The following is a 57,671-nucleotide window of genomic DNA, read 5'->3' as shown; positions in this document are numbered from 1 at the left end:
CGCGGACTCTCAGGCACAATCAGCAACAGCACGAAGAAAGCGGCCGCAGGTATGACCCCCACTAAAAACATCCCCCTCCAGACCTCCGTCACAAACAGCCAGCCAGCCAGGCCTTGTGGCGAATGGGAAGCGGAATAGCGTTGTAAGAAAAGGTTGCTGATGTAAGCGGAAAGAATGCCGATGGTGATGGCAAGCTGGTAAAAGGTTACCAGCCGCCCACGCGATTTGGCCGGCGCCAGTTCAGAGATATACAGCGGCGAAATGTTGGAAGCCACGCCCACGCCCATACCTGCCATGATGCGGAACGCTATCATCAGCGTGTATGCGTTCGCGATAGAGAAGCAGGCAGCGCTGACGAGAAAGAGGATGGCCGCAATGAACAACACCTTCTTCCTGCCTATTTTGTCCGCCAGGTAGCCGGAGAAGGCCACGCCGGTAATGCAGCCCAGCAGGGCGCAGGATACAAACCAGCCTTCCTGTGAGGCGGACAGGCCAAACTGCGTTCTTACCGGGTCAATGATCCCGCTGACCACCGCCATATCAAACCCGAAGAGGAGGCCACCCAGCGCGGCAATGAGCGTTACCAGTGTAGTGAATGAATTGGAATGCTGTTTTTTCATAACGGAAGCTATTTACAGTTAGCAATGCTCGTGTTTAACGTAGGCCACTACGAGGTAGGCCGTTCCTTCGCCCTGGTAGCGGCATTCGTACGATTCAGCGCCAGCCGGGATCACAAACGTTTCCGCGTATTTAAATTCCTGGCGGAGGCCATGGGTGGTTACCTCGATCGCATTTCCTTCTACCAGCATACAAATGTGGCATTGCCCCTCGCAGGGAATGGTGATGGCGCCGGTAAACTCGTACCGGTCGACGGTATAAAAATGTTCCTCATGGGTAGGCAACTTCACTTTTCTGCCGTTCGGGAAAGTGGCAGCCGTGTAGGGATGCGAAATCAGTTTCTCCGGTACATAACTGCCTTTGCGGTCGAAGTAAAGGTTGTCGAATGCGCGTTCCAGGTGGATGGGCCGTGGCTTTCCGTCCAGGCCAAGCCTTTGCCAGTCGTACATCTTGAAAGTGAAAATGTAGGGCGTACTGCTGATTTCCAGCACCAGGTTGTTCTTCCCGGAAGCATGGACGGTGCCGTTTGGAATCAGGAACAGGTCATGTCTATGAGCCTGAAATTCCTGCACGTACTTACTGATATCGACCTTCTCCCCGGTTCGCTGTGCCCTGTCGAGCGTCTCACGGAAGGCCGCAGCATTTATATCTCCCCGAAAACCTAAATAAACCCTTGCATCGGCTTCACAGTCCAGGATATAATAGGTTTCATCCTGCGTGAATGGCTCGCCGAAGTGCTGCCTCGTATAATCAGGCCGCGGGTGGCACTGGATGGAAAGGTTGCCGCCATCGAAGGTATCGAGGAAGTCGAACCGGATAGGGAACGCCGTGCCAAACCTTTCCGCCGCGCGGCCCAGCAGGAGTTTATGATTGTGATAGGCGAGGAAGTCAAATGAAATTTCGAGGAGATGATCGTTCCCGCTGAGGACGATCCCGTTTTCAGGGGAAATCAGCTCGAAGGACCATGCGTAGTTCACCTCGTCCTGGTTAAGGGCGGGGATATGTTGCTTCATCCAGTTCCCTCCCCATACACCGGCCTCGAACCAGGGCCTCGCGCGGAAGCCCGTATGCAGCATGGCTTCCAGGGCCATGCGGAGCGTGTTGCCGGTGGTGAAGGTGATGGTATCAGGGCGTTGGCCATCGATGATGATATCGATCCGCGGCAGGAGGGAGGCTTTATGCTTGTTGAGGATGGGCCAGTCGATAAAATACAGCCGTCTGTACGTCGCCTCCTGGGTACCGATGTTCGTAACGCTGCCGGCTCGCATACGGTATTGAATTTCGTTCTTCGGAACGTCGATGTACAGCAGCTTCCCGGGAATGTTCGCCAGGGCGGCGCCGGCGCCGTAGAGGATGTTAATCCCGTCGAATGCCTCCGGATGCAACAGGGCCAGCTGTTGCGGATTAAAGAAATCTTTCAGGGCGCCAGGATATACTTTCCCGAAAACCGGGTCGTCCGTATATACGTAATCGCTGATCAGGTGGTTGATGTACGCCGTGTCGTGCAGGCATACATCCGTATGGTACCAGCGCACCTGTTTGCCGAGGGAAGCAAATGCCTGGTGCAGCTGCTGGCGGAAGCCTTCCCACAGCACGCCGCCGAAGCCGTCGATGACGATAGTCTTTTCGTTGGCCAACATTTGCGCCAACTGCTGAAACCCTTCGTGGACGGGCTGTTCGATAGCATAGGACGGGAAGATGTTGTAGCCGTTGGCGGCATTGCCGGCAGTCACCGGCAGCAGTGGTTGCAGTGTTTTCCTGATGGGAGCATTTGCAGCGGCGGCCGGTTGCAAACTGGCAGCGCCGAATAGTATGACCGCTTCCGTATCCTCGATGATGTGGATTTGCAATGGCAGCAGTTCTTTCAGCACCGGGAGGAACAGGGGCCATGCCTTCGCAATATTTCCACCTATTACCAGGTGTTGGCAGTTAAATTTTTTTATTTGGGGGAGAAGGAAATAAGCCAGGTTTTTCCCAAATGCTTCGTAAATCGCCGCCGCTGCTTCGGGGTATGCCGATGTCATCATGCGTACGTTGCTGGCGGGCATGTCGGTTTTAAATTCAAATTCTTTGAGCAGCCAACGGGTGGAAAAGTAGTCGTCCGCAATGCCCTCCAGGAATGGCTCCTGGTAAAATGCGCCAGGGGCGGGGATGTCCGGATGACTGGTCAGCAGCTGCCCGTTTTCGAGGAAGGCGGAGCCGAAGCCGGTGCCCAGTGTGAGCGCGATGGTGCGCCCTTCGTATTGCGGGTACATGGCCGCGATGCCGGTAGCAAAGCAATGAGCATCGTTGGCGAAGGTGATAGGCGTACCGGTAAAGTCCTGCAGCACCTGTTTGATATGCAGGCCGAAGAGAGGCCCGAACTTGTTGCCGATATTAACCGCGCAAATCCCGTTCTGATAATCGAACGGCCCTGGAAAGGCGATGCCAATGCTGTCTGCCCCGGGCTGCAGCAGCGGTTGCAGGCACCCGGTAATGGTTTGGATAATGTCCGATGCGGACATATCAGGATGGAGTTGCTTACGGATGGTTTCAACGGGCGTATTACCTGAGGCATACGCTGCCGCCGTAACATGGCTGCCGCCCACGTCTACTCCTATTTTTCTATGCTTCATTGCGCAAAACTGTTTACTATCCTAAACGGGTCGTTTTATTTCTATGCTGTAGGTAAATGCATCGCTGCGGTAATAGCAGATATTGAATTCAATCGGCTTACGGCCGGCGTCCAGTACGAGGCGTTTGCGTTCCAGCACCGGTGCGCCGGGAGTGATTTTCAGCCAGGCGGCAATCTTTTCTGTTGCCGCAATGGCGCGTATTTCCTCCTGCGAGTACACGGGCACTACATGAAACTCTTCGTCCAGCAGTTCGTAGAGCGGCTTTTTGAAGTTCTCGCTGCCGGTAAGGCCCACCCTTGGGTGGAAGTAGGAGCGGAAGTACACCATCGGGTTGCGGCCCGTACTGCGGATACGTTCCAGGGATACCACTTTGGCGCCGTGGGGGATGCCGAGCCGCTCCTCCGTTTCTTTATCCGCTTTCACCACGTTGACCGTATGTTTCAGGTCTTTGAACGGGATGCCTTTATCTTCCATCTCGTGGCTGAAGCTGAGCCAGTTGGCGAGGTCGGTGGTGATTTTCTTTTTGCTAACGGTGGTGCCGCTGCGTTTTTTCCTTTCCAGGAGGCCGTCCCTGACGAGGTTGGAGATGGCCTGCCGGAGAGTATTTCTGGAAATACCCCATCTTTTGGCGAGGTCGGTTTCTTTGGGAAATGCGTCGCCCACGCGGAAGTGATTTTCGCTGATAAGCTTACGCAGCTGGTCTTCCGCCTGTTGGTGCAGGGGGATTTTGCTGTCGTGGTCCAGGAGAGGTATATTATTCATATGTTCAAACATATTGAAAGTTGGGGAAAGGGCAAAAAAAATTGTGGGATTGTTATGCAGATGTTAATTGGGAGGGGAGGTTGGGAAGGATATAATAAATTTATATTACTGTGGAAGCCGGAACCGGGCGTTCAGTTGGTTCAGAGTTGATCGGGGATTTAGCCAGGAAGATAACCAATGTATCGTTGATTATAGGACAAAAAAAGAAAGCGACTTACGCCGCCTTAAATGTTTTCACAACGGAATAATCCTTATTGTGAATTGCTTTCAAATTTCAACTAAGATAATAATTTTTTGAATACTACCAAATTTTTATAAATTATTAACCTCATCATAAAATTTCGCGTCTAATGAAAATAACCCTGGGATTAGATTTAGGAACCAACTCAATCGGATGGTGCGTCCTTGCCTCAGACGAATCAGCCAATAAGCATACCATCTTGGGCGCAGCGCCCCGTATCATACCTATGGATCAGCAGGAGATTGCTGATTTTAATAAAGGGAACCTGGCCTCTGCCACATCTGAAAGGACAAGGCTCAGGAGCGTCCGGCGGCTGCATGAACGCTTTTTGCTTCGGCGGCAGAGGTTACACAGTGTATTGAATATACTTAATTTCCTGCCTGCGCATTATGCCGCTGCGATCGACTTCAACAGGTATCATGGTAAGTTTCTTCCGGGCCAGGAGCCAAAACTTGCCTATAACTTTAATGTAATAACTAACAGGAATGAGTTTTTATTTCGGCAGTCATTCGATGAAATGTTGAAGGAATTAGGCAGGGGGCCGGAAATGCTTGTTCCGTATGACTGGACAATCTACTATTTACGTAAGAAAGCGCTAACCCAGCCTGTTACGAGAGAAGAGCTTGCATGGATCCTGCTGCAATTTAATCAGAAAAGAGGTTATCAGGTGGCAAGGGGTGAAGATATAGAAGCTCCCAGGAAAAAGAGGGAAGAATACATGAAACTAGCCGTTTTGAGGGTAGAGCCCACCGGGGACAGGAAGCAGACAGGGGAAGAGTGGTACAATATCCATCTGGAAAATGGCCTGATCTACAAGCGGGCGAGTAAAATGCCTCCAATGCTGGAAGGAAATATCCTGGAGCTGATTGTAACTACAGATCTGGATGATGCCGGAAATCCTAAGCTGGGTAAGGACGGCCGGATAAAACAAAGCATCAGTGCTCCCAAAGACGATGCCTGGATATTACAAAAGACGAGAGCGGAGCATGATTTGACCCTCAGTGGTAAAACAGCAGGGGCATATATCTTTGACGCACTGGCGAAAAACCCCGATGAAAAAATAAAAGGTAAGCTACTGCGGGTGATTGACCGGAAGTATTATAAGGACGAGCTTTATCAAATTTTGGAGTCGCAGCTTCGCTTTCATCCTGAATTGAGCGATCCCGGCTTGTATGAACGCTCGCTAATGCAGCTCTACCCATCTAACGAAAATCACCGGATAGGGTTACAGCAAAAGGGTTTTATTCATCTGTTAATTGAAGATATTCTGTTTTATCAGAGGAAGTTGAAAAGTAAGAAAGGGCTGATCAGTAACTGCAGGTTTGAAAGCAGGGTATTCAAAAAAGACGATATGCTGGTCAGAGAGCCATTGAAATGTATTCCTAAATCTCATCCGTTATTCCAGGAATTCCGGTTGATAAAGTTTGTTCAGCAGTTGGAGATTTACCAGCGGGAAGTAAATGAAAACGGGAAGTTGGTGTTTGATGTGAAAGTGACGGACCGTTTCCTGCCAACCCCGGCCGAGCGTTTCCAGCTTTTCTTGTGGCTGAATGAAAGAGCCTCCGTCAACCAGGCCGCATTTTTTAAGTACCCGGGGTTTAAGTTGAAAAAGGATGCATCGCTGTATAGATGGAATTATGTGGAGGACCGTGACTATCCCTGTAATGAGACCTATGCGGATATGAGGAGGTATATCTCAAAGCTGGAAGGAGTTGCTGCTGATGTTTTAACTCCTGCATTCCAGGAGTCATTATGGCATATTCTGTATTCTGTGACTGATCCCAGGGAACTACAATCTGCACTGACCAAATTCGCCATTAAAGAGAAATTACCATCGAACTTTGCGGACGTATTTATAAAGTTCCCGCCATTCGAAAATGCATATGGCGCCTATTCCTATAAGGCCACCCGGAAGTTGCTACAATTAATGCGTTGGGGGGATCGCTGGAGTTATGACAGTATCGATGAAAAGACCCGCGGCCGTATAGATAAAATATTAACAGGCGAATATGATGCCGGTATTCGCGATCGTGTGCGTGAAAAGACAATTCAGCTAAAGGAGCACTCCGATTTCCAGGGCCTGCCTGAATGGTTGGCGACTTACATTGTTTATGACCGTCATGCCGAGGCAAAGGATATAAAGGTTTGGACGAAGCTGGAAGATCTTGATAATTTTATCCGGCAGGAATTAAAAATGGGTTCTCTGCGTAATCCCACTGTGGAACGGGTGGTGGCGGAATGCCTTAAAGTGGTCAGGGAATTATGGAAAACTTATGGTTCGCCCGATTCCCGCTTTTTTGATGAAATACATATAGAGCTTGGGCGGGAAATGAAAAATACCAACGAAGACCGCCGCAAGATAACGGAGGCAGCGTTGGCCAATGAGCAAACCAACCTCCGGCTAAAAGCCCTGTTGCAGGAATTGATGAACGATGCTGAAATAGAAAACGTGCGTCCTAACTCTCCTTCTCAGCTGGAAATACTCAAAATTTATGAGGAGGGGGTATTATCAGCGTATGAAAAAAACCTTCCTGACGATATCAGTAAAATATCACGCATGGCCTCCCCGTCCTCATCCCAGCTGGTCAGGTATAAATTGTGGCTGGAGCAGAAGTACAGGTCGCCCTATACCGGGGAAATAATACCGCTTAGTAAGCTGTTTACGCCGGCATATGAAATTGAGCACATACTGCCAAAGAGTCGCTATTACGACGATTCCCTGAACAACAAGGTGATTTGTGAATCAGTGGTGAACGCGGATTATAAGGGCAATCAAACTGCATATGAGTTTATAGCCAGCTCTATGGGCAGAATAGTGACGGAATTATCCGGCCCGGGTAAAACGGTGAAGATACTGGCACTGGAGGAGTATGAAAAGCTGGTTAAGGAGTGCTATGGAAAGAACAGGGGGAAGATGAAGCGGTTGCTTATGGATGATATTCCGGAAGCATTTATCCAGCGTCAGTTAAATGATACCAGGTATATTTCAAGGTATATCCGTGAATTGCTGGGTAACCTCGTTCGCGGGGAGGATGAGCAGGAAGCCATTCCCCGGAATATTGTTACTTGCTCTGGTGGCGTAACGGCTATTTTGCGGCAACAATGGGGATTAAATGATGTGTGGAACAGCATTATTGCACCTCGATTTGAAAGGCTGAATGAGTTGAAAGGAACACCGGGAAAGTATGGAAGCATCAATCCCAGGACAGGTAAGTTTTTGCCAGAGGTTCCTTTGGCGGATCAGGAAGGATTCAACAAGAAAAGAATTGACCATCGCCATCATGCCCTGGATGCGATAATAGTGGCTTGTACCACCAGGGACCATATTAATTATCTGAATAATGAAACGGCTCTGGGCAAGGCAAATAAGGAGGAAAAACAAAAAAAACGGTATGACCTCCGTCAAAAATTATGTTTTAAAAAACCTAATGGAACAGGGCAAGATGGGTATTCCTGGGAGTTCATAAAACCATGGGAAACCTTCACGCAGGATGTAAGGGCAATTTTGGAAAACATGGTGGTCAGCTTCCGCCAGGTAAACCGTGTGATTAACAGAACTGTTAACAGATATACCAAATACGAACGTAATAAGGATGGGCAGTTGGAAAAGGTACTGGCAAGGCAGCATGGTGAAAAGCTATGGGCGGTAAGGAAGCCTTTGCATCAGGATACCATTTACGGCGCGGTTAAGTTAAGAAGTAAGAAGTTAGTCAATTTATCAATTGCAATTGATGATGTTGATATGATAGTAGATAAGCGGATAAGGAGGAAGGTACGAAGTCTGCTGGCATCTGGTAAGGATAAGAAGTCCATTCAAAAAGAGCTGCTGGCGGCTGAGGTTCCCAAAAGAGTTGAGGTGCATTTTTGGGAAGTGGACAAGGCGGGGCAAGGGTCATATGCCGCAAGACGCGTGTCACTAAGTGAGAAGTTTACAGTTAAAAATATAGAGCAGATAACGGATACCGGTATTAAGCAGATACTTAAAAAACATCTGCAATCCTTTGATGAAATAGTGGACGGAAAGTTAACGCAGCATCCGGAACTAGCTTTTTCTGTAGAGGGACTGGATTTACTAAATAGGAACATTATCATCTTGAATGATGGAAAGTTTCATCATCCTATTTATAAAGTGAGACTTTTTGAGGCTCGGGGAAATAAATTTGTGCTTGGCAATAGTGGGGCTAAGAGTAGTAAGCTTGTACAGGCGGAAAAAGGGACAAATTTATATTTTGGCATATATCAACAGGCTGATGGGAAGAGGACTTATTGCACAATCTCTTTGAGTTTAGCTATTGAACGCCTGAAATCCGGTTTGCCACCTGTTCCGGAAACGGATGAGGAGGGAAATATTTTACTGATGAGTTTAACTCCGAACGACCTGGTATATGTACCGACTGAAGAGGAGTTATCCTCCGGACAACCTTTGAAGCTATCTGCGTTAGAGGGTAAGAGTGTTGATCGTATCTATAAGTTCGTAAGCTGTACCGACAAAGAAGCTCATTTTGTTCCCCATTACTATGCGAAGGAGATTATAGAAAATGAAATGGGCAGCAATAATAAAAGTGAGCGGTCACTGGATGGAATCCAGATAAAGTCATGTTGTGTTAAATTAAAGATTAACAGAATTGGCCAATTGGTGAGTGCTACAAAATCTATTCTTTCAGGTAATTAGTTTCTTCAGGCATGTTAAAACGAACTTTGTATTTCGGTAACCCCGCTTATTTGAAAACAAAGGATAACCAGCTGGTCATTGAGCTGGTAGCAAGTGGTGATCGTCACACTGCAGTTATTGAAGATCTGGGGATTGTCATTTTAGACCATCCCCAGATTACAATTACCCAGGCTGTAATTGAGAAATTGCTCCATCATAATGTGGCCTTAATTACATGTAACCATACGCATCATCCTTCCGGCCTGTTACTGAATTTAGAGGGGCATACGTTGCAGAGCCAGCGGTTCCGTTACCAGGTGGAGGCTACGCAGCCCTTGAAAAAACAGCTTTGGCAACAAACAGTAACTGCCAAGGTATTTAATCAATATTGCGTATTGGCAGGTAATGTGGAGGAAAGCAGAATATTACTTGAATATTCGAAATCAGTGAGAAGCGGGGACCCCGATAACATTGAAGCCAAAGCTGCCGTTTTTTACTGGAAGTATATCTTTGGGTTGAAATCCGGCTTTTACCGTGATAGGTTTGGACCTCCTCCTAATTCGCTTCTCAATTACGGCTATGCGGTTTTAAGGGCTTTAGTTGCACGATGCCTGGTTGGCTCAGGTTTATTGCCTACGTTGGGGATTTTTCACAGGAACCAATACAATGCTTATTGTCTTGCAGATGACATCATGGAGCCTTATCGGCCTTTTGTGGATCAACTTGTACTAAGACTACATGATATTAATAATCCCGCCCATGTACTGACAACAGAGCTTAAACGAAGTTTGCTTGAAATACCTGTCCTGGATGTAATGTTGGAAGGGGGAAAGAGCCCATTGGCGATTGCAGTGCAAAAGACTACGGCCAGTCTGGCTAAATGTTTTGATGGAAGTATGAGAAAAATATTATATCCAACTTTCCCTGATGGAAATTTCAAATGACATATTGAATACCAGGCTAAATGCATATCGGATTATGTGGGTACTTGTCTTCTTTGATTTACCAACAGAAACGAAAAAAGAAAAGCGGAACTATATGCTTTTCAGGAAAAACATTCTAAAAGATGGCTTTTCCATGTTTCAGTTTAGTATTTATTTGAGGCATTGTACCAGTAGAGAAAGTGCTGATACGCATGTCCGTAGGGTGAAGCTGATGCTACCTCCAAAAGGGCATGTAGGAATTTTAGTGGTTACGGATAAGCAATTTGGCCAGATGGAGATATTTTCAGGTATTAAGTGTGTAAAGCCGCCGGATACAGTACAACAGCTGGAATTGTTCTGAATTATACTTTTTAGGTAATTATTTTTGGTTTTTTTTCTGATTGAAAAACGCCCAGACCTTTATGTGGTAAAGGTTTGGGCGTTTTCTGTTGTGTTCTACTAAGGTAGAAAGAAAATTTGAAAGCAATTCACAACAGAACTGCTTCACTTCCGGCAGGCCATACAGTTGTGTTCTACTAAGGTAGAAAGAAAATTTGAAAGCAATTCACAACCCGCCATATGTGCTATATGGCACGTATAAGGTTGTGTTCTACTAAGGTAGAAAGAAAATTTGAAAGCAATTCACAACAAAGTCTGCCTGTACTATATATGACATAATGTTGTGTTCTACTAAGGTAGAAAGAAAATTTGAAAGCAATTCACAACCCCACACTGTCAGTTCATCGCTAGTGTAGGGTTGTGTTCTACTAAGGTAGAAAGAAAATTTGAAAGCAATTCACAACGGCGTCAGCAAGGGTTAACTGATAATTATAGTTGTGTTCTACTAAGGTAGAAAGAAAATTTGAAAGCAATTCACAACGGTCATGGCTTGCCTTCCACTACATATATTGTTGTGTTCTACTAAGGTAGAAAGAAAATTTGAAAGCAATTCACAACTGCCTTCGATTACCCCGTATATGTCCGTGTGTTGTGTTCTACTAAGGTAGAAAGAAAATTTGAAAGCAATTCACAACACGAGAAGGGGTGACGAAGAAGATATTTTTGTTGTGTTCTACTAAGGTAGAAAGAAAATTTGAAAGCAATTCACAACTTACTGTGATTAACTCAAATGGGTTCACTGGTTGTGTTCTACTAAGGTAGAAAGAAAATTTGAAAGCAATTCACAACCAGCGAGGCGGGCAGTGGTTACCGTTACCGGTTGTGTTCTACTAAGGTAGAAAGAAAATTTGAAAGCAATTCACAACGCCAGCTGGGATAGAAGAAATAGAAGCAAAGTTGTGTTCTACTAAGGTAGAAAGAAAATTTGAAAGCAATTCACAACTTGACGCCGGATATCCAGCCCGTCACCTGGGTTGTGTTCTACTAAGGTAGAAAGAAAATTTGAAAGCAATTCACAACAGATGCGCTGCGCTATGTTGCGCTGAACAAGTTGTGTTCTACTAAGGTAGAAAGAAAATTTGAAAGCAATTCACAACTTAATTGTTGTAATTATCAAAATCGATCCGGTTGTGTTCTACTAAGGTAGAAAGAAAATTTGAAAGCAATTCACAACACGCAACCACCTGCGCAACAAAATGCGGCGGTTGTGTTCTACTAAGGTAGAAAGAAAATTTGAAAGCAATTCACAACGCGTCACGGCGGTACTTCCTATGATATGCAGTTGTGTTCTACTAAGGTAGAAAGAAAATTTGAAAGCAATTCACAACGCACTGCGAACAGGAGGCCGCGGAGCTGGGGTTGTGTTCTACTAAGGTAGAAAGAAAATTTGAAAGCAATTCACAACGGTAACACTGGCATGGCCGTAAGGCTCGCGGTTGTGTTCTACTAAGGTAGAAAGAAAATTTGAAAGCAATTCACAACGGGTTTCATAGCGGCATTGTGCCACTGTTAGTTGTGTTCTACTAAGGTAGAAAGAAAATTTGAAAGCAATTCACAACCATTGATAATGGCGGAATGCTTGGCGGAGTGTTGTGTTCTACTAAGGTAGAAAGAAAATTTGAAAGCAATTCACAACCCTTATCGGCTGCAGCCTTACGGTTTCCCGGTTGTGTTCTACTAAGGTAGAAAGAAAATTTGAAAGCAATTCACAACGCCCATTACGAACTGCCAGCACATCGTTCTGTTGTGTTCTACTAAGGTAGAAAGAAAATTTGAAAGCAATTCACAACCCGGGAAAGTGCGGGAGCCTCTGCCGGTCAGTTGTGTTCTACTAAGGTAGAAAGAAAATTTGAAAGCAATTCACAACGCTGATGATGTAAAGTTGATCAAAAAATTGGTTGTGTTCTACTAAGGTAGAAAGAAAATTTGAAAGCAATTCACAACGAAGGGTCAAACCGGTATCCCGCACTTTCTGTTGTGTTCTACTAAGGTAGAAAGAAAATTTGAAAGCAATTCACAACACTCGGCGATCAGTTGGGTCACGTTCACCAGTTGTGTTCTACTAAGGTAGAAAGAAAATTTGAAAGCAATTCACAACCTCCATATGGATTTAAAAATAGTGACTTCCGTTGTGTTCTACTAAGGTAGAAAGAAAATTTGAAAGCAATTCACAACTGGCGGAAACATCTACCTTGCCGGCTATATGTTGTGTTCTACTAAGGTAGAAAGAAAATTTGAAAGCAATTCACAACGCGTAGTCATCTCGTTACGACCCATTACCCGTTGTGTTCTACTAAGGTAGAAAGAAAATTTGAAAGCAATTCACAACGTATTACCATTATTATGCGACAGACGGGACGTTGTGTTCTACTAAGGTAGAAAGAAAATTTGAAAGCAATTCACAACCAGTTCAGATTTCATAAGTTCGTATGACTTGTTGTGTTCTACTAAGGTAGAAAGAAAATTTGAAAGCAATTCACAACAATTGGGCTTCCATCAAGGAAATACGTTCAGTTGTGTTCTACTAAGGTAGAAAGAAAATTTGAAAGCAATTCACAACCAGGGAATCTACCAGCCCCGTTGCCACATTGTTGTGTTCTACTAAGGTAGAAAGAAAATTTGAAAGCAATTCACAACGTAGCCGTGGGTGTGCGGCCCTACAACTGGGTTGTGTTCTACTAAGGTAGAAAGAAAATTTGAAAGCAATTCACAACCAGATACAGTGATCATTTCATTCCGAAGTAGTTGTGTTCTACTAAGGTAGAAAGAAAATTTGAAAGCAATTCACAACTCACCACGGACATTTCCACCGACGTGCGGCGTTGTGTTCTACTAAGGTAGAAAGAAAATTTGAAAGCAATTCACAACCGAAAAAACAAAGGATGGAGCTCAGACAATGTTGTGTTCTACTAAGGTAGAAAGAAAATTTGAAAGCAATTCACAACCGTACCATCTGATAGTATTTATGACACCTTGTTGTGTTCTACTAAGGTAGAAAGAAAATTTGAAAGCAATTCACAACAAATTTACATGCAGGAAAATAAGGATAAGAGTTGTGTTCTACTAAGGTAGAAAGAAAATTTGAAAGCAATTCACAACAGAATGCCCTCCGTCTTGCCCGATCAGAAAGTTGTGTTCTACTAAGGTAGAAAGAAAATTTGAAAGCAATTCACAACTATCAGTAGGGGATATCCCGCATGAGAAGAGTTGTGTTCTACTAAGGTAGAAAGAAAATTTGAAAGCAATTCACAACTGAGCGATGGGGACCTATCTATAATGTGAGGTTGTGTTCTACTAAGGTAGAAAGAAAATTTGAAAGCAATTCACAACGATAATTCGAATCATTCTTAACCAACCAGTGTTGTGTTCTACTAAGGTAGAAAGAAAATTTGAAAGCAATTCACAACTAAGGGGTTGGTGTTGGCTTAACCTCCATTGTTGTGTTCTACTAAGGTAGAAAGAAAATTTGAAAGCAATTCACAACACCAGTTAGTATAGGTGCCAATGAAGAAGTGTTGTGTTCTACTAAGGTAGAAAGAAAATTTGAAAGCAATTCACAACTGCATGGTGACTGGTGCGCCAGTAGGGACTGTTGTGTTCTACTAAGGTAGAAAGAAAATTTGAAAGCAATTCACAACTAGATACCCTCAGCGGCCTTTATCAACTCCGTTGTGTTCTACTAAGGTAGAAAGAAAATTTGAAAGCAATTCACAACTTCAGCTGTTGCTCATTCCCACCATTGAAGTTGTGTTCTACTAAGGTAGAAAGAAAATTTGAAAGCAATTCACAACGTATTGGGTTATTCACAGCAGCAAGTTGCTGTTGTGTTCTACTAAGGTAGAAAGAAAATTTGAAAGCAATTCACAACGCATCTTCGCTGCCTCTTCCTTCGTGGAGCGTTGTGTTCTACTAAGGTAGAAAGAAAATTTGAAAGCAATTCACAACTGAAAATACCAGTGGATGTCCACAGGTTGTTGTGTTCTACTAAGGTAGAAAGAAAATTTGAAAGCAATTCACAACCCTGTGAAGGGCAGCGTATGAGTTGTACCCGTTGTGTTCTACTAAGGTAGAAAGAAAATTTGAAAGCAATTCACAACTGCTGCAGTGTTCCTGACCTGAAACTGTATGTTGTGTTCTACTAAGGTAGAAAGAAAATTTGAAAGCAATTCACAACTGCTGCAGTGTTCCTGACCTGAAACTGTGTGTTGTGTTCTACTAAGGTAGAAAGAAAATTTGAAAGCAATTCACAACTGTGGACGGCTTAACTACTAAGGATGCCAAGTTGTGTTCTACTAAGGTAGAAAGAAAATTTGAAAGCAATTCACAACGTTTTGTGCTGAGTATGAGCAAGGGATTCCGTTGTGTTCTACTAAGGTAGAAAGAAAATTTGAAAGCAATTCACAACACAACTTGTCGGGGATTCCCGGATCATTGTGTTGTGTTCTACTAAGGTAGAAAGAAAATTTGAAAGCAATTCACAACTCGGCGCTAATGGGCTTACCTACTCTGTGGGTTGTGTTCTACTAAGGTAGAAAGAAAATTTAAAAGCAATTCACAACCCGCCACCGAGCGACCAAAACAGAAAGGACGTTGTGTTCTACTAGGTAGAAAGCAAATTTGAAAGCAATTCACAACAAACCCCCGCCGGGAGGGATGGTGTTGAAAATCTTGCTCTACTCAGCCATCAAAAAAAATTAATACAATTCACCGCCCCCCATTCCACCCCCGCTATCTAATATATCAACATAATTTCACCTCCCCCCAACACCATACACCCCTCACCTCACCTTCCCCTCATACTCCCTCCTTATCTTCTCCAACCTCCTCTCATACCCCTCCCTGCTCATAAACAACCCCGGATTATACCCCTCCCCCTCATTCCTCAACCGCTGCAAATTAAACTGGCTCGCATGCGCCGCCACCCAAATATCAAACTGCACCTTCGGCATCGTATCCAGCGTATATTTATAATCCGCGCTGATCTCCGGGTAAGCCTTTACCTCCGCAAACTTCTTTTCCGTAATAATCGTCGGGATGTTGGCCAGTAACACTTTATAAGTTTTCCCGCCATCTTTCACCTCCAGTAAAAAACTGCAGGAACCTTTCGTATGGCCGGGATGGTGAAGTACAAGCAGCTTGGTATCTCCCAGGCCTACCACATCCCTGTCATGTAATTCCCTGGATATTTTGACCGGCTTAAACATGCTCACTTTACCACCCAGCTCATAATCCGTTCTGCCGCCGGTTTTTACTACCGAGGCATCGCCGGCGTCCACCATAAATTTCGCGCCGGTCATCTCCTGGATGGCCGCCATTGCGCCTACATGGTCATAATGGGCCTGGTTGGTGAGCAGGATTTTAATGTCGGAAAACTTAAAGCCGAGCGACTCCACATTCTTCTTAATAACCTCCGCGGACGATGCAAGCCCCGTATTCACCAGGAAGTGCCCGGCCGGCGTAGTAATCAGGTAACTCGCCAGGTCGTAGGTGCCCACATAATAAAGATTGCCGACAATGCGGAACGGTTGATACAGCTTGGTCCAGTCCGCATTGGTATTGGCAGGTTCCACTACTTTTTGGGCATGCGCATAAAAGCTGATGCCTGTACACAGCAATGCCGGTACTAATTTCTTAAAGAGGTGCATATGAAAATTTCGGGATGAAGTAATCGATTAATTCGCAAATTAAGGATTATACACATCCGGAAAATAAAAAAGGAGCAGCGGTAAATTTCCGCTGCCCCCCGGCAAAAGAAGATAATTTTATAACGAATAACGGATGGTTACCCCATAGGTCCGCGGATCGCCCAGCACGGCCGCATATTGACCGGCATTGCCGGCGCCCGGCAGCAGCTGCTCGTAGTATTTTTCATCCAGCAGGTTGCGGGACCATACGAATACCGTCAGGCCGCTCGCCGCGCGGAATCCCAGGCGGGCGTTGAGCAAACTGTAATACCCCACCTGCAGATACTGCGAAGGCGACGGGTTGGACGAAAACCTCGAACGGTAAAATCCTTCCAAAGCCAGGAAGTAACTGCCTTTCAGGCTGATCAAGCTTCCCTTCGCCGTCAACTCTCCGCCCAGTGATCCTGCCCATTTGGAAATACCGGGAAGGTCGCCCCCGGAAATATCCTTAAACGTAGGCCCGCCGGTTTCCTCCAGCGGAGGCGGCGCATTGGTGAATTTCACATACTTCCCTTCCGTATAGGCAAGGCCGCCATAAAGGGAAAGGAACTCCCTCACACGCAGGTTGGCATCCACTTCCACGCCGCGTACACGCACCTTTTCAGCATTGGCCAGGTAACCGCGGTTTACTGAAAGGTCCGCTGCCTGCACCTGCGTCTGGTAGTCGGAAATATCTGTATTATATACCGTCAGGTTGACGGTGGAGTAATCAGTAGGCGAAGTCTTCAAACCTACTTCGTAGTGCCGTACGGACTCCGGCTTCACCACCGCCAGCTCCGTCATCACTTTGCCTGACACCGTAGGCAAGCCGCCCAGGTTCAGCCCTACAGGCTTAAAGCCGGTGGAGTAAGTGGCAAAAGCATTAATGCGGTCGTTGGCTTTATAGGAAATCGTTAACTGACCGGAGAAATTCGTATCGTCGATTTTTGACTCGAACGACTGATTCGTGTATATCCCATTTTTGAGGGCCTGCAGCTGCGGATCCTCCGTTTGTAAACCGCCATATACTTCTCTCCTGAAATTAACCTCCTTATTATCATAGTTAAAACGCAAGCCTGGCAGGATGCTGAGATGCTCCGTAATCTTCCAGTCCAGCTGGCCGAAGATAGCGCCACTAAAGGTTTTCAGGTTAGGATAGGAGCGGATTCCAAAACCGTCAAACAGCCCCGGAGTTTTCCACAGGCTGCTGGTGGAGCTTTGGGAAAAACGCCAGGTGTCCTTGCCCGATTCTTCCACATGCGCGCCGTCAGGCCCCAGCTTCTGCCCGAAGGCGAATACCCCGAATACGGCGGATACATTCGGCAACAGGCTGCCGGCCCAGCGTACCTCCTGGGACCATTGCTTGTGTTTCGATGGCGCCTGCGATTTTGCCAGCGCCTGCAAACCGGTGAAATCGCGGTCGTTGGACGGATCCCAGTTCCAGTAACGATATGCCGTCGTAGAAGTCAGCTTACCATTGCCCAGGTGGATATCCACGTTCACGGACGCTCCGCCAAAATCCTGGTTGGAGCGCCATGGCGTATCATGGTCAATCACCCGGTCAAACGGATTCGTGCTGGGCACCTTATAATTCAGGTCCGCAGTAATCGCGGCATATTGCCGGTAGCCCGCACGCAGCGTAGGCGCCGCGCCGGCGTACACCTGTGCATAGCCATCCGGGCGCTGGCGGGTGGCGTCCGCCGCAAAAAGGACTTCCACCTTCTCCGAAGGTTTATACAGCAGTTGAAAGCGCCCCCCAAGGTTATTGAGGTCGTTCACCTTCTTGTCCGTTTTCACATTATAAAGCAGGCCGTCGCGCTGCGTACCCACAAAGGATACACGCGCGGCGAAGTTCTTGCCCAGCGGCCCGGTGATGCTGGTTTTAGCCTGGATATAACCGTAGTTGCCATAGCTCAGCTCAAATGTAGCGCCGGGATCGAACGAAGGCTTCTTGGTCGTGATGTTGAAAGCGCCCGCAGTAGTATTCTTCCCGAATAACGTACCCTGGGGACCGCGCAGTACCTCAATCTGTTCAACATCGAGGAAGTCGATCGTGGTAGCGGCCGTGCGCGCATAGTACACGCCGTCTACATAAAATCCCACTCCCGGGTCAATGCCGTCATTGGTCAGCCCAAACGTAGTTCCCAGGCCGCGGATGCTCAAACCGGTATTCCTCGGGTTGGAAGAATATAACTGCACGGAGGGGATCAGCTCCTTCAGCCGGTTCACGTTAAACGCGCCGGCATCCTCTGCCAGCGTGCCACTCAGCACCGTAATGGGAATCGGAACGTTCTGCAGGGTTTCCTTCCTCCTGCGCGCAGTGATCACTACTTCAGAGAGGAGGTCATTTTTGGCGAGGGTCAGTTCCAGGTCGCCGCCGGAATGCTTTGATACCGGCACTTCCAGCTGCTTGTGGCCAATGAAACTAACCAGCAGGGTTTGCGGCCTGTCCTTTTTTGTCTGGATGCTGAAATGGCCCAGCGAGTCGGAAATGGCATAGGTCGCCGTGCCTCTTACCACAATGGTGGCGCCGGGCAGGGGCGTTCCTTCGCTGTTCTTAATCCGCCCTTTCAGCACCTGTTGCGCCGTGGCAAGGTGCGCCAATAGCAGCACAGGGATGAATAGCTGTAAAAACTTGGTCATGGATTTTACTGATTATAGGTTTTGCGTTGATTTTGATTGCTATCGTTGTTCAGGGTCACGGCGGATTTTCCGCCTTGCTTACGCACAGAATGATTAACCGGGATAAAAGTACAATCTAAAAACAATATATCCTATAGGATTAGTAGAGTAATGTAAAATCGCAATGGGTAACCAAATGAAATTCAGTAATAAAGTGGTGAAAATTTTCTTAATTTTTTAGGGGGAAAGAAATAATGCCGCGGGGAAAGCCGTTTCGTGTACACCCGCTGTCAATACATGGCAGTATGCCATAGGTAACCATCCCGCCGGTAGGATAGCGGTTTAGATCAACCCGCGGCGTCACTTTCGTACATACGCCACCGTTACATCATAAGGCGGACAAAAAAAATCCCGGCAACGCAGGTTGCCGGGATGCAGTTGTGAAATTTACAGCAATTATCTCAGCTTGGTTGCCAGGGAATCCTGCAACTCCTCCGCTGTAGTAGTTTTAGTCATCGTAAAGTTGTTCTGGCTACGCGCAGTTAACCAGCGGCCCAGGTCAGTACTGTACTCGCCGCCGAGTTTGTAAAAATAACCTACATCGGCAGTGTTATAGGACAGGGAGAGGGTGTTGAGCCCTTTCCGGTAGTACTGCTGCGGCGCACGGGAAATCGGATCATTGATATCATAGAAGTCCGTATTGGCAATCGCATAGCCATACTCAGGCGGTCCTGCATCATACAGGCTTCCGCCGGAACTTACAAACAGTACGTCCACCGGGATGGAAGTAGCCGTTACCTTAGTGCCTTCAAAAATCGCAATACCAAAGGCATTACCACTGTTGGCCATCAGGCCGCCGGTTTTAGTACCAAAATCCTGGCCGTCCTTATTTACATAATCATAATTCGCAACCCACTGGTTGGAAGGGATAGCCGTAGAGCCGGAACCATTGATTAATTTATATAAACCGCCAGCATAGCAGTAACTACCTTTTTTAACCACCCCGGATGTCATGTTGATCTTATACGTACGCATATTGCCGGTAGCCCAGCCATTGGCAGGGAAGCCCGTCGGCGTTGAGGCGTTGGCGTTATTGCACACCACCATGCAGAACGGCGTTTTGGAAAAGTCGATATCCTCGGTGGCCAGCATCTGGATGTACTCATAGTTACCGTCCCCACCCTTAACATCGCTGGCAAAGCCGGAAATCACCAACCGGGTTTTTACCACGGTATTGCTCAGGATGTCCATATCGCTTTCCATACGCAGGTGCATACGGGGGGCCAGGCTATCCTTCCCAACGGGCGTATTCAGTACCACGCCGTAGTAGTTGGCTAACAGCGGAATCGCAGCGCCGGCAAAAGCGGCTGATTTTTCCGTCCGCAGGGTCACATGCCCGAACCCATCCGTTACGGATAAATCCCCGGCCATGGTGGCGTTTTCAGGCGGCTTCGGGAAAAAGCTGCCTTTCACCACTACGGTCAGCGTACTCTCAAAGTCCCCCGGAGCAGCCAGGATCTGCGCTGTAGTACCGCGGTTAATCGGGATAGGGCGGCCGGAAGCCACTTTCGTAATCTTGTCGTTGGTAACGCCTTTAATCTGCAGCATACCGTCTACCTTCGTCACTACTGCACCCTCTACATTAATATGAACAGAATCCCCTGATACATATTTGGCAGCGTCCTCTCCCAAAGGAATGGTAATACCCCTTATCTTACCAAGCCTGCGCCCGTCTTCCACAATCAGCGCACCTGCAGGCAGGTTGCCCGCGCGGTGGTCCGATACAACGAGGCCGGCTATACGAAAGGAGCCGCCCATATTGGATTTACTAAGAGTTACATCCTGCCCCTTGTACATCGCCCGGATGTCAAAGATGCTGATGGAAGGGTTGATTTCCCCGCCGGGATAAGTTTCGTCTTTATTACAACCCCAGGTGGTAGCCAGGGCACATAAAACAGCGGAATATATAGCTAACTTCTTCATGAATTACATTTTTAGCACGAACAATGGTATTATGGCTTCTGCCACCATACCTGTGTAGAAATCTGGTCAGGACCCTGAACAGCAATGGCATCCCTGTAATTGGCAGTGTTGGTGGACTGCACAAAAATCGGGTAGGTCATCCTCGCCGGCATCACGCCGCCGTTCTTCAAACCTTGCCCTTTAGGCAGTACAGGATGCCCCGTACGGCGGTATTCAAACCACTGCTGGAAGTCCGTCAGGAACATGCCATAGTATTTCTGCAGGTGAATCCGCTCCATTTTCTGATCCAGCGTTTCGCTGTCTATCCAGGCCATATCGGATTCATTCAGGTAGGTATCCACATCTGTGAATTTCGGCACCCACTGGCTGATACCGTTCAACACGCCATTCTTATAATAAGTGCTGGCAGGCGTTTTCAGCCAGCCTTTGGCAGCGGCTTCCGCAAGGATGAAGCACAGTTCGGAATAGTTCAGGATCATGCCGGTCAATGCCTCGTTCATCAAACTAGGGCCGGTAGAAGTGGCCGTCCAGGAGTTGAAGTAGGTAAGCTTGGTCACGCCCTGGCCTGGTGAATATCCGCTTTCCACCCCTTTAAACATACCCCTGTAAGGGATGATGCCCCACCGGTTGTAGCCATTGGTGCCGTAAGTCGGAATGTCAATACGCGGGTCATTCCAGTTGGCCAGGTGATCAATGAAAAAGCTGCATATCGCCGGCGAACGGAAATCCTGTTCACGGATGGTCAGCAGGGGAGAAGTGAGCGGCCCAACGCCGGTCCAGCGCAGGATCGCTGCATCCGCATTACTGGTCATAATCGGATAGTTGGATGCGTTCACATCTACGATGTCCTTGATCTTCGCAATCGCCTGGTCAGCCACTTCCGCTTTACCGGAAATGCGCAGCAACAGCCGCAGGTAAAGGGAGTTGCCAAACTTTCTCCATTTGCTCACATCGCCGTTATACACCGGGTCGCTGCCGGTGGCAATCGCCTCATTGGCTTTCAGCAGGTTGTTGGCGGAATCCAGCTGCTTGAAGAAATCCAGGTAGATATCTTTCTGCCTGTCAAAAGCCGGGCGGAAGTTGGAACTATCCCTCCCTTCCATTGCATGGAAATAGGGAATGTCGCCATACGTATCCGTCAGCAGGGAGTACAGCCAGGTCTGGCAGATCAGAGAAATACCCTGGTAGGATTTATTCTTTGTCAGCGAATCGGTCGCCGCTTTGTACATCGCTTTAAAATCGTTGATCTGCAGATACCATTGGGTGTAGGTATAGTCCGACCAGGTACTGCGGTAATCGTAACGGAAAACTTTTCCTTCCGCGTCACTCATATCTACCGTCACCTGCATTAACTCGTTATTGAAATTGCGGTTTCTGATCAGGTTGGTAGATACGGAGTTTACCAGGGCTGGCGCCAGCAACTGTGCCGGCAGCGTATTCTGGGTAGCGTTCGGGTCTGTATTCAGGTTCTCGAAATCTTTTGTGCAGGAAGTAAGCATGGAAGTCATCGCCAACGCCGCCACACCTATAGCATATATTATCTTCTTCATTTTGTTAGCTTTTAAAGACCAATAATTACGTTAAAACCAAAGGACCTGGTGGATGGGAACTGGCCGATCTCGAAGCCTCTCACGATGTCCGTACCGCTGAGCGTACCGAATTCAGGATCGAAAATTGGCCAGGGCGACCAGATGAACAGGTCGCGGCCATACACGCCCACGGTTAAACGTTGTAAGCCGATGCGCTTGGCGGTAGCTGGTTTGAGGGTATAGTCCAGGCGGCACTCGCGGAATTTGATGAAGTCCGTGCTGAACACGCTTCCTTCCGCGTTGTCCTGACCGTAGTGGGAACGGTAGTATTCATCAATATCATAAGCTACTACATCGTTCTTACGGAAAGTACCGTCTTCATTTCTTACCACGCCATTGCCAATGATACCGCTGTAACGGCCGGGCAGGGTATTGGTCGTCTTACCCTGCTCCGCCAGTTTGTAGTGGGTCAGGGAATGGCCCACCGCGCCAAACTGCCCGTCAAACAGGGCGCTGAACATAAACTGCTTGTAGTTGAAAGTATTGGTCCAACCGGCTTTGAACTTAGGAATGGTATTACCGAGGTAGATAATATTTTCCGTCAGCAGCGCCACGCCGGTATTGCTGTCATAAATTACCTGCCCGTCAGGACTCCGCTGGTAACCACGGCCATACAGGTCGCCCATGCTGCCGCCTACAGTAGCCACAATCTGGCCGCCGCCCACAGGGCCGGTTTGCAGTACGAGGGAGCTGTCCGGCAGGGATTTGATCAGGTTCTTATTGCTGGAGAACACCACGTTGGAGCTCCATTTGAAACCGCTCTTTGTTTGCACTGGCGTAGTGTTCAGGGCAATTTCAATACCCTTGTTCTGCACCACGCCGGCGTTTACCACCGCATAGTTGTAACCGGAGGATGGATCTACAAATGGTTGCAGGATCTGATCCTTGGTATTACCGCGGTACAGGGCGATATCGATACCAACACGTCTGTTGAGGAACTGCACGTTGGCGCCTACTTCATAGGTGATCGTACGCAGCGGGCGCAGGTCAGGGTTGGCCAGTACGTTCGGAACCGTCAGGCCGCCGCTGTAAAGGCTGCCGGCTGATTCATAATAATACTCGGTCCTGTACGGAGTGGTGGTACCGCTACCCACGCTGGAAGCAGAGAGCCTCAGCTTGGCGAAGCTGATGTAATCCGGCAGCTTGGCTATTTCAGATACCACAAAGCTCATATTGGCAGAAGGGTAGAAGAAGCCGGCATTGGTCGTACGTTTAGGCGTGGCCAAAACGCTGTTCCAGTCCTGGCGGCCGGTGATATCCAGGAAGAGGAACTCTTTATAGGAACCGGTCAACAGTCCGTAGAAGCTGTTGATGCCGTATTCTTCTCTCCTCGGGATGGTAACGATCGGACCCGCGGCATTGGCCATAGAGTACACGTTCGGGTAGGTGAGGGAGTCAGCGCGGTTCTCGTCTTTATTGTATTTGTTTCTCAGCATGCTTCCGCCGGCAGTAGCAGAAAAGGTGAAGTCCTTGCTGAACTTCTTCTGGTACTTAAAGAGGAAGTCGCTGCTGGCTTCCATGGAAAAGATATTCTGCGTGCGGTAGCTGCCGCGTTGATACTTGGCGCCGGCGCCCCATGGGCGTTCCTGGGCACGCATTTCATAGGAAAGGTCCACGCCGGTTCTCACCTGCAGGCTCAGTTCTTTTGTAATTTCGTAGTTGGCGGTAAAGCTACCCGTAACGTTGTGGCGGTTGGTTTTGTTGATATATTCGTAAGCTACCGCATAAGGGTTGGAAGGATAGGAACTGAACGGATATTTGATGGTTTTACCTTCATTACCCAGTCCCCAGTAGTTTTTCAGCCAATTGATATCTGCGCTTGGCTGCCAGAAGATGTACCAGTACATGATGGATTGGTTACCGTAACCAGCACCGGGGAGGTTGTCGCTCCATTTATTGTTGTAGTTCACTTTTGCGGATACCTGCAGTTTGTCGTTAATCTTTGAATTAACGGACATTGCCAGGGAATTACGTTTATAGCCGGTATTGGGAACGATCCAGGTATTGTTAACGTTTGTGAAGGAGAAGCGTGCAGATGTTTTATCCGTACCACCGTCCAGCGTTACGCTGTTGGTAAGGGTTCTTCCGGTTTCCCAGAAGTCGTTGATATTTTTGTACGGTACCCAGGGAGTCCGGGTGGTACCTACTTTTTGCGTCGCCGGGTCATACTGGAAGAACTGCTGTCCGTCGAATTTAGGACCATAAGCAGAGCTGGTACCGCTGGTGCTGGCGCCGTCTGCGGAAGCGCCGTAGGAATAGTAATCAGCGCCATCGAGGCCCTGGCCGTATTCATACTGCAGGTCCGGGAAGCGGTTTACTTTTTCCATATTGGCGTTGGAGTTGAGCGTAACACCCCAGCCTTTCTTCTTGCTGCTGCCGGATTTGGTAGTAATGATGATGGCGCCGTTTGCACCGCGCTGGCCGTAAAGGGCCGCAGCGCCGGGGCCTTTCAGGACGTTGATGGATTCGATATCTTCCGGGTTGATATCATTGAGCCCACTTCCGTAATCGGCCGGCATGTTGTCGTTGTTGGTGCCATAGGCGGATTCGCCGGCAACGGCGGTTCTTCTGGCGCTACCGTTATTGATCACTACCCCGTCCACCACGATCAATGCTTCGTTGTTGTCAGTCAGGTTGTTTTCTCCACGGAGAATAATTTTGTTGGAACCGGCAGGGCCGCTGTTGGAGCGGATCAGGTTCAGACCTGCCACCTTACCGGAGAGGGCGTCCGTCCAGTTACCGGAAAGCGCCTGGGTGAGTTGTTCCCCTTTTACCACCGTGGTAGCGTAGCCCAGGGATTTTTCATCGCGTTTAATGTTCAATGCAGTTACCACTACGTTGTCCAGCTGTTTGATGTCGGCGGACAGCTCCACATTGATTACAGTTTGTCCATCTACTTTAATTTCTTTTGGCATCATGCCGATAGACGAGAAAATGATTGTTTCGTTGCCGTCAGCCATCAGGGAGAACATACCATTTGCATCGGTACGGGTGCCCCTTGTTGTTCCTTTTACACGGACGTTCACACCTGGCAGCGCACTTTTGTCGGCCTTGTCTTTCACAGTCCCTGTAATTTTCTTTTGCTGGGCAAAAAGCACATTATCCGCCATCAGAAAGATGACGAAGAACAGGAGAAAATTCTTCATACAAAGGTTGATTAATGAAATTAGCTACCGGCCGATATTACTAACGTTGAAATGTTGTGTAATGTAATTTATGTGTGCAATGCGCCGCCAAGGTAGAACGAATGGCTGAATTAATGCCTCATTCGGATATTAAGGTTATGTAAACATTTCTTTAACAGTTGTTAATATGCAGGCTGGCAGGGGACTTTGGGGACATAAAAAGGCTGCCCCCTGGGGAGGAGGCAGCCGGTTCGAATTAATCAGGGATTAGGATATAGCTATTCTAACGCACCGTTATAGTCTGTTTCTCTTAATGGAATTTTCCAGGTCCACTTGTTCTTTTCAGAAGGCTGAATAGTAACAGCCAGGGCAGAGAGGAAGTTACCACCTGAATTATAATCGTGTCTTACAATCGGATCGTTCCAGCGTTTCATGTCAAACCAGTCAAAACCTTCGCCCCACAGCTCAATCGCACGGTAAGTTTTGATTTCGTTCAGCAGGTCTGCGCCGGTTTTGGTGCAGGTGTAGCTGGCGTCGCGGCCGGAACCCCTGGTGAGGGCTTCCAGCACCTGTTGAACCTCAGTCGCAGGTTTGTTCTGGAAGTATTTGGCTTCCGCTTCAATCAGGTACATTTCAGAGGAACGGAAGTGGTTCAGGTTACCCACGCCTGGCTGATCGTTTGCTTTAACCTTAAACTGCATGTAGGCAAATACCGTAGAGTTGCTCTGCAGGTCAGGGAAGGCGGCAAATGCCCTGGCTTTCAGCGCATCGCCTGCAACGCCGGTAGCGGTGGTGTAAGCATCCGTTTTCGGATCCAGGAACAGTCCTTTGCGGATGTCCGATGCCGGGATCTTGTTGTACAGTTCCCTGCTGATACATTTAGGCGTAGTTCTTACTGCACCGGCAGTAGAGTTGTAACCAATGTATGCCTGGTAAGAGAAGTAATACAGGGTTTCGTCTGCAGCGCCGTAGCTGCTCCAGATCCACTCTTTGTTTACAGTGGAGAAACCGCCTTTGTACTCGGCATTACTCATCAGTGGATATTTAGCCCTCGCCTTAACTGCATAAGTTTCGGCAGTAGCATAATCCTGGCGGTTGAGCGCAGCGCGTGCATAGATAGCCTGAGCTACCGTTTCATCCACCTCAAAGTTATTAGCTCTGGTTTTGCCTGATTTGGCAAAAAGGTCGATCGCCTGGTCCAGGTCAGCATAGATTTGCTTATAGGTCTCGCCCAGGGTAGACAGCTTCATGTCGCCGGTAGACTCGTCCGTACGCAATACCAGGCCCGGTGTTTCACCGTTGTTGGAATCCTGCCATCTGTAGCAGTAGATCTGTGCCAGCATGGTGAAGCTGTATGCGCGGTAAGTCAGCGCCTGCGCTTTGATATATTGTTTCTCCGCTTCAGGGCCGTTCGCCGCATCGATGTGTGCAATGATGGTGTTGGCGTTACCTATCAGCTTATAATAGTAATACCATGGGTAATAGCAGTAGACAACATCTACACGCTCGTTATAGGTAGCGTTGATAATTGCTGCCCAACCGGAAAGGTTCACAAAAAAGTGATTTCCCGGGTAGTTACCGTAATACATCTTGATGGTACCTTCCCCGTTGAAACCCTGGTTGGACAGGTACTGCATGGTCATCATCTTGGCCAGGCCGTTTACTGCCAGCTTTGCATTGGCGGTAGTTTCAAATACAGTTCCTGCACTGGTGGCATCGGTTGGCTTGGTATCCAGGTAATCTTTATTACAGGCGCCTGCAAATAATGCAAGTGAAAGAAGTCCTATTTTATATATATTCTTCATGATTTCTACAATTGATTTTTATAAACCCACTGAGAGTCCGAATGTTAAGATTCTTGGCGTTACGAACGCATTCAGGCTTCTGCCGTTGAATGACTGCTGCGGGTTCATACCCTGCAGCTTGGTGAAAGTGGCCAGGTTCTCAACAGCAACGTTCAGACGGGCAGATTTCACGTCAATTTTTTGCAGCAGGCTCGCCGGCATCTGGTAGCTCAGGTTGATATTTTTGATAACCAGGTAAGAACCATTCTGCAGGAAGCGGCTGGACATTACGTTGTTAGTCGCGTTTCTGGCGAAATCTACAACAGGGATACCTTTAGGATCCAGGCGGTTTGGAGAAGTCTCAGTCATACCGGCAGGAGCGCCATCCCATGCTTTCAGCAGGTCGGTATGCATCTGGCTTACAGAGCCTGACATGGTCATCAGACCCAGGTAGGAATCATCATACACTTTGTTGCCAGTTGCATAAGTAAATACGCCGGAGAGCGCCCAGTTTTTGTAAGTCACGGAAGTATTGAAGCTGCCGTACACTTTAGGAATAGGGCTGCCGGACCAATCACGTTTACCGTAGGTAGTCGAAGTAGTATAAGTTTGGCCGTTAATAGTTACCAATGTTTTTACCCAATCACCGGTAGTGGCTTTTGGATCATACTTCGCTTCATCCAGCACATACAGCGCGTTACCGGTAAGCCTGTCAACACCTGCATACTGGAAAGTGAAGAATTCATTGATGCCATGGCCGGTCATCAGCTTGTAGTTTCCGTTGATGATACCGTCTTTGTTCTGTTCGGACATTGCGGTAATCTCGTTCTTCATGAAGGTAGCGTTGGCGCCAACATTCCACCTGAAGTTCTTTTTCCTTAAAACATCTACATCCACGCTGATCTCCCATCCTCTGTTAACGAGCGTACCGATATTCTGCTGGATAGTGGCTTCCGCCTGGGTGGAAGAAGTTCCGCCGGCAGACAGTGGCAGGAATACGTCAAAAAGGAGGTCCTGCGCTTTTTTGTTGAAGTACTCAACAGTCAGGTTGGCCCTTTTCAGGAAACGCGTTTCCAAAGCAAAGTTATAGGAGGCGCTGGTTTCCCATTGCAGCAGTGTAGCCGCATTCTGGATCTTATAAGCCGCGCCCATGTTAGCATTCTGGGACATGGAGTACAATGCGTGGTATGCAAATTTGTTAGCGCTGTTTTTGTTACCTACCGTACCGTAAGAACCACGCAGTTTAGCATACTCCACATATTTGGTGAACCTGTCGAAGAAGTTTTCTTTGGAAAGTATCCAGCTACCACCTATGGAATAGAAGGAGCCCCAGCGGGTACTGGGAGAGAACCTGGAAGAACCGTCTCTTCTGAAGGAAGCTTCCGCAAAGTATTTTTCCGCATAGTTATAGCGTGCGCGAGATAAATAACTTTCCAGCGTTTCGTCCTCGGAATAATCGTACAGGCGGGTAATTTGAGTAAAGTTGATCAGCTCCGTACCACCTGCAAATGTTTCGTTGGTTTTATAACCATTCAGGTAGTTCAGGCGATCGCTGAAGTTTTCATGGCCAACCAATGCTTCCACGGCGTGCGGGCCAAAAGTCTTGTTCCAGTTCAGTAATTGCTGGAATGTATAAGTTTTGTAGCTGTAATTGTTTCTGGCAGCACGTCCTTTGTTGCCCAGACCATCGCCGATGACAGCGTTGTCATAAGTGCTGTTGTCGCTGCTGCGAACGCTCAGGTCCCCTTTGATAGTGGCGGTAAAGTCCTTCAGGAATTTAACGTCCATGTACGCCTGGCCCTGTACGGTATTTCTGGTGGTGAAATCCCTGTTCAGAGAGTTTTCCCATGCGTTATGACGGCCAACATACTGGTTACGGGTGCCGGTGCCGTCGTCAAAGATCGGGTTACCTTTATCATCCAGCACGTAATCGCCATTTGCCGCATGCCTGTGTACAGGATAGATAGGAGCTATCTGACGGGCATACATGAATGGGTTGGTATAGGAGCTGGCGTCACCTGCAAGACCATTTACGTTACTGGTCTGGTTGTGGGAGCCGGCGAGGTTGAAGCCGTACTTTAACCATTTGGTTTGCTGGATATCCGCGTTGATACGACCGGTAAAACGTTTGTAGTCTGTACGGGTGATGTATCCTTTTTCATCCAGGTAGCCTACAGAATAGAAGAGGTTGGACTTCTGGGTGCTGGACATGCCATTCAGTGCATATTCCTGGCGGTGGCCTGTTCTTTCAACCGGCGCATACCAGTCCAGGTCATTGGCATAACCCGGCAGGATGTGGGCATCCTTTCTCAGCTTACCATTTGAGTCAAACAACTGGTCAGCAGGCTTATCATAGATGTTCAGGAACAGGTAGTCGGAAATGAGGCTCTGCGTTGCCTTCTGGCCTGCCAGCTCGTTTGTCGGATAATCGTTAGGACGGGTGGTCCGCAGGTTATTCCTGTATCCTTTCCACATTGTTTCCATGAACTCAGTAGTATTCATGGTCTTGTATTCCTTGATACCGCGGGTAAAAACACCCTGGTTCATGGTGAAGTTAATGCTGCTGGTACCGGCTTTTGCCTTTTTAGTAGTGATCATAATCACGCCGGCAGCACCCTGGCTACCATACAATGCACTGGAGGCAGCATCTTTCTGTACGGATACGGATTCGATATCAGCTGGGTTAATATCCGTAACGTTACCCCTGAAGATAACGCCATCCACCACATAGATAGGATCATTGTTACCGTTCACAGAAGAAAAACCACGGATCATAACAGAGGGAGCAGCACCCGGAGTACCGGTAGTGTTGTTCACCTGGATACCGGAATTACCTTCCAGCACCGCAATCGCGTTGGTTACAGGGCGCTTTTCAATATCCTTAGCCTTGATAGCAGATACGGAACCTGTCAGCGCTTCCTTCTTAGAAGTACCATAGGCCACCACAACTACCTCGTTAAGATCTCCGGTTTCTGTCGCCAGCTTAACGTTAATTACATTTGATTCTCCAACCACCACACTCTTGGCAGCGAAGCCGAGAGAACGGAAATTTAATGTTTTGCCGGCCGGAACAGTGATGGAAAAGCTACCATCCGGGCTGGTTTGCGTGCCGGTAGTAGTTCCTTCGATCACAACAGAAACGCCCGGGATCGGAGTTCCATCCGTACCGGTAACCTTCCCCGTAACCTTTTTACCCTGAGCAAATGCAGCCAAATGCACCACGCTCAAAAGAAAAAAAACAAGCAATCTTTTTCTCATGAAGATTTAGATTTAGTTAATAGATATAGAAAAATATTCGTATATACGTAACCGTTAGTAAGCAGCGCGGGAAATTGCCGGTCAGGCATACGCTATTGGTGGAAAGGCAAAAAAATAACCCTTCAGAAACAGCGCTGCTTCTGAAAATTCCAGGCATTTGAAAATGCTATGTAGCAGGAAAAAGTTTCCCCATCAGGCTATCGCCTGTCAAATCTGCTCTCCTTGATAAACTTTAATTTTTACACATAAGCAACTACGATACATGCTGAGCGACATCCGACACTCATTCAGGTTCAGAAAAAGTTGGTAAAAACAGCAGGGATAATGTTCCCGTCTATTATACCACAGTTAAACATAAGCAAGGCGCTATCTCAGGCGCCTGATCAGCATAAGCATTGGTAAAACTTATCAGTGAATGGCATAATTATTAATTGTAGCATTCTCGAACCAGTGCTGGCATTACAGTAATATAGATTTGGTTCCCCTCACATCCTCCTGACACGCGTACATTAATTAATTATTATTCATGTCGTAAAAATATGTTAAAATCACCAACTTTCCGAGCAAAAATGTGATGAGCGTATTTTTGGCGTGAAGGATTCTATTAAAAAAAATAGCCATGCACGTTCTCCGCGCATGGCTGAAACCCTTTGTTGACAAAGGTTACATCAGGTACTTCTCCCTGAGCACTTTCAATTCTTTTTCCCCGATACCCAACTCTTTTTCCATAAACTGTTCCACCGTTCCATATTTTTTCCGGATGCCGTTGAACATAATCTGTAAATGCGCCGGCTTTAAAGCCATGGCATTTTTAATTTGTTCCTCGTTCATACCGGTCAGTTGTTGCATGCCTTTAAACATCCGGGCATTCATCGGCGCCAGGTACACATTGCTGGCAGTAAAGTCAGCCTCGATGGTTTCCTGTGGTACCTGCAGCGCATAGAGGAATAGCGCGGTAGCCATGCCCGTCCTGTCCCGGCCGCCGGTGCAATGGTACATCACCGCTTCACTGGCAGGTAAGGTGAGCAACTCCTGGAATAAAGGTTTGTAACGGGCCCCAAATGGCGTAGGGTCCCCATAGAACTTTTCCAGGAAACCGCCGTCCTTCAGGTAATTCGCCATTTGGGCGGGCGTGGGCAAACTATCACTGCCGGCAGGGCAAAGCTGGTACCTGGTGCCGGGGAGCAGGTGATCCGGCGCGGCGCCGGCTTCTGCCTTACCCCTGAAATCAAATACGGTATGTATATGCCGTTGCCGTAACGTATCCAGATCCTGTTCCGTCAGCCGGCTCACATCAGCGCTGCGGTACACTTTACCCCAGGCCACGGTTTTTCCATCGCGGGTTTTATATCCGCCCACATCCCTGAAATTCACTGTCCCCTGTACATGTACCAGCCGCTGCGTACTGTCCGTCAGCTGCGCAAACGCAAACCCTGGCAGTAATATGGCCATAGAAAAAATCAATCTTTTCATATCAGTCTATTTGTTTTATTTATTTAATAATGTCCCATCTCAGGCCTGCCTGCCCGCGGCTGCCGTACCACTCATAGCTGGTGATCCGGCGCTTATCGCCCATGTACACCCGCAGCGGCTCATTGGTCAGGTTGTTCAGCTCCACAAACACACGGAGCGATTTGGAAATGTTCACCGTTGCAGATGCATCCACAGTAAAGTTCTGATCCGTCCAGGTGTAGTAATCCGGACCCAGCTTAGTGTTAATGGACTCCACGGACGCGCCCCTGTAATTACCGGCCAGCCTTACCATCACCCCATTCTTCTCGTAAAACAGGATACTGTTGAACAGGTGTTTGGACTGGTTAGGTAACATCGTAGTATAAGTACCGGTAGGTTTTACCTCGGAATTAATAAAGGTGTAATTCAGCTCCACGCCCAGGCCGGATAATAATCCCGGCAGGAAGTCCAGGCGCTTGTTCACCCCTGCTTCAAAGCCCAGCAACCACGAATCGCTGATGTTCTGCGCCTGCGTGAGTACATAATTGCTGCCTTCCTGCTGGTAATTGATTGTATTGCTGAAAATCACATCCTTCATCTTTTTGTAAAAAACGCCCCCTGAAATCAGCCCGATGTTCTTAAAGAAATATTCTCCCATCAGGTCAAAGTTGTTGGCGAAAGTTGGTCGCAGGTCCACGTTTCCTTTGGTAACCGCAATCGGGTTTTTGGTATTGTCCACGGACTCCCCAGGAGTGAGGTCGGAGAAGTTGGGCCGTACGAAAGTCCGGGTATAGGCGGCCCTTACATTTGCCTGGGGGTTGATATTGTATTTCAGGTGTACCATGGGCAGCAACGCATTGTAGTTATTGCTCACCGTCGCCGGGGAAATAGTAGTGACCGCAGGAGTGCCGGCTGTAGTGGCTTTGGAGCCGTGCAGGGTAAAAGTGGTGTATTCATTCCTTACCCCGGCCACAATCTTTAGGTGGTCCGTAGCGTCAATTTCGGCCATCACATAGCCGGCTGCCACATTTTCCGTACCCTCGTAAATATTGGTAGGGTTGGTTGCCGGCGTCACGTTCATGAACCCATTTTTACGGAGCGTAGCCGTATCAAATAAATTAAAAAGTTGGTCTTTGGTTATTGGGTCGATGGCAAAGGCATCATGGTTGCCCTGCATTCCGGTGAAATAACCGCCGCGCATGGGGAAGTCCGTCCGGTCAAGGCTGCTCAGCGGCTGCAGTGCAGGGGCGTTAGGCACACCCAGCGCTGCGCTGGCGAGGTACACAATACTGGAGCCATACATGCCGCTGCGGTCTTTGTGACGGTATTTTAATCCGGCTTTCAGATTTACTTTATTGTTTACAGCTACTTTAAAATTGAGCTGAGCGGTCTTATCTTCTTCCTTAGTATCTAATTGTGCAATTACCAGTTGCTGCAAAGTGAGTTTGGAAGGGTCCATGGTTTCGCCGGCATTCTTCAGCCCTGCATCAAAGGAGAGAGGGGTACCGCCAACGCCATCGGGAGAGTCGAAGCCCCAGTAACGCTTACCGTCAGCGGAGAGGTTATTGAACCCGCCGCTGATCTTTTGCTTGAAAGTGGCGATAGGTAAGCCTTTATTGCCATTGGTGGGTGGCGTTTCCAGGAAGTATTTCGTATAGTAATCGCTGATAGCCCAATCAATTTTCACTTTGGGGGACAGCTGGTGTTCTCCGCCCAACTCGGCCCCGTTTAGCACCGTTTGGTAATAGGAGTAGCGGTAGTTGTACTGGAACTGGCTGTTATTGTAGTCAGTGTACGACTCATAGACCGGCCGGATATCGTTGAACTTATCCATCAGGCCACGGAGGTAGATCTTGTTGACCGTATTAAACGTATAGTCCAGCCCGATATTAGCGCCATAGGTCTGGCGTTTACCCATATACCGCTTCAACATCGCGGTGCTGATGGATTTGCGCTGTGCCGGATCCGCCAGGCCGGTGTTGTAAGCCACCTCAAAAGCGTCCGTTCCCCACTGCCGGTTCCAGATGGCCCCTGCCACCATGACGCCCAGCTTGTCCTTAAAAAAGCGGTCCCCGTACACGAGGGAGCCATTATACGTCCCGTCCTTCGAAAAAGTATTGTAACCGCCGGCGGCGCTCATATTGAGCTGCCGTTTGGCCGGAGAAGTACGGGTAATGAAGTTGATAGAGCCGCCAATCGCGTCGCCTTCCATATCGGGCGTAATGGCTTTGGCCACCTGCACATACTGGATCATTTCAGAAGGTACCGCATCCAGTACGGAGTTGCGGGAGCCCAGCACGTTGGCGCTGGGGAGCCGGCTGCCGTTGAAGAGAATGGAGGTCCAGGCGAAAGGCGTACCACGTACGGTAGCGGCATCCGCCTCGCCATGATAACGGGCCACGGCTACGCCCTGCACCCGCTGTACCGCCTCGGCAGCGTTACGGTCCGGCAGCTTCCCGATGGCATCCGCCGCAATCACATCCATGATGGCAAGTGAGTTCTTCTTAATGCTCAGCGCTTTCAGCTGGGAGGGAACCATAGTGCCTTTTACCAGCACCTCTCCCAGTTGGGCGGTGGCGGATAGCTCGATACGGCCCGCATCGTTCACGCCTTTGCGGATGTCCAGCTCCAGCTCTTTAGGCTCGTGCCCTATATAGGATACAATGATTTTCACTTTCCCGGTTAACTGGGTATTGAGGGTAAAGGCCCCATTGAGGTCGGTGGAAGTACCCTGCTTGCTGGCGGGGGCCAGGATGGTAGCCCCGGGAAGCTGACCGTCTTTATCGCCGACCGTACCCTTGATCGTCTGCCCGTAACCGGCTATTCCTGCCAGCAGGGATGCACATAAGGTGATAGGAATTTTCTTATTACCCGATATCATAGTTGATAATTTTTTCAGCAAAAGTGAGGTAAGGGGCATTCCTGTTCGACCGTGTCGGCGCATACGGACGTCCACCGGCAAAATCCGATAGATCTGTACCTGACTGTATTGGTTTTCAATAATTTATTCCAGGTTACCAAATTATTACCAATGCGTTTTGCTCCTCGCAAAACGGCTGAATTAACATTGGCGTAATACTGCGTGTATATATTTGAGGTATAGTGCGGACATATGATTTACATAATTTCCATAGGTGCATTTCAGGCGTTAACGGCAGCTTTGCTGTTATGGAAAAAGCGGCTGAGCGATAAGGCGGATGTACTGCTGATTTTATTGTTGATTTGTATTGCCACCCATCTTGGAATTAAGTTTTACATCTATGGGGTGCTATCGGATGCGCATATACGTAACCAGATGAACACCTTCATTGGGCTGTGTTACGGTCCCCTGGCCTACCTGTACCTGCTGAAGCGCCGGGATGAGCATTTTATCCCTGCCACCCAATGGTACCATTTCCTGCCCTTTGTGCTGGTAGGGGTGGGCTATCTCACGGTGGCCTGCCTGCTGTATGCCTATGCGCCCGTTGGCTATGAAGCCCTGGATATCTATAACAGTACCTCCACCTGGCTGTTTATTGCCTCCGGTTCCATATACCCGGTATTAATCCTGAAGCGCCGCAAGGAGCTTAGCCCCGGGCCGGAGCGGAAGCTGATCACCCACATAGGGGCTTTATTATTGCTGCTGGCGGTTGTTTCCATCTTTTTTACCTTATTCGGCAGCGTTTTACTGAGGGCGCCGCTAAATATAGTACTCTGCCGGTTTATCGTTTATACCCTCTTGTCACTGATCTGTATCGACATCCTACGGCATAAATACACCGGCATCTCCATAACAGAAAACCTCCTGGAACAGGAGGAGGAGCAAACACCCGTTCCGGCAGAATTACCGCCCAGCCCTGTGGCAGAAGGCACATCGGCTAAAAAAATGCAGCTCTCTGCGGAGGAACACCTGGTTATCTGGCAAAAACTGGAACAGCATTTAAGGAAAACGATGTTATACGTAGATGCTGACCTTACGCTGGATAAACTCTCCGACGCGATAGGTGAAAGCAAATACCACGTGTCCGAAACGCTCAATGCTTACGCGCATAAAACTTTCTATCAATATATTAACGAGTACAGGATCCTTCGCGCTGCCGAACTGATAACGGCTATTCAGCAAAAGGGGCTGCCAGTGAACATACTTACCATTGCCTACGAGTCAGGCTTCAAAGCCAAATCATCTTTTAATGCCTATTTCAAAAAGATCATAGGCGAAACCCCGAGCGCATACCTGAACCGGCAAAAGGCCAACCTCCGCCGGGAGCTGATGAATGCGTAATAACGGGAACGGCTAATGGTAATTTCTTCCCGCTTTTCAACAGGATTGTTGAAAAAAATCCCCTATTTGTGGATTTATAGCGCCTATGCCGGCGGCTACATCCTGACCCCGCAGGCCCGGGATAGGGCAGCATGGCGCTATTCCCCGCCAGGCCAGCCTCCGGGCTTCAACGGCAGAGATTTTGCTGATCATCCCTGCACCTGCTTAGAAAGATGTTTTATTTCTAACCGGTTCAGTCCGTAATACAGACGCTCATTGTCTGCCACAAGAAAAGAATATTGACGTAAGTCCCTATAGTAACAACATAAATGCTGCATGATTACGCTTATCCGTTGGAATTCTTTCTGGTATTGAATTACAGCGATAACTTTTGTGAAAAATGATTATTTAAATTTTATGACAGTACAAGGTAGAAAGACGCTGTTCTTGTTGATAGATGATGACGATGATGATGCTTACCTTTTTGAGGAAGTGTTACTGCAAATAAGCCCTCATGTTGCCTTTAAATGCGTTGCCAATGGCAAGGACGCATTGGAACTGTTACAGACCGGGAATGCGGACCATCCCCATATTATTTTCCTGGACCTCAATATGCCGCGCATGGATGGCAGGGAATGCCTCATGGAGCTTAAAAAAGATAAACAGTTACAACATATCCCGGTAATAATCTATACCACGTCCTCCCATCCCAATGATATCCGGCAGACTTTACAAAACGGCGCACTTTCGTTTGTTACCAAGCCTACTAATGTAAAGGACCTGGAAAATATCCTGACCACTGTCGTCAATAACATAGATGGAAACCTAGGGGAAGCCCTCGCGGCACTGAAACAATCTGCCAACATGTTGAATGTGGTGAATACCTGGAATGAAAACGACCGGATAGGCCGTGTTCAGCCTTTTACACATTTATAAAGACACCTAAGCCCACTATGATTCTAATAGTAGACGACAAACAGGAAAATCTTTACTCTTTAAAAACTTTGCTGCAACTCCACCATTATGAAGTGGATACTGCCGACTCAGGAGAAGAAGCGCTGAAAAAAATCCTCCGGAGAGAATATGAACTGATCATCCTGGACGTGCAAATGCCTGGTATGGACGGTTATGAAGTGGCAGAAATCATCTCCGGGTATAGCCGCTCGAAAGATACTCCCATCATTTTCCTGTCCGCTGTAAATATCGACAAACGCTTCATCACCAAAGGTTACAGCTCCGGCGGTGTGGACTATATCGTAAAGCCTTTTGATGCGGATATACTCCTGCTCAAGGTAGGCACCTTTACCCGCCTTTACCGGCAAACCAAAGAGCTGAATGATATCCGGGACAACCTGGAATTAAAGGTGAAGGAGAGAACCAAAGCCCTCCTGGACGTAAATAAAGCGCTTGAAATCAGTAATGCCGAACTGCAACAATACGCTTATATCGCCTCTCATGATTTGCAGGAACCCCTCCGGAAAATCATCACTTTCAGCAAGCTTGTATCCGACCGGTATCTGAGCGATCAGCCGGAAGCGGGTAAATACATCGAAAAAGTGATCCTGGCATCGGAAAGAATGCGTAACCTGATCAACGATGTCCTGAACTTTTCCCGCTTGTCCGCCGTGCCGGTGTATTCCAGGACCAGCCTGCAACACATTGTCCGGGATACGCTGAGCGACCTGGAAATTTTCATTAAGGAAAAGGAGGCAGTAGTGGAAATCAGCCATCTCCCGGAAATTGAAGTAATCCCGGACCAGATCAGGCAACTGTTCCAGAACCTCATCAGCAATTCCCTGAAGTTTTCCCGCAAGGACGTTACGCCCGTTATCCGCATCTGGTCCGAAGAATTAGACTCCGCGCCGCATGCGCCGGCCACCGGCGAAAAAGTGAAATACTGCCGCATATACGTAGCAGACAATGGTATCGGGTTTAATGAATCGTACCGGGAGAAAATCTTCACCATGTTCCAGCGCCTCCACAGTAAATCCGAATACGAAGGCACAGGCATCGGACTGGCCATCGTCAAGAAAATAATCCAGAAGCATAACGGCCATATCACCGTGGAAAGCACGGAAGGCCAGGGCGCCACTTTCATTATGGTGCTGCCTGTACAACAACAAACGCTACAAACAGTCATATAAACAACGAACGGATGAAGGCATCGTTTAAAAAGAATCTTATTATCAGCTACGGAACGTCCCTCTTCTTACTGGTGGTGAGTTCGGTAGCCTCTTTTATCAGCATTCAAAACCTGATGGAAAGTCAACGGATGCTGAACCATACCAACCTGATCATCACCAAGCTGGAAAACGTACTCTCCGTGCTGAAAGACGGTGAAACCGGGCAGCGTGGCTTCCTCCTGAGCGGAAAAGACGAATTCCTGGAGCCTTACCTCAGCGCCTCTACGAAAGTGAACCGCCTGATGGATGAAGTGAAAGACCTTACCATCGACAATCCCCTGCAGCAACGCTCCATTGAGCAACTGCGGGAAATTTCGAATAAGCGCCTCGTACAACTCCAAAAGCTGATCGATGACAAGCGCAAAGGACTTCCGCCAGCCGTGGAAGACCTCGTGCTGGGCAAAAGCCAGATGGATGAATCCCGTAAATTAGTGCAGGTCATGCAGGACCGCGAACAGGTGCTCCTGCACCAGCGCAGCGGCAGCGTTGCCAAGTTTGCCGGTTATACCACCATCCTCCTCATCATCGCCGGCGTACTGTCTGTACTCGTTACCATCGTATCGTTCCTGCGGGTAAACAGCGACTTCGACAGGCGCGCTGAACTGCAAAAGGAACTGGAAGATAAAGATGCCGAAATCTCCAAACGCCTGGCTATGATCCAGGGTATTGCGGATAAAATATCCTCCGGAAACTTTAAAATCCGGGTCGACGATTCCGGGAAAGACGTACTGGGCGCAATTTCCAATTCGCTCAACCGCATGGCGGAATCCCTTGATCATTCCTTCGAAAACCTCGCGCAGAACGAGTGGTTACAGGCCGGCATCGCCGCGCTGAACGAAAAGCTCATCGGCGAGCGTAACCTGGATAACCTCACCTTCCATGCGCTGGATTATATAACAGACTACTCCCAATCGCAGGTGGGCGCTATTTACATCCTGCGGGATGAAAATACCCTGGTACTCTCTTCCTCCGTGGGACTCAATAAAAACCGCTCCCGCCAGGAGCTGCGGCTGGGCGAAAGCCTGGCAGGGCAGGCCGCCCTCACCGGCAGGGAAATAGTACTGTCCGACATCGCCAATGCGGAGCTGCTGGTGGATTACAGCGCCGGCAGCATTCGCCCGCATAGTATAGTCGCCATCCCCGTGTACTTTGAACGGAAAATGGTTGGCGTGATGGAAGTGGCCTCCGTACACGGCTATACGAAAGCCGGTATGGACTTCCTCAAGGGCGCCGCCTTTAACATCGGCATTGCCATTAACGGCGCGCTGGATCACCAGCGCCTGCAGGACCTCCTGGCCGAAACGCAGGCCCAGTCCGAAGAATTACAGGTGCAGCACAGCGAACTGGAAAATATCAATGAAGAGCTGGAAGCGCAGTCCCAAAAACTGCAGGCCTCCGAAGAAGAGCTGCGCGTACAGCAGGAAGAGCTGCAGCAGGCCAATATGGAACTGGAAGAACGCAGCCGCCTGCTGGAAGAACGCAATGAACTGATCCTGGAACGAAACCTCGAGATACAGGCCAAAGCGGAAGCGCTGGCACAAAGCACCCGCTATAAATCCGAGTTCCTGGCCAATATGTCGCACGAGCTGCGCACGCCGCTGAACTCCATCCTGCTCTTATCCCGCCTGCTGTCCGAAAACCACGCGGGCAACCTCTCCAGCGAGCAGATAGAATACGCCGATGTGATCCAATCCTCCGGTAACGGCCTGCTCACGCTGATCGACGAGATACTCGACCTCTCCAAAATTGAATCCGGCAAAATGCAGCTGGAATACAATTTTGTGGCGCTGGACGACATCGCCAGCGAAATGCGGGCGCTCTTTAACCCGCTGGCAAAGGACAAGAATATTACTTTCCGCATCACCCTCGGGCAGGACCTGCCCAATATGATAGAAACCGATCAGCTGCGCCTCCAGCAGATACTGCGCAACCTTATTTCCAACGCGCTGAAATTTACTTCCAGAGGGGAAGTAGCGCTGGAAATTTACAGGTCTGGAGAAGGAATAGCCTTCGCCGTGAAAGATACCGGTATAGGCATCGCGCAGGATAAGCAGCTGACGATATTTGAAGCCTTCCAGCAGGCGGACGGCTCTACCCGCCGCAAATACGGCGGTACTGGCCTGGGCCTCTCCATCAGCCGCGAGCTGGCTAAGCTGCTCGGTGGCGAAATCGCCCTGCAGAGCGAGGAAGGCAAGGGTAGTACTTTCACGCTCACGGTGCCGGCCCATAAAGTGGCTGGCGAGCAACCACATACGGATATTTTCTCCGTTCCGGAAGCAGCTACAGAAATCCTCACGGCCAGGCAAACGCAGGCCGCTGCGCCAACCGAGCCGAAATACATCGCGCCGCATATCCCGCAGCCGGTGCCGGACGACCGGGATGACATCCAGCCGGATGATAAAGTGATCCTCGTCATCGAGGATGATACCAACTTCGCAAACGCCCTCCTGGCTTATACCCGCCAGAATGGTTATAAATGTATAGTAGCTGTCAGGGGAGACGAGGGAGTTACTTTAGCCCAGCAGTACCTCCCGGCGGGCATCTTGCTCGATATCGAACTGCCGGTGAAAAGTGGCTGGGAAGTGATGGAGGAACTGAAAGCCAATCCGGTCACCCGCGCCATACCGGTGCATGTAATGTCGTCCCACGAGGTGAAGATCCGCAGCATCTCCCGCGGCGCAGTGGACTTTATCAACAAGCCGGTAGCCATAGACCGCCTCGGCGAAGTGTTCAAAAAAATTGAACAGGCGCTGCGCAACGAACCCAAGAAAGTACTGATCGTGGAAGAAAACCTGAAGCATGCCAGGGGACTGGCTTACTTCCTCGAAAGCTTCGACATCGCCACAGAGATCCGCGACAATGTGGGCGAAGGCCTGCAGGCGCTGAACCGCAGCGAAGTGGATTGCGTGATCCTGGACATGGGCATCCCGGCACAGGGCTCCTACGATGTGCTGGAAGAAGTGAAGAAAGCGCCCGGCTTCGAAAACGTACCTATCATTATCTTCACCGGTAAAAACCTCTCGCATGTGGAAGAGTTCCGTATCAAGCAGTATGCGGACAGCATCGTGCTGAAAACAGCGCATTCCTACCAGCGTATCCTCGATGAGGTATCCCTCTTCCTGCACCTAGTGGAAGAGAAGAAAAAGGAGAACTCGACCATTAAGAACCGGCGTCTCGGTGAGCTTACTGAAGTGCTAAAAGGTAAGACTGTACTGATCGCCGATGATGACGTACGCAATATCTTCTCCCTGACAAAATCCTTAGAGGCATATGGAATGAAGATCGTGTCGGCCATAGACGGGAAGGAAGCCCTGCGCCAGCTGGAAGACAACCCGCAGGTAGACCTCATCCTCATGGATATGATGATGCCGGAAATGGATGGCTACGAATCCACCCGCCGCATCCGCGAAAAGCCGGGATTCAAAAACCTGCCGATCATTGCCGTAACGGCAAAAGCCATGACCGGGGACCGGGAGAAATGTATCAATGCCGGCGCATCCGACTATATCACGAAACCCGTGGATGTGGATCAATTGATATCTTTACTGCGTGTATGGTTATACGAATAATTTCAAAATAAGATGCTAAATATACCTGGGGCTAATATGATAAGTGAGGTGGAACTGGATTTGTTGCTGAAAGAGCTGCTCCAGGAACATGGATATGATTTTACCAGCTACGCCCGCAACTCCATGCGGCGGCGGGTGAGCCGGCTGATGGTGATCGACCGTTTCGCAAATTTGCAGTCGCTGCTGTACCGCCTCCGGCTGGATAAAAGCTACCTGCAGCGCATGGTCGAAGAGCTGACGGTGAACGTAACGGAAATGTTTCGCGACCCTTCTGTATGGCGCAACATCCGGGAGCAGGTGCTGCCCGTACTGGCTACCCATCCGTTTATCCGGATATGGCATGCGGGCTGCTCCACCGGCGAAGAAGTATATTCTATGGCCATCCTGCTGGAAGAGGCCAACCTGCTGCATAAGTCGCTGCTATACGCCACCGACCTGAACCCCGCCGTAGTAGAGAATATCAAAAGAGGTGTGTTTCCCCTCAGCCAGATGAAGCATTATTCCGAAAACTATATTGCCTCCGGGGGGGTGCATGACTTCTCCCGCTATTATACCGCCAAGTACAACTGGGCCAAGTTCGACGAAAAGCTGAAAACCAGGATGGTAGCGTCTACGCATAACCTGGTGTCCGACCGCTCCTTCAACGAGTTTAACCTGATCCTCTGCCGCAATGTGCTGATTTATTTTGAACGCCCCCTGCAGGATATAGTCCTGCGATTGTTTGACGAGAGCCTGGAAAAACTGGGATTCCTGGTGCTGGGTACCAAGGAAAATATGCGGTTTTCGAGTATAGCCAAGCGTTTTAATGCGGTGGAGTATAAAGACAGGATTTGGCGGAAGATGGGATAATTCGCTTACATTTAAGTATAAACGCACAGTGAACAATGAAACTCCTCGCCTCCTTATCCATCCTCCTCCTCACCCTCGCCGCCACCGCGCAGCAAAAACTCGCCGTCCTGCAACTCAACATCTGGCAGGAAGGTACCATAGTGCCCGGCGGATACGAAGCCATCGTTTCAACAATTGACCGCCTCCGGCCGGATGTAGTCACCCTCAGTGAAGTCCGCAATTACAACAATACCCGCTTTTGCGACCGCATCGTAGCCTCCCTTGCAGCCAGGGGTAAACGCTACTACAGCTTCTTCAGCAACGGGGCCGGCATCCTGAGCAGCACGCCTATCACCGATAGCAGCACGATATACGCCGGCAAAGGAGAAATTTATAAACTAGTCACCAACGCTGGCGGCCGCGAAATTGCCGTTTACTCCGCCCACCTGGATTATCAGCATTATGCAGTGTACCTGCCCCGCGGCTACGACGGGGTGACCTGGAAGAAGCTGCCAGCCCCCGTCACGAATATGGATACCATTATGGAGGCTAACCTGGCATCCGAAAGAGATGAGGCGATCGCCGCTTTCCTCAGGGCCGCGGAGGCGGACAAGCAGCAAGGCCGCATTATCATCCTCGGCGGGGATTTCAACGAAGCCAGCCACCTTGACTGGACGGCCGCTACCAGCCAGCTTTTCGATCATCATGGCGTAACCGCCAACTGGACCTGCTCCGCCATGCTCTACCAGCAAGGGTTTAAGGACAGCTTCCGGGAATTATACCCTAACCCGGTAACCCATCCCGGCTTTACCTTCCCGGCGGATAATACAGCCGTTCCCGTTAGTAAGCTCGCCTGGGCGCCCGATGCCGATGAAAGGGAACGCATTGACTTCATTTACTACTACCCCGATAAAAAATTAAATGTCCTGAAAAGTAACGTGGTAGGGCCGGCAGGTTCTATTATCCGCAACCGGCGGGAGAAGGAATCAGGGAAAGAGGTGTTTGTGACGCCGGCCGGCATCTGGCCTACGGATCATAAAGGCGTGATGACGGTATTCCGGCTGCAATAGCATTTCCAATCAGCGTAATGCCCGCAAAACCATACCACTACCAATAAAAAAAGGCGCCTATTTTACAATAGACGCCCTTTTCATTATAACCAGGACTAATTTATCCAGCCATCATTTTGCTTCAGGTTCGGGTTCCGTTCGATTTCCGCCTGCGGGATGGCCCACTGGTAAATGTAATCCCCTTTCCAGGAGTAATTCACCACGTTGGCGCCCCACACCTGCTGGATACCAGCGCCCGGAGCAAATGTTTTCTCCTTCCATGTTTTCCAGCGCAGCTCATCAAAGTAGTTGATGCCTTCGTTCACAAACTCCACGCGGCGTTCGTTGCGGATACGCTCCCGCATCGCCGCCTGGTCGGCTACATAAGTCGGTTTGCTCGCATCGGTGTTTTGCAATGGCGGCATTTTCACACGTGCCCGTACTTTGTTTACGAGGTCCAGCGCCTGCTGGCTGAAGCCCTGCTCATTGATCGCTTCCGCCCACATCAGCAGCACGTCCGCAAAGCGGATGATCGGGAAGTCCGTAGGGCCATAGGCTCTGTTGATAGTTTCCGTAGCGCCTTCATATACAAATTTGCGATGCAGGTAATAGAAGTAGGCTTTGGTATCTGTCGCCACATCCCATACCGGGGTGGTATTGGAGCGGAAAGGCCACCTGGATACGTACGACTGGTTAGCGCTGCCGTTTACGCCCAGGTAATCGGAATACGGCGTGATAACGTTAGCGGCTAAACGTGGGTCGCGGTTGGAATAGGCGGATTTGATGCGCGCTTCGTTGCCGGCAGGCAGGTACACGCTCATGTCCAGCCCGCGTGCGCTCGCCGCGTTGATTTCCGCCGTGGTAAGCCCATCGCGGAAGAAGTACACTTCCCTTTGTTTCACCGGCATGGTCGTATAGCCAGGGATGATCTTATTCCAGTCAAACCGGCTGCCATCGGCATTTTCATACATATCCACCACCACCGGCGATACCAGGTAAGTGTTCCAGCAGGAGCCAAATGAGCTGCGGTTACCGCAGAAGAACTGGGTGGTGGAACCGAAGTTGCTCACCGCAATGTTCTGCAGGGAGAAAATCATTTCATCCGACTGCTCATTGGCCTCCTTAAACAAGGCTTTATAATCGCCGTTAAACAGCGTATAGCCAGCCGCTTCCACCTTTGCAAAGTCCGCTGCAGCGGCAGGGTAGTTTTTTGTGTAGAGATAGGCTTTTCCCCTCAGCGCATATGCCGCGCCCTTGGTAATATGCCCGTAATTAGCGTTTCCTTTGCTGTATTTCGCCGGCAGGTTCGGTTCGTTGATGCAGTCGGTCAGGTCGTTGATCACCACTCTCCAAACGCTGTCCTCCGTTTCCCGGCCTTTGGTCGCTTCATCGGCGGAAAAAGGTTTCAGATACACCGGAACGCCATGCCACAGCTGGTTCAGGCGGAAGTAGAAGTAGGCCCGCAGGAATTTGGCTTCCGCCACATAGCGCGCTTTCTTATCCTCCGCTGAAGGGGATTTCAGGGGAATGTTCACAATCGCCCCGTTGGCGCGCTGGATGCCATCGTAGAAGTATCGCCAGTTGTTGCTGAACATGCTGCTGCTCGGGGTAATGGTACCAACCTGCAAACCGTCCGCATCGCGGGTCATACCTGTAACGCCGTAGCGGTCCAGCTGGTACAGCTCATTACCGGAAGCGCCGCTTTGGTCAATGCCCAGTCGCAGGGCGGCATATACGCCGGCCATACCCTGGTCGGTGAGGTTATCGGTTGTCCACATGGTTTCATCGCTCTGCTGTGTGTACGACAGCGTGTCCAGCAGGTTTCGCTTACAGCTGGCCAGGGATAAGATTCCCGCAGTATATATCAGAAGTTTGAACTTTTTCATACGCTTACTTTTTACTAGAATGTAACATTAAGGCCCACCGCAAACTGCTTCATGGTCGGGTAACCCACGCTGGCGCCGATTTCAGGGTCCAGTCCCGGATATTTGGTAATGGTCAGCAGGTTTTCGCCACTAACGTAAACGACTGCACGACTGATAGTCGCCTTCTTCGTAATGCTCTCCGGAATCTGGTAACCTATCTGCAGGTTTTTCAGTTTCAGGTAAGAGGCATTGTACAGGTAGAAGTAGTTGGCAATGCTGTTTTGCGGGTCAGTGTTGAGCTTTAAGCGGGGATATTTGGCGTTGATGTTATTGGCCGGATCGTTCGGATTGGCGTCGTTGTAATAATAGTGATCGTTCGCCACTTCCAGGCCGATGGCATTACCGGCAGAGGTAACGGAGCTCAGGTAGCCGCGGTCATTGTAATAGTACTGGAAACCGGCGCTGCCAGCCCATACCATGGTCAGGTAAATACCTTTCCAGGAGGCTGCAAAGTTGAAACCATAGTTGATCTTGGGAGTACCACTGGTACCGGTAAACGTTCTGTCGAAGTTGTTGCCGTAAATGCCGTCCCCATTGGTATCTGCATAGATCAGGTCCCCGTAGTATATTTTACCCTTGTCGATACCCTGTGCAGGCAGGAAGCTGTAACCGGCTGCCATCATGGCTTTCAGCCAGTCCATATCCTGGGTCGTGCGGATCATTCCATCGCGTGGCCCGCCATTGATATTTACGCTGCCATCTGCATTAAAATAGTTGCCGTTGCCATGGTACAGCGGGAACAGGTAGTATTCATCAATTTGTTTACCTTCTAATCTGTAGCTGTTGCCGCTGGCAGATGATACCGCCCCGATGTTGGAAGACCACGTTTTATTGCCACTGGCGTCTGTCACCCAGCCTTCTTTCAAAGCCCCGCGATAAGCGGTGATCAGGTTTTTATTGTAAGCGAAGTTACCGCCCACAGTTATGTCTACCTCTCCAAACTTACGGTTGTAGGAAGCGATCATCTCTATACCCTTGTTGGATACGGTTGCGGTATTCACGGTCGGCGCATCGGCGTTACCCACCGTCAGCGGAATCGGCGGCGTAGTGATAATACCGGAAGTGGTTTTGTTGTAATAATCTACCGTTACATTCAGGGCGTTGTTGAGGAAGGTCGCATCCACGCCTACATCCGCAATGGAGGTAGATTCCCACAACAGGAACGGGTTACCGAATTTAGTGACGGCAAGGGCGCCGGCAGCGGTGTTGTTGAAGGAGTAATACACCTGGTTATACAGTGTTTGCCAGTCATAGTTGCCCTTGGAGCGGTCGCCGCCGCCGTTGTTACCCAGTTTACCCCAGGAGGCGCGGAGCTTCAGCTGTTGCACATTGCGCAGCAGCTCCTTAAATATGCCCTCTTCTGTAAGGCGCCATCCTGCGGAGAAAGAAGGGTAGTAGCCCCAGCGGGATGCCGGCGCAAACCGGGAAGAACCATCGTAACGCAGGTTGGCTTCCAGGAGATATTTATTGCGGTAGGCGTAGTTCACACGGCCAAACCAGGAGCGGAGTGCATTGTCGTACTCCGTACCTTCAAAAGTATTGTTCGTATTGCCGGCAACGTTAATATTGGTGATGGATTCAGAAATCAAACCTTTCCTGCTGGCGGCATCCCTGTTATAGTAATAATAGTTTTGGTTATACCCCACCAGCGCGCCGATTTCGTGGCCGCCTTTCAGCTGGGTGTTATAACGGAGTACGTTATCAAACGTGGTGGTATATTCCTTTATGTGATCGGTAGAGGTAGTCAGCTGATCAGGCGTGGCGGCCGGGGAGCGGGGCACGTTGGTGGTAAAATCCCATTTGGCAAATGGCACATCATGGAACTGTTTATCCTGGTAGCGTGTCTGGTAGTTATAACGGGTTTCAAATGTGAGTCCTTTGAGGATAGAGATAGTAGCAAAGACAGTAGAGTTGAACCTGTTGATGACATTTTTACCAGCTACGTTGTTCAGGTACAGCAGGATGTTGTTGGCCGTCTGGGATTCTTCCAGTGCGGATGGAAAACCGAATTTGCCCTGCCACTGCGCCGGTACGCCGGGAGTGGTCTGGCGCAGGTAGTTAAAGGCGTTTTCAGTGTTGCCGAGGCCTAAGGATTCCTGTGAGGCAAAAGTCTGTGTTCCTACCGTCAGAAATTTATTAATACGGGAATCCAGGTTTAAGCGCAGTTGATATCTCTTCGACCCCGTATTATCCATTGTTCCAGGGTTATTCTGGTAAGCCCCGGAAAACAGGTAAGTGGATTTTTCGCTCCCGCCGGAAACGGATACGTTGTGCTGTTGCAGGATGTTGTTGGTAAACACCACATCCGACCAGTCAGTATTGGCATATACAACGGAGTTGGGAATACCGAATGCGTTCGTGTCATTCGGATGCTGGTTAGCGTTCATCCAGGTATTGATGGTTTCCTGTTTAAACAGCTCTGCCTGTCCGAGGTTGCGGGCGCTCTCGTTATACAGGTTCATGTAGCGTACGTAATCGTTTACAAATTTGGGGAGATTGCTGGGCCGCACGGTAGAAAGGTTGCCGCTGTAGGTAACAGTAGTCCTGTTGCGGCTGCCTTTTTTGGTAGTGATCAGGATTACGCCGTTTGCCGCCAGTGTTCCGTAAATGGAGGAAGATGCCGCGTCTTTCAGTACGGACATGCTTTCAATGTCATTAGGGTTCACCGCATCCATAGTGCCTATGATTCCGTCTATCACTACCAGCGGATCGCTGTTGTTGAGCGTTCCTACGCCGCGCACCCGGATGGTAGCTCCATCGGAGCCGGGCTTACCGGAGCTTTGGCGTACCTGCAAACCAGGGCTCAAACCGGCTAATGCGCTGGATACGTTTGTAACAGGGCGGTTTTCCAGGCTTTTGCTGGTAACGGTAGCTACCGCGCCGGTCAGGTTTACACGCTTCTGCGTAGCGTATCCAACTACCACCACATCTGTGAGGTCTGCACTTTTCGGTTTTAGGGTAATTGTAATGGACGATCGGCCACTGAGCGCCACCTCCTGCTTTTCAAAGCCGATGTAATCTACTACCAGCACGCCTTCGCTGGTATTTACATCACGGAGTATGAACTCTCCCTTCTCGTCTGTCATAGCACGTTTGGTAGTGCCTTTTAATACTACAGACGCGCCGGGCAGGGTTTCCCCCTTATCGTTTACGATCTGCCCGCGCAGGTCACCGTTCTGGACAGGCGCTGCGTTGGTAACGGGCTTTTCCCTGCGGGCATCCACCACGATCACTTTGTCCACAATGGAATAGGTGAGGGGCTGCCCCTGGAAACAGATATCCAAAGCGGTTTTAAGCCCTACGTTATCCACCGAGATGGTTACACGCTGCGCACGGTTAAGTAATTCATTCCGGTACATGAAGCTGTAGCCGGTTTGTTTGGTAATGCTCTTGAAAATTTCTGCGAGGCTGGCATTACGGGAATGCAATGACAGTGTTTGCGCATAGCCAAAGGCAGTCACCTGCATGCTCAGGATAATCAGCAGGGCGACAGTTAGTTTGAACACCCGGAAGGTGCTTGCATAACGGGACTTTATGGCATACGAGATCCCATTGTACTGAGTTGAACTCATACATGACAGAGTTTGGTGAAAAAGAAAAGTTGTTACCGGATTGAATCGTTATGGCACAAGCAAAGCCATAACAGCATAGTGATTGTTATAGATTCGAATTGTTCATTGTTCTCAAGCGTATTATTTTTTACCAGTTTTAAAACATTTTCAATTTTGGAATGGCGATTTAGCTTTTTCTTACGATCAGTTGTCTGTTGGCAATGTCACAATGGATGCCGCTTAATTCCAGCATTTTCATTACATTCTCAAGGCTGGTGCCGCGGGGGAATGAGGCGCTCAGATGGCCTTCAGGCGTGCCTTCCGGCAGTTGGAGCTGCAGGTCGTACCACCTGGCTATTTGTCTTAATACGACGATTATTTCTTCTCCGTTGAATTCAAATTTCCCTTCCTTCCAGGCAATGACGGCGTTTACGTCCGCATTGCTGATGGTGAATTGTTCCTGTTTGTCAAATGCGGCCTGTTGCCCTGGCAGCAAATGCCTGGCGCCGCCCGCGCTGCTTACTTTCACGGAGCCGGTAACCAGCGTGGTTTTAACGGCATTTTCCTCGTGGTAAGCCATGATGTTGAAGGAGGTGCCCAGTACCTGGACTTTCATATTGTTCACCTCCACGACGAAAGGTTTATGCTGGTCCGGGGCGATCTCGAAGTACGCTTCCCCGGTCAGTTCTACTGTCCTGTTGTTGCCTGCAAATGCGGTAGGATAGCGCAGGGAGCTGGCCGCATTGAGCCATGCCTTGCTGCCGTCCGGCAGCACTACGGCAAACTGGCCGCCCTGCGGTGTTTGGAGCGTATTGTATTTTACGGCGCCTGCGTTATGTTGACCGGATGCGTCGTAAACGAGCGACTGCCCCTGCACGGAGGCTCCGGCAATCCGGTGGCCGGCGCTGTCGTTCAGCGTCATGCTACTGCCATCATCCAGTACGAGCACCGCTTTGTTGCTGCCCGGCATGATGGGTACTTTTGCCCGTTGCGCTACCTCCCTGCTGGCAGGCCTGCCCCATTTCATATGCGAAACGGTTATGCCTGCGCTCACGAGCAGAAGGATGCCGGCAGCTACGGCAGCACGTTTTATCCAGGCTTTCCGCATCGGTACAACCGGCGTGGCAGGCGCCACTATGGCCGCCAGCTGCGATTGCATCTTCCCGAAAACCTCCTCCTTACCGTAATCCGCTGTTGTTGTAATCGTAACTTCCTCATCATGGAAGGAGTGATACCACTGATTGACCAACGCCGATTCTTCCGCAGTGGCTTCTCCCCGCAGGTATTTTTCTATAGCGATGATTAGATCCTGGTTTTCTTTCATAACGGGTAATTACATAGAAGAGTCGAACAAGTAAAGCCAATCCCCTACGCGTGGTTAAAAAAAATTAAAAAAAGATGGAAAAGTAGTGTTTGATATTTCCCTTCAGGTGCCGTAAGGCCTTTGTGAGCTGGTTTTCAACGGTTTTATGGGAAATGTTTAGGGTCGCGGCAATTTCTTTGACCGGCATACCCTGTTCGCGGCTATACCTGAATATTAACTGGCATTTTTCCGGAAGCCGGTTGATCTCTTCCTGATATAACTGCATTATATTTTTATACTGTAGCGATGATTCCGGGGTGGCAGGGGAGATGGAAATATCCGAACTATACACCTGCTGGTACTGGCGCAGCAGCTGCTCCCTGCGGAAGCGGTCCAGCACCTTATATTTCACGGCGGTGGCCAGGTAAGCGCCGGCATTTTCGATCTGGCTGTTGTGCCGCTGATGCCATAGGCTGGCAAAAACATCCTGCACCACATCCTCGGCCGCCTGGAGGTCGCCCAGCCTGTTATAGGCTACTGCCAGCAGCTTCTCGCGGTATGCTTCGTAGATTTCGGTAAATGCGGCCGTGTCGTCTTCCCGGAGGCGCTGCATCCACATCATATCCCTGTTTGGTTGACCTGCATCGGACATCGATCGAAAAATTGACTTGGTTGTACTCTACTAAGGTATAAAGAATTTTGAAAGCAAATCCTAACATGATAAGCTTTTGGCGCTTTGGGAATAAAAATAAATTTTTAGGTGGGGGGAGAAGAAAATCACGTCCGTTGGGCAAATTCCCCGATCAATTGGAGGTGTCTGGCGATTTCATAATCCGCATCAAGTAATGGCGCGTATTTGGATTGGATGGTCCGGAGAGTAATGGCCGCCGCTTCCTCAGCCGTTCCTGGATGAAACGTATTACCGGGGATGTCCATCAGCCGGTGATCGTCCAGAGGGCGCTGGCACCGGGCGCAGTGGTTGTACCAATAAACCTTGCCGTCCTCCGGAGGCGCCGGCCGGTAGTGGGGATACGTATCTCCCAGCAACTCCCTGAGATTATCGGAAATATAGGTCAGGCAATGAAATAAGGCAAAAAAACTCTGTTCTACCCATACCTCCTCGTCCCGCTCATTGATATCCCGCTCGTAAAAGTAGTCGCTCCCGATGGCTATCACGGTGTTGGTATGCCCGCAATGCGTGCATACAGCGCGACTCTCCGCGATCAGCACCTTATCGGATAATACGATGTACCCTTCCGGGGCAAGCCACTGCTGTACTTCGTGGAGCCGGCCGTATGCCTGATCAGGCAGCAGCCATTTGCCGGTATCTTCAAGGAAAACTGCACCCGCTTGCAGGGCCTGCTCTTTATCGGCCGCCGGAACATTCAGTAGTAGTGTCATAGCTCGAGGATCAGGGTGAAAACTTATTACTGAATATAGTAAAAATCCTGCAATGGGCCGGCAGGGAATCACCTATTAAAACTGATCGTCATTTATTTCTATCCAGTACCCGTCCGGGTCCTTCAGCCACACCTGTTTGACCCCGTCTACCCGGTTCGTCACCGCATTGGGCGTACCGGCCCAGTTCTCGTAAGACACGTTTTTGCTGCGCAGGTTGGCGAGGAAATCGTTCATCACCGGCACGGAAAAGCAAAGATGCGTGTTCTTGTTGTGGGTAGTGGGCGCTTCGGCGCCGGAAATAATATGTACCTGCGCATGCGGACCTACCTTAAACCAGGAATGGTGGCCGTCCTTAAACGGCTCGTCCATGGTTTCAAGTCCGATAATATCCCGGTAGAATGCGGTGCTTTTTTCAAGGTCTACAACGTAGATGGCTATATGATTTAAGGATGGCTTTTTCACGGACTGTGCGGTGGAATTCACGGAAATCAAAAAGATGATAATAAAAAGGCCCAATCCGGATTGCAGGTAGTTTTTCATAACTACAAGATAAAAATCCGGATTGAGCGATGCAAGTGTTGTGTTAGTTTGATTTAAATGTAATAGACTGGATCACTACATTCAGCTTTTTCAGGGCGGAGTTATCCGAACGGATGGTTTTATCGCCGGTCACCTGGTCATAGAGTTTAGGATCGCCGGTGTTATTGGCGCGCAGCACTACTTCCACGCCTTTGCCATTGAGCTGGCCGCCTTCCCAGCTGCTCACCAGCCCGCCGTCTGTCCATTCAAAGGCATTGAATTTAAAAGGACGTCCGTTTATTTTAAGCAATTTCTCCAACGGATCGCCTGGTTTCAGGCCAAAAGGCGTTTTCCATTTGGCATGCTCAAAGCTGAACAGCAGGGTGTTGCCGTCCTCGCCATCCATTTCTATCTGCAGTTCGTTATCCGTATCGGGATATACCACAAAGGCGTTCTTCCCTGTGGCATTCCCGGTAATATCGCTGCCATCCCGGAGGATCACGTTTTCCTTGCCGTACATGTTGATCAGCTGTTCGGCATTGCGCGCCTTGAAAATGGGTTTTACTTCCCAATCCCGTGTATCCGCAGCTGTTGGGGCGGCGGCGGTTTCTTCCCCGCCGGATGGTGAGGTGGCGGCGGTAGCAGCGCCGGCTGCCGCAGTGGCGGTACCGGCATCCCCGTTGTTCTCCGTACTGGCCGCTGTCGCAGGAGGCGGCGTTTTACCGGTATGAGGGCCGGTGTAAGTTACCAGGAAGTCTTTTTTGTCTTCCAGCAATTCTTTCGTTTGATCCCTGTATTTATTGGCGGTATAAGTAGCAATGGGGAAAATGCTGTTATTTTTCAAACCCAGGCTTTTCAGGTTTTCGATGTATCGCTGGCGGTTACAGTCGCTATACTGGTACAGGTATTTCAGGGCAGCGTCAAAAGCGCCCTGGTCGTCCCCCAGCTTGAACATGGTAGCATCCACATCAATCCCGCCGGCGCCGCTGCGGGTCAGCTGCTCCGCAATGTATCCTGTGATAGAATCGTTTTTGAGCGAGTAATGATAGGCTGCCCGGTTAGAAAAATCGTCGATAATATTCTGTGCCAGCTTGCTCTGCGCCTGCAAAGCAAGAGGTAAAACAAGGGTGAACAGTGCGAGTAACCTTTTCATAGACGCTGTTTGAATAATAGTATGTGTACTAAATTAGTTATATTTTATGATTGCCGGATAAATAACGGCTTAATTGCCCAAAGGTTACTCTTATAACGCTGGCCCGGCGGATTAATTTTCTCCTGTGTCAACTGTTTTCCGGGGAAAAGATAATTTCTGCCCCGTTCTATTATCTTCGCATCACAAAAGTTACAGCAATGAAACTGAAGTCATTACTGCTGGTTCTACTGGTAGCCCTGTTTTCCTGCCAGGAGAAAAAGCAGCGAATTACTCCCCAGGATATCCCTGACCCCAAGCAAATAGATGGCGGCTATGTGAGCGACCCGGCGCATATGCTGTCCGGACCGGCTACGGCTACGATCAACAGCATGCTCACCACGCTTGATCAGGAAGGGACGGCCCAGGTGGCCGTGGTATTACAGGAAAATATCGGGGAGCAAGACCCGGTGGATTTTGCGCACAAGCTGTTTAATACCTGGGGTATCGGTAAAAAAGAAACGAATAACGGCCTGCTGATATTCCTCGTGAGGGACGCCCGCAAGCTGGTGTTTGAAACGGGGAAAGGCCTGGAAGGCAACCTGCCGGACGTGCTGTGTTTCCGCATCCAGCAGGAGTATATGATCCCGCATATAAAAGAGGATAATTATGACGAAGCGTTTATCAGCGGCATCAAATCCGTAGCAGCGCAGCTGCGTTCCGGAAATTATGTCTATGACGAACCGCAGCCGGTAGTGCCGGATGAGCCCTATGCGGCGTTGGCGGACAGCTCCCTCATGGCGGCAGATGAGAGCGCGGCGCCTGAGTCGCCGCAGGCATTTGCCGGCCCCGTTGAAGCGCCCCCGGAATTTGAAGAGGCCACCGCACAGATAGATAGCGGGTATGTAGACCGCACGCCGGGCGCCGGCTTCTTCATCGGGCTGATCCTCGCATTCATTTTTTCTCCCATACTGATGCAGGGCTGTTTCGGTGGCAGAAGGCGTAAAAAGAAGAAGAAAAATACTAACCCTGATATAGATAATATCCCCGCAAGCATTAAGGAAATCAGCAATGATTTCCTGCGGCCAGGCTGGATTGGCGTAGCAGTTATACACCTGACTGCCTGGTGGCTGCTCTGGTATATGGACGCTCATTTCAATGTTAGACTGGGCTTCTTTAAAGTTTTCCTGGCATATTATGTCTCCTGGACCTTGTTTATGCACCTGGCCGTGTTGATTGTGCGCCTGCGCGCTGAGGCGGCGCTGCGCGGGGCGGACAGGCATACGCGCTGGCAGCGCTTATCCGCAGCGCATTGCCAGCTGGAATTTTCAGGGTATGTGTTTCCGTTACCTTTCCTTTTTCTCTATATGCGCTGGTACCGGCATGAGCAGCAAAAGCTGCGGGATACCCCGTATGATTGCCCGCATTGCCATCAGCCGATGCACCGCCTCGATGAAAAAACCGAGGACTCCTACCTGGAAAAAGCCCAGGTAATTGAGGAAAACCTCAGTTCAGTGGATTACGATGTATGGCGTTGCGACAAGGATGATTACCAGCTGGTGCTGGATTATACGGATTTTCATGCGGCGGTGGCAGAATGCCCGTCCTGCCAGCATAAAACTTTCCAGTGTAAGAAGTCCCGGACCCAGAAAAGGGCTACCACCAGCTCGCCGGGGCTGGGGATTAAAACTTACTTGTGCGCTGCCTGCGGGTTTTCTAAAGATTACCCCTTTACCATTCCGAAGATATCTTCGTCTTCCTCCTCTTCTTCTTCTTCGTCTTCCTCCTCTTCCTCGTCCAGCTCCTCCTGGGGCGGCGGATCATCCGGGGGCGGCGGAGCAAGCAGCAGCTGGTAGCGCGATCAACGAAAAAGGGCATGCCTCAGGCATGCCCTTTTTTTATAGCTATAATTTTTTATTTATTCACCGGCATCCGTTTTACCCACTACTTTGTAGCCACTGGTACCATTGGTTTGAATGTACTGGTAATACATACCGTCCGGCGACAGCCAGTATTCCTGGTCATTGATTTTTACGCTCCGGGAGCCTTGCGGCAGTTCAGCAATCAGGTCGTCCTGGGGGGCTTCCTGGTCGTCAGGATAAGTATTGTTAGGCTGGGTAGTGCTTTTTCCTACCACTTTATATCGCCTTCCGTTGTCGGTCATCACTTCCTGGTAATAGGTGCCATTTACGTCATAGTACACATTCCCGTCTACCGTTACTTCCTGTGCGCCGTCCGGCAGGTTGGGTACCAAAGCCCCGGTAGGAGCATCTACCACCTTGTAACCTTGCTGGTCGTCTGAGCGGGAGTAGTACGTGCCGCCATAGTAATACACAGGTCCAAAGGCTGCCCCCAGGGAGAAGTAGCCGTAAGGCAGGGTATTTACATAAAACCCGACAGGAGGGTAATAGTACCGGTAATACGGGCGATAGCCCCGGTAGTAGTAATATCCCGGGTATCCGCGGTTGATGGTGATGCCGCCATGAACGATCACTCTCGGGCCGGGACCCGGATAGCTGCGGTAATAACGGGGGGATGGAGCGCTGTACACTCTGGGAGCGGAGTAGCGAGGAGCCACGTTGATACGGCCGCCATAGTGACCACGTTGAGCATAGGCTGAGTGGAGGGTGCAGGTGCTTAATATCCCGGTCAGCACCAACAGTCCGAATATTCTGTTTTTCATTTGATAAGCGTTTCCTGCGAATGCCGGGAGGAATTTCCCGGCATTACAGGTATTAGACGCTTAAGCAGGCTGCAAGTTTAATGCCTCTTTATATCTTTCCGCCAGGGACTGGATATCCGCGCTTCTGGCGAGGGCGTTAATCCATTTTTCCGGGATCTGGTCGTAGCCATAATGGAGGCCGGCCAGGGCCCCGGCAACGGCGCCGGTGGTGTCGGTATCTTCTCCCAGGTTAACGGCTTTCAGGACGCACTCCTCGAAAGTGCCGGTAGTCAGGAAGCACCAGATGGCCGCTTCCAGGGTATGAACCACATAACCGGAGGCGGTGATCTCTTCTTCGTGCAGGGAAGGGAGGGTGCCGTCCAGGATACGTTTATAGAGTTTTACTTCGGCCGGACTGAAATGCCTTACTGCGAGGAAGCTCTGGATCACCTGTTGCAGGCGCAGGTAGGCCGCGTGTTTATCTTTTTCTGTCAGCAGCAGCCGGAGGAATTCTACCTGGATGAAGCAGGCGAATACCGACCTGAAATGCTGATGGGTGATGCCGGAAACTTCTTTTACTGCCTGGTATCTTTTTTCGATGTCCATTTCATGAGCCACGTAAAAGGTAACCGGGGCTACGCGCATCAGGGAGCCATTGCCGTTCTCGAAGTCTTCGAACCCACCGGTGAGGAGGGGAGAGGTGCCGGTGCTTACGCGGTGCAGCGCGCGGCGGGTGGTATTGCCGATGTCAAATACCTTCCCATGGGCGCTCCAGTAACCTTCGCTGTACCATTTCACGAAGAGCTGCGCCATGTTATTGATATCATAACCATTTATAAGGCTTTCTGCAGTGCAGAAGGTGAGGGAGGCGTCGTCGGAAAAAGTGCCGGGAGGCTGGTTCCAGCTGCCATATCCCTGCATGTCGGTCACGGGGTTTTCGCGGAGATAGGCCTGGGTTTCAAATTCCACCGGTACGCCGAGCGCATCGCCAATAGCCACACCGAATAAAGTACCGCTAATTTGTTGCAGCATATGAATGTTTTTTAGTTTTTAAAAATGTCGAAAACCTTGCCAGCAGGTGCTGCGGGGGTAGTTTTTCAGAAACTGGTTACTGTATAGCCGCTTAGTGATTAAATCGATGAGAAATGCCCTTTGTTCGTTTTGTTCAGTGTGCCTTTGGCCTGTTCATTCTCATTCGGGGATCATTATTGCTTAAAACCTGGTTTTCGCGTTGCAGTGCTTCCTATTTTTGCTTCATGATAATCAAATTATCAATGAGATAGTCGCAAAGTCGAATGCATTTAGCTTTAAAATACTTAAAATTTTTAAGACCATAACATACAAAGCCATGATTATTGAAAAAACCAATCAAAAACCAGCCATTTGATCCTGTCAGCAAGGGTCCGGTTTAGTACTTGTTAGTCCCGCCTGATGTTGATGCTACAGCATCAGTAAAATAATTCACCTGGTATATCCTCAATTTACGTTTTCCGGTTGTAGTCAGCCGGCAGTGAAACTGCCATGGTTGTTTGTTGCCCGGAGTATTGACCGATAATAACCTGTTGAATTTCTGTCAAGGGATTTACTTGAGTTCAGACGGGACTGTCTTTCCAGATAGTCCCACCTT

General features: G+C 49.4%; 31 protein-coding genes and 1 CRISPR repeat array (1 of these 32 only partly in view). Of the genes, 10 read left to right on the top strand and 21 right to left on the bottom strand.

Annotated elements, in window-relative coordinates; genetic code table 11:
- The 3 genes in view from BOC67_RS10140 to BOC67_RS10130 are tightly spaced (at most 21 nt apart) and all read right to left on the bottom strand, a layout consistent with a single transcriptional unit that may run on beyond the window.
- Window positions 1–620, bottom strand: the 5' end (the start) of a protein-coding gene (locus BOC67_RS10140; RefSeq protein ID WP_291909962.1) for a sugar porter family MFS transporter. 760 nt of this gene lie to the left of the window's left edge; the window shows 620 of its 1,380 coding nt (coding positions 1–620); its start codon is at window positions 618–620; its stop codon lies beyond the left edge, outside the window.
- Window positions 621–638: 18 nt separating this feature from the next.
- Window positions 639–3,233 carry an ROK family protein gene (locus BOC67_RS10135; RefSeq protein WP_291909961.1) on the bottom strand — a complete coding sequence of 865 codons (2,595 nt, stop codon included), beginning with the start codon at window positions 3,231–3,233 and terminating at the stop codon, window positions 639–641.
- A 21-nt stretch (window positions 3,234–3,254) separates the two neighbouring features.
- Complete coding sequence (locus BOC67_RS10130) at window positions 3,255–3,995, bottom strand: GntR family transcriptional regulator (RefSeq protein WP_291909959.1); 741 nt, start codon at window positions 3,993–3,995, stop codon at window positions 3,255–3,257.
- A 350-nt stretch (window positions 3,996–4,345) separates the two neighbouring features.
- Here BOC67_RS10130 and cas9 point away from each other — a divergent pair, with 350 nt between their 5' ends.
- The 3 genes from cas9 to cas2 are packed head-to-tail and all read left to right on the top strand — an operon-like array spanning window position 4,346 to window position 10,171.
- Window positions 4,346–8,908: a type II CRISPR RNA-guided endonuclease Cas9 gene (cas9, locus tag BOC67_RS10125; RefSeq protein WP_291909957.1), complete on the top strand. Its 4,563-nt coding sequence runs from the start codon at window positions 4,346–4,348 to the stop codon at window positions 8,906–8,908.
- 11 nt (window positions 8,909–8,919) lie between these two features.
- Complete coding sequence (gene cas1, locus BOC67_RS10120; protein WP_291909955.1) at window positions 8,920–9,831, top strand: type II CRISPR-associated endonuclease Cas1; 912 nt, start codon at window positions 8,920–8,922, stop codon at window positions 9,829–9,831.
- A gap of 34 nt (window positions 9,832–9,865) precedes the next feature.
- A complete protein-coding gene (gene cas2 / locus BOC67_RS10115) occupies window positions 9,866–10,171 on the top strand; it encodes a CRISPR-associated endonuclease Cas2 (protein WP_291909953.1) in 306 nt (101 codons plus the stop codon).
- Window positions 10,172–10,258: 87 nt separating this feature from the next.
- A CRISPR array of direct repeats spans window positions 10,259–14,844; the repeat unit is 47 nt; unit sequence GTTGTGTTCTACTAAGGTAGAAAGAAAATTTGAAAGCAATTCACAAC.
- Window positions 14,845–14,987: 143 nt separating this feature from the next.
- Here cas2 and bla read toward each other — a convergent pair.
- The 9 genes from bla to BOC67_RS10070 all read right to left on the bottom strand — a co-directional run bounded on the left by bla (window position 14,988) and on the right by BOC67_RS10070 (window position 34,566).
- Window positions 14,988–15,854, bottom strand: a complete 867-nt coding sequence (gene bla / locus BOC67_RS10110; RefSeq protein WP_291909952.1) for a subclass B3 metallo-beta-lactamase — start codon at window positions 15,852–15,854, stop codon at window positions 14,988–14,990.
- 117 nt (window positions 15,855–15,971) lie between these two features.
- Window positions 15,972–18,515 carry a TonB-dependent receptor gene (locus BOC67_RS10105; RefSeq protein WP_291909951.1) on the bottom strand — a complete coding sequence of 848 codons (2,544 nt, stop codon included), beginning with the start codon at window positions 18,513–18,515 and terminating at the stop codon, window positions 15,972–15,974.
- 435 nt (window positions 18,516–18,950) lie between these two features.
- Window positions 18,951–20,477 carry a DUF5689 domain-containing protein gene (locus BOC67_RS10100; protein ID WP_291909950.1) on the bottom strand — a complete coding sequence of 509 codons (1,527 nt, stop codon included), beginning with the start codon at window positions 20,475–20,477 and terminating at the stop codon, window positions 18,951–18,953.
- 29 nt (window positions 20,478–20,506) lie between these two features.
- Entirely contained in the window at window positions 20,507–22,027 is a 1,521-nt protein-coding gene (locus BOC67_RS10095) for a SusD/RagB family nutrient-binding outer membrane lipoprotein (protein WP_291909949.1), read from the bottom strand.
- Between the two features lie 11 nt (window positions 22,028–22,038).
- A complete protein-coding gene (locus BOC67_RS10090; protein ID WP_291909948.1) occupies window positions 22,039–25,212 on the bottom strand; it encodes a SusC/RagA family TonB-linked outer membrane protein in 3,174 nt (1,057 codons plus the stop codon).
- A gap of 257 nt (window positions 25,213–25,469) precedes the next feature.
- On the bottom strand, window positions 25,470–26,996 hold the full coding sequence (locus BOC67_RS10085) for a RagB/SusD family nutrient uptake outer membrane protein (RefSeq protein ID WP_291909947.1): 1,527 nt from the start codon (window positions 26,994–26,996) through the stop codon (window positions 25,470–25,472).
- Window positions 26,997–27,014: 18 nt separating this feature from the next.
- Window positions 27,015–30,233: a SusC/RagA family TonB-linked outer membrane protein gene (locus tag BOC67_RS10080; RefSeq protein WP_291909946.1), complete on the bottom strand. Its 3,219-nt coding sequence runs from the start codon at window positions 30,231–30,233 to the stop codon at window positions 27,015–27,017.
- Between the two features lie 663 nt (window positions 30,234–30,896).
- On the bottom strand, window positions 30,897–31,706 hold the full coding sequence (locus BOC67_RS10075; protein ID WP_291909945.1) for a tyrosine-protein phosphatase: 810 nt from the start codon (window positions 31,704–31,706) through the stop codon (window positions 30,897–30,899).
- A 19-nt stretch (window positions 31,707–31,725) separates the two neighbouring features.
- Window positions 31,726–34,566 (bottom strand): TonB-dependent receptor, encoded by a 2,841-nt coding sequence (locus BOC67_RS10070; protein ID WP_291909944.1) that lies wholly within the window; start codon window positions 34,564–34,566, stop codon window positions 31,726–31,728.
- Between the two features lie 231 nt (window positions 34,567–34,797).
- Here BOC67_RS10070 and BOC67_RS10065 point away from each other — a divergent pair, with 231 nt between their 5' ends.
- From BOC67_RS10065 to BOC67_RS10040, 6 genes are all read left to right on the top strand, one after another.
- Window positions 34,798–35,946: an AraC family transcriptional regulator gene (locus tag BOC67_RS10065; RefSeq protein WP_291909943.1), complete on the top strand. Its 1,149-nt coding sequence runs from the start codon at window positions 34,798–34,800 to the stop codon at window positions 35,944–35,946.
- Window positions 35,947–36,342: 396 nt separating this feature from the next.
- Complete coding sequence (locus BOC67_RS10060; RefSeq protein WP_291909942.1) at window positions 36,343–36,861, top strand: response regulator; 519 nt, start codon at window positions 36,343–36,345, stop codon at window positions 36,859–36,861.
- A 17-nt stretch (window positions 36,862–36,878) separates the two neighbouring features.
- Window positions 36,879–38,069: a response regulator gene (locus BOC67_RS10055; RefSeq protein WP_291909941.1), complete on the top strand. Its 1,191-nt coding sequence runs from the start codon at window positions 36,879–36,881 to the stop codon at window positions 38,067–38,069.
- Window positions 38,070–38,080: 11 nt separating this feature from the next.
- The gene (locus BOC67_RS10050) at window positions 38,081–41,677 is read left to right on the top strand and encodes a response regulator (RefSeq protein WP_291909940.1); all 3,597 of its coding nucleotides are present in this window, start codon (window positions 38,081–38,083) and stop codon (window positions 41,675–41,677) included.
- Window positions 41,678–41,689: 12 nt separating this feature from the next.
- A complete protein-coding gene (locus BOC67_RS10045) occupies window positions 41,690–42,526 on the top strand; it encodes a protein-glutamate O-methyltransferase CheR (protein WP_291909939.1) in 837 nt (278 codons plus the stop codon).
- Window positions 42,527–42,561: 35 nt separating this feature from the next.
- On the top strand, window positions 42,562–43,575 hold the full coding sequence (locus BOC67_RS10040; RefSeq protein ID WP_291909938.1) for an endonuclease/exonuclease/phosphatase family protein: 1,014 nt from the start codon (window positions 42,562–42,564) through the stop codon (window positions 43,573–43,575).
- 95 nt (window positions 43,576–43,670) lie between these two features.
- Here the strand turns inward: BOC67_RS10040 and BOC67_RS10035 are convergent, their stop codons facing one another.
- From BOC67_RS10035 to BOC67_RS10005, 7 genes are all read right to left on the bottom strand, one after another.
- Window positions 43,671–45,440: a RagB/SusD family nutrient uptake outer membrane protein gene (locus BOC67_RS10035; protein WP_291909937.1), complete on the bottom strand. Its 1,770-nt coding sequence runs from the start codon at window positions 45,438–45,440 to the stop codon at window positions 43,671–43,673.
- Between the two features lie 14 nt (window positions 45,441–45,454).
- The gene (locus BOC67_RS10030) at window positions 45,455–49,051 is read right to left on the bottom strand and encodes a TonB-dependent receptor (protein ID WP_291909936.1); all 3,597 of its coding nucleotides are present in this window, start codon (window positions 49,049–49,051) and stop codon (window positions 45,455–45,457) included.
- Between the two features lie 166 nt (window positions 49,052–49,217).
- Complete coding sequence (locus BOC67_RS10025) at window positions 49,218–50,354, bottom strand: FecR family protein (protein ID WP_291909935.1); 1,137 nt, start codon at window positions 50,352–50,354, stop codon at window positions 49,218–49,220.
- A gap of 64 nt (window positions 50,355–50,418) precedes the next feature.
- Window positions 50,419–50,985, bottom strand: coding sequence for an RNA polymerase sigma factor (locus BOC67_RS10020; protein WP_291909934.1), 567 nt, complete (start codon window positions 50,983–50,985; stop codon window positions 50,419–50,421).
- A gap of 125 nt (window positions 50,986–51,110) precedes the next feature.
- Window positions 51,111–51,734: a hypothetical protein gene (locus BOC67_RS10015; RefSeq protein ID WP_291909933.1), complete on the bottom strand. Its 624-nt coding sequence runs from the start codon at window positions 51,732–51,734 to the stop codon at window positions 51,111–51,113.
- Between the two features lie 75 nt (window positions 51,735–51,809).
- Entirely contained in the window at window positions 51,810–52,274 is a 465-nt protein-coding gene (locus BOC67_RS10010; protein WP_291909932.1) for a VOC family protein, read from the bottom strand.
- Window positions 52,275–52,317: 43 nt separating this feature from the next.
- A complete protein-coding gene (locus BOC67_RS10005) occupies window positions 52,318–53,406 on the bottom strand; it encodes a hypothetical protein (protein WP_291909931.1) in 1,089 nt (362 codons plus the stop codon).
- 197 nt (window positions 53,407–53,603) lie between these two features.
- Here BOC67_RS10005 and BOC67_RS10000 point away from each other — a divergent pair, with 197 nt between their 5' ends.
- Complete coding sequence (locus tag BOC67_RS10000) at window positions 53,604–55,238, top strand: YgcG family protein (RefSeq protein WP_291909930.1); 1,635 nt, start codon at window positions 53,604–53,606, stop codon at window positions 55,236–55,238.
- 62 nt (window positions 55,239–55,300) lie between these two features.
- Here the strand turns inward: BOC67_RS10000 and BOC67_RS09995 are convergent, their stop codons facing one another.
- The gene (locus BOC67_RS09995) at window positions 55,301–56,065 is read right to left on the bottom strand and encodes a DUF6515 family protein (protein WP_291909928.1); all 765 of its coding nucleotides are present in this window, start codon (window positions 56,063–56,065) and stop codon (window positions 55,301–55,303) included.
- Window positions 56,066–56,125: 60 nt separating this feature from the next.
- Complete coding sequence (locus BOC67_RS09990) at window positions 56,126–57,076, bottom strand: ADP-ribosylglycohydrolase family protein (protein WP_291909926.1); 951 nt, start codon at window positions 57,074–57,076, stop codon at window positions 56,126–56,128.
- Window positions 57,077–57,671: the final 595 nt, after the last annotated feature.

The sequence above is a fragment of the Chitinophaga sp. CB10 genome, from assembly GCA_001870995.2.
GTDB lineage: Bacteria > Bacteroidota > Bacteroidia > Chitinophagales > Chitinophagaceae > Chitinophaga.
This window is presented reverse-complemented; position numbering and strand designations above follow the sequence as displayed.

Coding starts and splice junctions, on each gene's coding strand:
- BOC67_RS10135 (WP_291909961.1), bottom strand. CDS start 3,233: ATGAAGCATAGAAAAATAGGAGTAGACGTGGGCGGCAGCCATGTTACG.
- BOC67_RS10130 (WP_291909959.1), bottom strand. CDS start 3,995: ATGAATAATATACCTCTCCTGGACCACGACAGCAAAATCCCCCTGCAC.
- cas9 (WP_291909957.1), top strand. CDS start 4,346: ATGAAAATAACCCTGGGATTAGATTTAGGAACCAACTCAATCGGATGG.
- cas1 (WP_291909955.1), top strand. CDS start 8,920: ATGTTAAAACGAACTTTGTATTTCGGTAACCCCGCTTATTTGAAAACA.
- cas2 (WP_291909953.1), top strand. CDS start 9,866: ATGTGGGTACTTGTCTTCTTTGATTTACCAACAGAAACGAAAAAAGAA.
- bla (WP_291909952.1), bottom strand. CDS start 15,854: ATGCACCTCTTTAAGAAATTAGTACCGGCATTGCTGTGTACAGGCATC.
- BOC67_RS10105 (WP_291909951.1), bottom strand. CDS start 18,515: ATGACCAAGTTTTTACAGCTATTCATCCCTGTGCTGCTATTGGCGCAC.
- BOC67_RS10100 (WP_291909950.1), bottom strand. CDS start 20,477: ATGAAGAAGTTAGCTATATATTCCGCTGTTTTATGTGCCCTGGCTACC.
- BOC67_RS10095 (WP_291909949.1), bottom strand. CDS start 22,027: ATGAAGAAGATAATATATGCTATAGGTGTGGCGGCGTTGGCGATGACT.
- BOC67_RS10090 (WP_291909948.1), bottom strand. CDS start 25,212: ATGAAGAATTTTCTCCTGTTCTTCGTCATCTTTCTGATGGCGGATAAT.
- BOC67_RS10085 (WP_291909947.1), bottom strand. CDS start 26,996: ATGAAGAATATATATAAAATAGGACTTCTTTCACTTGCATTATTTGCA.
- BOC67_RS10080 (WP_291909946.1), bottom strand. CDS start 30,233: ATGAGAAAAAGATTGCTTGTTTTTTTTCTTTTGAGCGTGGTGCATTTG.
- BOC67_RS10075 (WP_291909945.1), bottom strand. CDS start 31,706: ATGAAAAGATTGATTTTTTCTATGGCCATATTACTGCCAGGGTTTGCG.
- BOC67_RS10070 (WP_291909944.1), bottom strand. CDS start 34,566: ATGATATCGGGTAATAAGAAAATTCCTATCACCTTATGTGCATCCCTG.
- BOC67_RS10065 (WP_291909943.1), top strand. CDS start 34,798: ATGATTTACATAATTTCCATAGGTGCATTTCAGGCGTTAACGGCAGCT.
- BOC67_RS10060 (WP_291909942.1), top strand. CDS start 36,343: ATGACAGTACAAGGTAGAAAGACGCTGTTCTTGTTGATAGATGATGAC.
- BOC67_RS10055 (WP_291909941.1), top strand. CDS start 36,879: ATGATTCTAATAGTAGACGACAAACAGGAAAATCTTTACTCTTTAAAA.
- BOC67_RS10050 (WP_291909940.1), top strand. CDS start 38,081: ATGAAGGCATCGTTTAAAAAGAATCTTATTATCAGCTACGGAACGTCC.
- BOC67_RS10045 (WP_291909939.1), top strand. CDS start 41,690: ATGCTAAATATACCTGGGGCTAATATGATAAGTGAGGTGGAACTGGAT.
- BOC67_RS10040 (WP_291909938.1), top strand. CDS start 42,562: ATGAAACTCCTCGCCTCCTTATCCATCCTCCTCCTCACCCTCGCCGCC.
- BOC67_RS10035 (WP_291909937.1), bottom strand. CDS start 45,440: ATGAAAAAGTTCAAACTTCTGATATATACTGCGGGAATCTTATCCCTG.
- BOC67_RS10030 (WP_291909936.1), bottom strand. CDS start 49,051: ATGAGTTCAACTCAGTACAATGGGATCTCGTATGCCATAAAGTCCCGT.
- BOC67_RS10025 (WP_291909935.1), bottom strand. CDS start 50,354: ATGAAAGAAAACCAGGATCTAATCATCGCTATAGAAAAATACCTGCGG.
- BOC67_RS10020 (WP_291909934.1), bottom strand. CDS start 50,985: ATGTCCGATGCAGGTCAACCAAACAGGGATATGATGTGGATGCAGCGC.
- BOC67_RS10015 (WP_291909933.1), bottom strand. CDS start 51,734: ATGACACTACTACTGAATGTTCCGGCGGCCGATAAAGAGCAGGCCCTG.
- BOC67_RS10010 (WP_291909932.1), bottom strand. CDS start 52,274: ATGAAAAACTACCTGCAATCCGGATTGGGCCTTTTTATTATCATCTTT.
- BOC67_RS10005 (WP_291909931.1), bottom strand. CDS start 53,406: ATGAAAAGGTTACTCGCACTGTTCACCCTTGTTTTACCTCTTGCTTTG.
- BOC67_RS10000 (WP_291909930.1), top strand. CDS start 53,604: ATGAAACTGAAGTCATTACTGCTGGTTCTACTGGTAGCCCTGTTTTCC.
- BOC67_RS09995 (WP_291909928.1), bottom strand. CDS start 56,065: ATGAAAAACAGAATATTCGGACTGTTGGTGCTGACCGGGATATTAAGC.
- BOC67_RS09990 (WP_291909926.1), bottom strand. CDS start 57,076: ATGCTGCAACAAATTAGCGGTACTTTATTCGGTGTGGCTATTGGCGAT.